This is a genomic window from Pseudomonas sp. MWU15-20650, assembly GCF_023242475.1.
Lineage (GTDB): Bacteria > Pseudomonadota > Gammaproteobacteria > Pseudomonadales > Pseudomonadaceae > Aquipseudomonas.
Map to the genome: position 1 here is coordinate 57,672 of NZ_JALJFG010000003.1, position 56,697 is coordinate 114,368.

Consider the following 56,697-nt stretch of genomic DNA (forward strand, 5'->3'; position numbering starts at 1 on the left):
AAGGGCCTGATATCCGCCACCGAGCGCAGTGACCTGCAGGGTGTATCAGCCAATATTCGCCACCTGGTACTGTTCGACCGCTCCGCCGCTGCCCCCTACAAAGGTGACATCCTGCTACTGGACGCCAATGGCGAGGTGATCGCCGACTCGTCCCTGCTCATACCCAAGAAGGGCAATTTCGCCGACCGCGACTATTTCCAGGTCCACCGCGCTACCCCCGACGTCGGCCTGTACATCAGTCGCCCATTCAGTGCCCGCTGCATCTGCGACGACCAATGGCGCATTGCATTCAGCCGCCGGGTTTCTGCACCGGACGGACGCTTCCAGGGCGTCGCCGTGGCCTCCATGCGCCTGTCGTACTTCCAGCAACTGTTCAGCAACCTGAGTATCGGCAGCAACAGCACCATCAACTTGATCAATCAACAGGGCATCCTGCTGGCACAGCAACCCATGCTGGAGTTGGACATGGTCGACAAGGACCTGAGCCTGCGCCCGAACGTCGCGCGCATGCTCAAGGAGCACAACGGCAGCTTTCGTGGCGTTTCCAGCGTCGACCGCCAGGAGCGGCTCTACAGTTTCTCCAGCGTCGGGAACTTGCCGCTGATCGTGGCGGTGGCCGTGTCTACCGATGAAGTCTTCGCGCAATGGAAGCGCGCGGCGCTGTTGATCAGCCTCGCGACAGGGGTACTGTGCATTGGCCTGCTGTGGTTGAGCTGGATGCTGAGCAAGGAACTGCGCCGTCGCCATCGCGCCGAACAGGTGCTGTCAGAACTGGCAGCCACCGATGCCCTGACCGGGGTGGCCAACCGCCGCACACTGGACGAACGCCTGCATCTGGAATGGGACCGGGCGCAACGCTCCACCGAGCCGCTGACCGTGCTGATGATCGATGTGGACCACTTCAAGGCGTTCAACGACCGCCATGGCCATCAGGGCGGTGATGCGGCATTGCGCACGGTGGCCCAGGTGATCGAAGACAACATCCGCCGCCCGGCCGATCTGGCGGCGCGGTATGGCGGTGAAGAATTCGCCGTGGTGCTGCCCCATACCGACGCCAAGGGCGCCTGGCTGATCGCCGAGCATATCCGCAGCAGCGTCGAGCACTTGCCACGGGTGGCCGGAGACGACCAACCGATCACTGTGAGCATCGGCATGAGCACTTGGCAGAAACACAGCCGTATGTCCCTAGAGGATCTGCTGCTCAAGGCCGACCAGGCGCTGTATGAAGCCAAGCACAGCGGCCGTAACCGGACAATGGATGCCGCAACCCGACCGCTGTAGGAGCGAGCTTGCTCGCGAAGAACCTCAACGATAACGGGGGCATCCTGAATGAACAGGGTGCTCTCGGGTTTTTCGCTCGCGCCTACAGGGGTACGAACGCACCATAAAAAAAAGGCCACCCGAAGGCAGCCTTTCAAAACTAAAGAAAGAGAGTTGTTACTTACACCGCCGCAACGGGACGCATGTAAGAGATCGGTGCGGTGCTGGCATCTTCGAAGGTCACGACTTCCCAAGCGTCTGTCTGCTCAATCAACTTGCGCAGCAGCTGGTTGTTAAGGGCGTGGCCCGACTTGAAGCCTTTGAACTCGCCTATCAGGCTATTGCCCAGCAGGTAGAGGTCACCGATTGCATCGAGGATCTTGTGCTTCACGAATTCGTCTTCATAGCGAAGGCCGTCTTCGTTCAGTACACCATCCGCGTCGACCACAATGGCGTTTTCAACGCTGCCGCCGAGTGCGAGGTTGTGCTTGCGCAGGTACTCGATGTCACTCATGAAACCAAAGGTGCGGGCGCGGCTGACTTCTTTTACGAACGAAGTGCTGGAAAAATCCACGCTTGCACTTTGGGTGCGGTCACGGAATACCGGGTGATCGAAATCGATCTCAAAGCTCACTTTAAAGCCTTCGAACGGGACGAAGGTGGCGCGCTTGTCGCCGTCTTCTACTGTCACTTCCCGCAGAATGCGTATGAACTTCTTGGCTGCGTCCTGTTCTTCCAGGCCGGCAGATTGAATCAAGAATACGAAGGGTCCAGCGCTGCCATCCATGATAGGGACTTCGGACGCGGAGAGCTCGACGTAGGCGTTATCGATGCCCAGGCCAGCCATGGCCGAGAGCAAGTGCTCCACCGTGTCCACTTTGACGTCACCGTTGACCAATGTGGTCGACATAGTGGTTTCGCCAACGTTTTCCGCGCGAGCAGGAATCTGCACCACAGGGTCCAGGTCGGCACGCACAAACACGATGCCGGTGTCGACAGGTGCAGGCTTGAGGGTCAGGTATACCTTCTCCCCGGAGTGCAGACCTACACCTGTGGCACGAATAATATTCTTCAGGGTGCGTTGTTTAATCATGGCTTGGACCGCTTCAGCGCAAATTGCGAACTGGTATCAACAAAGGCTGGCGATAATAGCAGACCAGACCTTTGCTGAACACCAATCACCTTCATAGCCCTGATACATTCCATTAATCGGCCTGACGACGCAAGAATGCCGGGATGTCCAGGTAGTCCAGATCATCTTGCGGATTCAAGCTACGGGACGCCGCAGCACCGGCCTGAGCCTGGTTGCGCATCACGGTCGGACGGTCCAGGTCACGGTAGTTCACCGACGGCAGTTCCTGGCGCGCAGGCGCTGGAGCAGCAGCCGCTTGGCTGGCCTGGCTGTTGTGCAGGGTGTTGTCGATGACCTTCACAGGCTTCTCGATTTTCGCGCCCAGGCCGGTAGCAACCACGGTCACGTGCAGTTCATCGCGCATGTCCGGATCGATAACGGTACCGACTTTGACCATGGCGTGCTCGGAAGCGAAGGCTTCGATGATGCTACCCACGTCGGAGTACTCGCCCAGGGACAGGTCGGGACCGGCGGTGATATTCACCAGGATGCCGCGTGCACCTTGCAGGTTCACGTCTTCCAGCAACGGGTTGCGGATGGCCGCTTCGGTGGCTTCACGTGCACGGTTCGGACCGCTGGCGCAGCCAGTGCCCATCATCGCCATGCCCATTTCGCTCATGACAGTGCGTACGTCGGCAAAGTCGACGTTGATCATGCCTGGGCGCTTGATGATGTCGGAGATACCGCGAACGGCACCGGCCAGTACGTCGTCAGCCTTGGCGAAAGCGGACAGCAGGCTGGCGTCTTTGCCCAGGATGGTCAGCAGCTTCTCGTTGGGAATGGTGATCAACGAGTCGACGCTTTCAGACAGCAGACGGATGCCTTCGTCGGCGATCTGCATACGCTTGCGACCTTCGAACGGGAACGGACGGGTCACGACTGCGACCGTCAGAATACCCATTTCCTTGGCCACTTCGGCAATGATCGGTGCAGCACCGGTACCGGTACCGCCGCCCATGCCAGTGGTGATGAACACCATGTTGGTGCCTTGCAGCACTTCGGCAATACGCTCGCGGTCTTCCAGTGCGGCTTGACGGCCGACTTCCGGATTGGCGCCAGCGCCGAGGCCCTTGGTCACGGCTGTGCCCAATTGCAGGATGGTCCGCGCGCCGATACTTTTCAGCGCCTGGGCATCAGTGTTGGCGCAGATGAACTCAACGCCCTCAATGTTGCTTTTGACCATATGGTTGACAGCGTTGCCGCCGCCACCGCCGACACCGATTACTTTGATAACCGGGCTTGCGGGGATGTTGTCTACGAGCTCGAACATGTTCCCTCTCCTTTCGTTTTCTCTAGTTTTTTCGCCTACTACGCCTACTGCCGTAGGAGTTACAAGTTGCAAGCTATTAGCTGCAAGCTTGAAACGCCCTACTCTTGAAACTTGTAACTCGCCGCTTGAAGCTAACTTCGTCAGAAGTTGCTTTTGATCCACGTTTGCAACCGCTCGAACAACGGCGCTTTCGCGTCGTCGTCACTGCGGTAGCTGTCACGGATGCTCGGCCCCGACAGGGAAATGCCGTCGGTCTGCTTTTGCAGCCCGTACAACAGCAAGCCCACACCGGTGGAGTAAATCGGGTTGCGCACCACGTCGCCCAGGCCCTTGACGCCATGGGGCACGCCCAGGCGCACCGGCATGTGGAAGATCTCTTCGGCCAGTTCGACCGCGCCTTCCATCTTCGAGGTGCCACCGGTCAGCACGATGCCGGCCGGGATCAAATCTTCGTAGCCGCTACGGCGCAGTTCAGCCTGGATCAGGGTGAACAGCTCGTCATAACGCGGCTCGACCACTTCGGCCAGGGCCTGGCGCGACAGTTCGCGCGGTGGACGGTCGCCCACGCTTGGCACCTTGATGGTCTCGCCGGCACCGGCCAGCTTGGCCAGGGCGCAGGCGTAGCGGATCTTGATTTCTTCGGCGTACTGGGTCGGGGTACGCAGCGCCATGGCGATGTCGTTGGTGACCTGGTCGCCGGCAATCGGGATCACGGCGGTGTGACGGATCGCACCCTCGGTGAAGATCGCGATGTCGGTGGTGCCGCCGCCGATGTCCACCAGGCACACGCCCAGCTCTTTTTCGTCGTCGGTGAGTACCGAGTAGGCCGAAGCCAGTTGCTCGAGAATGATGTCGTCGATTTCCAGGCCGCAGCGGCGCACGCATTTTTCAATGTTCTGTGCAGCGTTGACGGCGCAGGTCACCACGTGGACCTTGGCTTCCAGACGTACGCCCGACATGCCCAGGGGCTCACGAACGCCTTCCTGGTTATCGATCACGTAGTCTTGCGGCAGGGTATGCAGTACACGCTGGTCAGCGGGAATCGCCACGGCCTGGGCAGCGTCGAGTACGCGTTCAAGGTCGGCCGAGCTGACTTCACGGTCGCGGATCGCCACGATACCGTGTGAGTTCAGGCTACGGATGTGGTTGCCGGCCACGCCGACGAACGCCGAGTGAATCCGGCAACCGGCCATCAGCTGCGCTTCTTCGATAGCGCGCTGGATCGATTGCACGGTGGACTCAATGTTCACCACCACGCCCTTCTTCAGGCCCCGGGACGGATGCGTGCCAATACCGACGATTTCAATAACGCCGTCTTCCCCAACCTCGCCGACCAGCGCCACCACCTTGGAGGTGCCGATATCGAGACCGACGATCATTTTGCCGCTTTGCACGTTTGCCATGGGTCCTGCCTCTTCTTAATTCTTCGCGACAGCGGGTTTGGCTGTCGTCGGCGCAGCCGGTTCACGCCAGCCGACGGCCAGGCCGTTGGCGTAACGCAGGTCGACGCTCGCAATGTTCGTAATCTGTTCTTTCAAGGTCTTGTCATAGATGGCAATAAAGCGGCGCATCTTTTCCACCAAGCGGTCGCGTCCCAGCAACAACTCGATGCCCGGGCCGGAACTGCCTGCCCCGGTCGTCAGAAACCAGCTTCCCCGCTCACGCAGTTCCAGGCGTGCAATGGAGAAGCCCAGCGGCCTCAGCATCTGGCTCAAAGCCTGATACTGCTGCATCACTTGCTGCTGCGCCCGCTGCGGCCCGAACAACTGCGGCAGGTGCTCGTAATTCGCCACTTCACGCGGCGCAAACGCCTGGCCCTGGTTATTCAACAGCGCACCATCGCCCCAACGGGCCACGGGCAATTGTTCTTCCAGGCGGATCGTCACCTGGTCCGGCCATACACGACGGACTTCGGCATGGGCGATCCATGGCATCTGCTCCAGCTCCGAGCGCATGCCGGCCAGGTCGATGGTAAAGAAGCTCGCCGCCAGGTAAGGGCCGATGCGCTGCTGTACCGCTTGCTGGCTGATGTAGCTCAAGTCGCCCTGCACGCTGACCTTGGTGATCGGCCGGTCGGCATACGGCAACAGGCGCTGGGCGCCTTCGTATGTGCCGAAGCCCAACGCCACCAGCAACACCGGCCAGAAGAGCGCCTTGAGGAAACCAAAGTTGGCTTTCGGCAAGCGCACCGACATCGGCTCTTTAGCCACCATCCGACTGGCACCCCGCGGCACCGGCTTGCGGCCGGGGACTTGTGGGGGCTGATGACGAAGCGATGCGCCGTTCATATGCTTAGCCTCTTGGCTCGATGCTTTCGGCCAGGATCGCCAGCACCAACTGCTGGAAATCCAAACCGGCTGCACGGGCTGCCATAGGTACCAGGCTGTGATCGGTCATACCGGGAGCGGTGTTGACTTCAAGGAACCAGAAATTCCCTTGGTCATCCTGCATCACGTCTGCCCGCGCCCAACCGGCGATACCCAGCGCCTCACAGGCTTTCGCCGTGAGGTCCATCAATTCCTGTTCCTTGGTTGCGTCAAGTCCGCACGGGATCCGGTACTGAGTATCGGAGGCCACGTACTTGGCGTCGTAGTCATAAAAGGTGTGGGGCGTGCCCAATGCGATAGGCGGCAATACCTGGCCACGCAGGGTGGCGATGGTGTACTCGGGACCTTGGATCCACTGTTCCACCAACACTTGCGAATCGTAGGTACTTGCCGCTTTCCATGCGTCGATCAATTCGGCGGCCGAGTTCACTTTGGCCATGCCGATACTGGAGCCTTCATGGGCAGGTTTGACGATCAAAGGCAGGCCCAGTTCCTTGGCTGCTGAAATACAATCGTCTTCGCTGCACAGAACGCTGTGACGCGGGGTTGGAATACCCAGGCTGTGCCACACCTGCTTGGTGCGCAACTTGTCCATGGCCAATGCCGACGCGAGGATGCCGCTGCCGGTGTAAGGAATGCCGGCGCACTCCAGCAAGCCTTGCATGCTGCCATCTTCACCACCACGGCCGTGCAGGATGATGAAGGCACGGTCGATCTTCTCGGCCTGCAGGCGAGCGAAGAAGTCATCGCCCACATCGATACCGAACGCATTCACGCCGGCGCTTTGCAGGGCCTCAAGCACAGCGTTGCCAGACTTGAGCGACACTTCGCGCTCAGCGCTCTTGCCACCAAACAACACGGCCACGCGACCAAAGTCGACAGGCGTGATGGTGGAGAACAGGGAGCCGTAGTCAGTGGTCATTTCGACTTCCCCTGTACGCCTGCAAACAGTGGGCTCGCCAGCAATTTTGGCGCAAGGCCACCGATGTCACCGGCGCCCTGGCACAGCAGGATGTCACCGGCACGCAGCAGTGGCTTGACGATCGGCGCCAGGTCCACACCGCGTTCGATGTAGATCGGGTCCAACTGGCCACGCTGACGGATGCTGTTGCACAGCTTGCGGCTGTCAGCGCCCGGGATCGGTTCTTCACCGGCCGGGTAGACTTCCATCAGCAGCAGCACGTTGGCATCGGCCAATACATTGACGAAATCGTCGTACAGGTCGCGGGTACGGCTGTAGCGGTGCGGCTGGTAGACCATCACCAGGCGACGCTCCGGCCAGCCACCACGCACGGCCTTGATCACCGCAGCCACTTCGGTCGGGTGGTGGCCGTAGTCGTCCACCAGCATCACGTCACCGCCTTCGACCGGCAGTTGACCGTAGACCTGGAAACGGCGCCCTACACCAGCGAAGCGCGACAGGCCCTCGACGATGGCTTCATCACTGACACCCTCGTCGGAGGCAATGCAGATGGTCGCCAGGGAGTTCAACACGTTGTGGTTGCCCGGCATGTTCACCGAAACATCCAGTGGTTCACGGTCAGGGCGCAGCACGGTGAAGAAGGTCTGCATACCTTCCTGGCGCACATTGATCGCGCGCACGTCGGCGTCTTCGCTGAAGCCGTAGGTCACGGTCGGACGCTTGACCAGCGGCAGGATTTCACGCACCACCGGATCATCCAGGCACACCACGGCCAACCCGTAGAACGGCAGGTTGTGCAGGAATTCGACGAAGGTTTTCTTCAACTTGTTGAAGTCTCCGTCGTAGGTGGCCATGTGATCTTCATCGATGTTGGTGACCACTGCGACCAGCGGCTGCAGGTGCAGGAAGCTGGCGTCACTTTCATCGGCTTCGGCGATCAGGTAGCGGCTGGTACCGAGCTGAGCATTGGTGCCGGCTGCATTCAAGCGGCCGCCGATGACAAACGTCGGGTCCAGGCCACCGGCCGCGAACACCGAGGCGATCAGGCTGGTAGTGGTGGTCTTGCCATGGGTACCGGCGACGGCGATGCCGTGGCGATAGCGCATCAGCTCGGCGAGCATTTCGGCACGCGGCACGACCGGGATTCGGCGCTCCAGGGCAGTGGCCACTTCCGGGTTGGAGGTATTGACGGCACTGGACACCACCAGCACGTCGGCCTCGGCAGCGTTCTCGGCACGGTGGCCGATAAAGATTTGCGCACCGAAGGTTTTCAGGCGATCGGTAACCAGCGACTCTTTCAAGTCCGAGCCGGATACCTGATAACCCAGGTTCAGCAGCACTTCGGCAATGCCGCACATGCCCACGCCGCCGATACCGACGAAGTGGATGCGACGGATGCGGCGCATTTCCGGTTGTGGCATGGCTTTCTGATTCTCAACCATGGGCCACCTCCAGGCAGATATCGACCACGGTGCGGGTTGCGTCAGGTTTGGCCAGGCGGCTTGCGGTGCTCGCCATGCTGTTGAGTCGTTCCGGTTGCATCAAAACCTCAGTCAGGCGTGCGGCCAAATCGGCGGCGCCAGTCGTTCTTTGCGGCAGTAGGAAGGCAGCGCCCTCCCCGGCCAAATATTCGGCGTTGCGGGTCTGGTGATCGTCGATCGCGTGGGGCAAAGGCACCAGCAAGGACGGCAGACCGGCGGCGGCCAGTTCACTGACGGTCAACGCACCAGCGCGACAGACCACCAGGTCGGCCCAGCCATAGGCATGGGCCATGTCTTTGATGAAGGGCTGCACATTCGCCTCGACCCCCGCCTCGCGGTAGCGAGTGGCGGTCACTTCATCGTGGTTCTTGCCGGCTTGATGGAAGATCTCCGGGCGCAGCTCCACAGGGAGTTGCGCCACGGCTTCCGGCAGCAGTTTATTCAGCGGCTCGGCACCCAGGCTTCCGCCCAGGATCAACAGGTGTGCCTTGCGCCCCGCCGGTGCCTCACGGGCAATGGCCATGAACAGCTCGGTGCGCACCGGGTTACCGGTGGTACGCAGCTTGCCCGAGCGGGCAAAGGTTTTCGGGAACGCTTCACACACTCGCGAGGCCAATGGCACCAACAGGCGGTTCGCAGTCCCGGCAACAGCGTTCTGTTCATGCACGATGACCGGCACGCCGGCGAGCTTGGCGGCGACACCGCCAGGACCGGTGACATAACCACCAAAACCGAGCACGCACACAGGCTTCAGTTCACGAATGACTTTGCGCGCCTGCCACACCGCCTTGAGCAACACGAACGGTGCCTTGAGCAGGGACAGCTTGCCCTTGCCACGCAGACCGGTGACGTTGATCAAATGCAGCGGCAAGCCGGCATTGGGCACCAGTTCGTTTTCGATACCGCGCGGTGTACCCAGCCAATGCACGGTGTAGCCACGGTTCTGGAATTCACGGGCGCACGCCAGGGCCGGGAACACATGGCCCCCGGTGCCGCCTGCCATGATCAGCACATTAGCGCCCATGGTTCGGCTCCTCGGCGAAGTCGCTTTCGCTGAACTCCATCTCTTCGCTGCCCAGGTGGGTTCGACTCTCCCACTCGATGCGCAGCAGCAACCCGAGACAGGCGCAGCAAATCACCAACGAACTGCCGCCGTAGCTGAGGAACGGCAAGGTCAGGCCCTTGGTCGGCAGCAAGCCGACGTTCACACCAATATTGATCAGGAACTGGCCGATCCACAGGAACGACAAGCCATACGCCACATACGCGGCGAAATATTGTTTGGCCTTCTCGGCCCACAGACCGATGTACATGCCGCGTACGCACACGAACACGAACAATGCGACGGTGCACAGCGAACCCACTACGCCGAGTTCTTCGGCAAGTACCGAGAACACGAAGTCGGTGTGTGCTTCCGGCAGGTAGAACTGCTTCTGCACGCTGTTGCCCAGGCCCACGCCGAGCCACTCGCCGCGACCGAAGGCGATCAGCGCCTGGGTCAACTGGTAGCCGGAACCGAACTGGTCGGACCACGGGTCGGTAAAGGTGATCAGACGCGCCATCCGGTAAGGCTGCGCCTGCACCAGTACGGTCACGGCGGCCACGGCCAGCACCACCATCAAGGTGAAACGGAACAGCCCGACGCCGCCGAGGAACAGCATCGCCGCCGCCGCCCCCATCATTACGACGGTGGCACCGAAGTCGGGCTCCATCAGCAACAGGCCAGCCATGGGCAGCAACACGATGAACGGCTTGAAGAAGCCCATCCAGCTTTCGCGCACTTCTTTCTGGCGACGCACCAGGTAACCGGCGAGGTAGATCACCACGAACACCTTGGCGATTTCCGACGGCTGCACGTTGAACGCACCGAAGCCGATCCAGCGCATCGAACCGTTCACCTCACGGCCGATGCCGGGCAGGATCACCATGATCAACAAGCCAAACGCGCCGATCAGCATCAGCCAGCCCAGGCGCTGCCAGGTGGCAATCGGGATCATCATGGTGACGATGCACGCACCGAGGCCGATCACCAGGTACACCAGGTGACGAATCATCATGTACAGGGTATTGCCCGACTGCACGGCGGCGACTTCGGAGGATGCCGACGTGATCATGACCAGGCCCAGGCCCAGCAGCGCCAGGCAACCGGCGAGCATTGGGAAATCGAGGTCGATACCGCGCCCGGTGATAATCGGCGACGGGTACGGCTTGATGATATTTCTGAAATTCATGCCAAGGCCTCCACGGCACGGGCGAACAGCTGGCCGCGCTCTTCGTAGTTCTTGAACATGTCGAAACTGGCGCACGCCGGCGACAGCAGCACCGCATCACCCGGCTGGGCCAGCGCTTTGCATTGGGTAATAGCATCGTCCAGCGAGGTGGCGCGTACCTGCGGTACAGCGTCGCCCAGCGCGGCGGCGATCAAGTCCGAGTCACGGCCGATCAGCACGACGGCGCGGCAATGTGCAGCCACCGGACCTTTAAGGTCTTTGAAGTCGGCACCCTTGCCGTCGCCACCGGCGATCAGCACGAGCTTGCCGTCGATGTCAGCGCCGAGCCCTTCGATGGCGGCCAGTGCGGCGCCCACGTTGGTGGCCTTGGAGTCGTTGTAGTAGCTCACGCCATTGAGGTCGCGCACCCACTGGCAGCGATGCTCCAGGCCGGCGAAAGTGCGCAGGCTCGACAGCATCGCGTCAAATGGCAAGCCGACGGCGTGACCCAACGCCAAGGCCGCCAGGGCATTGGATTGGTTGTGTGCGCCACGGATTTTCAGCTCACGCACCGGCATCAGGTTCTGGAATTCGAAGGCCAGGTATTTCTCGCCGTTCTCTTCGCGAATACCGAAGGCTTTGAAATCAGGTTTGCTCAGGCCAAAAGTCCAGCAGGGCATGCCTTCGCCCATCAGCGGACGGCTGAGGGCATCCTGACGGTTGACCACAAACTGCTTGGCGCCACGGAAGATCCGGTGCTTGGCCAAGTGGTAGGCCGGCAGGCCGCTGTAGCGGTCCATGTGGTCTTCACTCACGTTCAACACGGTGGCCACTTCAGCCCCCAGGTCGTGGGTGGTTTCGAGCTGGAAGCTCGACAGTTCCATCACGTACAACTCGATGTCATCGCTCAGCAGGTCCAGCGCTGGCGTGCCGAGGTTACCGCCCACGGCCACGCGTTTGCCGGCCGCAGCCGCCATTTCGCCCACCAGGGTGGTCACGGTGCTTTTTGCGTTGGAACCGCTGATGGCCACGATCGGCGCTTTCGCGTTACGCGCGAACAGGTCGATGTCGCCGGACAGCTTCACGCCACGTGCCGCAGCGGCTTGCAGGGCCGGTGTCGCCAAGGCCAGGCCGGGGCTCACGTAGAGCTCATCGGCGCGGCACAGAAACTCGACATCCAGCTCGCCACAACGCACTTCCACGTGCGGGTAGTCACGGCGCAGCGTGACCAGCTCCGGTGGATTTTCCCGCGTGTCAGCCACGGCGAACGACGTGCCCCGGTTCGCCAGGAAGCGAACCAGGGACATGCCGCTCTTGCCGAGGCCGACAACGATGCGGAAGTGGTCTGAAGCGATCAGGGACACTCGTTTCTACCTCAGTTTCAGGGTGGCAAGGCCGACCAGTACCAGAATCACGGTGATGATCCAGAAACGGACAATCACACGTGGCTCGGGCCAGCCCTTGAGTTCAAAGTGGTGGTGAATCGGCGCCATGCGGAACACGCGGCGCCCGGTCAATTTGAAGGAAGCCACCTGGATGACCACCGACAGGGTTTCCATCACGAACACACCGCCCATGATGAACAACACGATTTCCTGGCGAACGATCACCGCGATGGTGCCCAAGGCTGCGCCCAGCGCCAACGCGCCAACGTCGCCCATGAAGACTTGTGCGGGGTAGGTGTTGAACCACAGGAAACCCAGGCCCGCACCAATCAACGCACCACAGAACACGATCAGCTCACCGGCGCCTGGCACGTAAGGGATCAGCAGGTATTCGGCGAATTTCACGTTACCCGACAGGTAGCAGAAGATGCCAAGCGCGCCGCCCACCATCACCGTCGGCATGATCGCCAGACCGTCGAGGCCGTCGGTCAGGTTCACCGCGTTGCTGGAGCCAACGATCACGAAGTAGGTCAACACCACGAAGCCAATGCCCAGTGGAATGCTGGCGTCCTTGAGCATTGGAATGATCAGGGTAGTTTCCACCGCACTTGGCGCCGTGGTGTAAAGGAAGATCGCGGCGGCAAGGCCGAACACCGACTGCCAGAAATACTTCCAGCGGCTTGGCAGCCCCTTGGAGTTCTTCTCGATCACTTTGCGGTAGTCATCGACCCAGCCAATGGCGCCGAACAACAGGGTCACCAACAGCACCACCCACACGTAGCGGTTATGCAGGTCGGCCCACAGCAAGGTACTGACACCGATGGATGACAGAATCAGCGCGCCGCCCATGGTCGGAGTGCCGGACTTGGAGAGGTGCGACTGCGGGCCGTCATTACGAACCGATTGACCAATTTGCAGGTTCTGCAGGGTGCGGATCATCCACGGCCCCAGGAACAGCGACAAAGACAGTGCAGTCAGCACACCCAGAATCCCGCGCAGGGTCAGGTACTGAAAGACCGCGAAGCCTTTGTAGAACTGTTGCAGATACTCAGCCAGCAGCAGCAGCATTAATGTTTCTCCGTACTTGAGCCACACAAGGCCGCGACGACGTTTTCCATCACCGCGCTGCGCGATCCCTTGATCAAAATGGTTGTATGTTTGTCTTGTTCAGCCGCAGACAGCGCCTGGATCAACTCGGCCTGGGTCGCGAAATGCCGTGCGCCAGGACCGAAAGCCTTCACCGCGTGAGCCATGTTCGGGCCGACGGCGTAAAGCGCATCGACGATGCCAGTGGCGTAGGCACCGACTTCACGATGGGACTGTTCGGCCCAATCGCCCAACTCGGCGATGTCACCCAGCACCAGAACCTTGCGACCGCCGAAGCTCTTGAGCAGGTCAATGGCGGCGCAGACCGAAGACTGGTTGGCGTTGTAAGTGTCATCAATCACGCGCATGCCGTTGGTCGCCAATTGCGCCACAGTGCGCCCCTTGACGGGTTGCACCGCGCCCAAACCAGTGGCAATACCGAACAGCGATACGCCCAAGGCGTGAGCGGCGGCGGCGGCGGCCAAGGCGTTGGCCACGTTATGGTTGCCCAGCAGATTCAACTGCACCTGCTCGCTACCTTGCGGGGTATGCAAGGTAAAGGACGGGCAGCCACGGGCATCGACAGTGATGTCGGATGCATGGAAATCGGCCGCGGCATTCAGTACGGCAAACGTCAGGACCTTGCGACCGGCGGCACGGACACGCCAGGTCTGGAAAGCCTTGTCGTCAAGATTCAGGACAGCAGTGCCCGAGGCGTCGAGACCTTCAAGGATTTCGCCCTTGGCTTCGACGATTTTTTCCGGGCCACCGAACTCACCGACGTGGGCAGTACCTGCGTTGTTGATAACCGCGACATGAGGCTTGGTCAACGCCACGGTGTAGGCAATTTCGCCGACGCGTGAAGCCCCCAGCTCGATCACCGCCGCCGTGTGTTCCGGGGCCAGTTCGAGCAGGGTCAGCGGTGCGCCGAAGTCATTATTGAGGTTGCCACGCGTCGCGAGGACCGGCCCGCGCGTGCGCAGTACACCGGCGAGCAGCTCCTTGACCGTGGTCTTGCCGCTGGAGCCGGTGATGGCGGCTACGGGCTTATTAAATGCGGCGCGATTCAATGCGCCCAATTGCCCAAGGGCCAGGCGAGTATCGGCGACCAGCAATTGAGACAAGGTGGAGTCAGCCACTTCACGTTGCACCAAGGCGCCCGCGGCACCTTTGGCGGCGACGTCGTTCAGGTAGTCATGACCATCAAAGCGCGGGCCTGCCAGTGCGACAAACAACTGCCCTGGCTTGATGTTGCGGCTATCGATACTGACGCCGCTGAAGCTGCAATCGCTCGACAATACGCGGGCCGACAGGGCCTGGGTCAGCTCACTGAACTTCATTGCCTTAAGCATGGGCGACCTCCCAGGCGGTCAGGGCATGATCGGCCTCGACCAGATCGGAAAAGGCATGGCGCTCGCCGTTGATTTCCTGGTAATCCTCGTGCCCCTTGCCGGCCAGCACCACCACGTCATCAGCATTCGCGCTGGCGATCAATTGGGCGATAGCGGCACCGCGCCCGGCGACGAAGGTGGCCTTGGACACATCTTTAAAGCCGACACGGATGTCGTCGAAAATCTGGCTTGGATCTTCGCTCCGTGGGTTGTCGTCGGTGACGAGTACGCCATCGGCCAAACGCTCGACAATCTCGGCCATCAACGGACGCTTGCCGCGATCGCGATCGCCGCCGCAACCGAACAAGCAGAGCAATTTGCCCTTGGCATGTGGGCGCAGGGCTACGAGGACTTTTTCCAGCGCATCCGGGGTGTGGGCGTAATCGACCACCACCAGCGGCTGCTTGCCGCCCCCCAGGCGTTGCATACGCCCGGCCGGGCCTTCCAACTTCGGCAGTACGTGCAGGATTTCGTCCAGGGCGTAATCCAGGCCGAGTAGTGCGCCGATGGCGGCGAGGACGTTGCTCAGGTTGAAACGACCGAGCAAGGTGCTGCGCAAGTGATGCTCGCCCTGAGGCGTCACCAACGTGGCGCGCACACCTTCGTCATTAAATTGGGCTTCACGGCAATACAGGTAGGCACTGGCGTCTTCCAGGCTGTAGCTGATCAGACGCGCCTCGCTATCCTCGGCAGCCAACTGGCGGCCGAATGCGTCGTCCAGGTTGATCACCCGGCACTTGAGGTCATTCCAGGCAAACAACTTGGCCTTGGCAGCGGCATACGCTTGCATAGTGCCGTGGTAATCGAGGTGGTCGCGGGACAGGTTGGTCATCACCGCCACGTCAAAGGCCAAGGCAGCTACTCGCCCTTGGTCCAGGCCGTGTGAAGAGACTTCCATGGCAACCGCCTTGGCGCCGGCCTTTTTCAGGTCGGCCAAGGTCGCTTGCACGGCGATCGGGTTCGGCGTGGTGTGCAGGCCGCTTTGCAGCGCGCCATAAAAACCAGTGCCCAGGGTGCCGACAATGCCGCAGTGCTGCCCCAGCAGGTCAAGGGCCTGGGCGACCAATTGGGTCACGCTGGTCTTGCCATTGGTGCCGGTCACGCCCACCAGGTTGAGCTGACGGCTCGGATCGCCATAAAAACGCCCGGCGATATCGGACAACTGCGCCGCCAGCCCCTTGACCGGAATCAACGGCACGTCTGTGATTGGTAGTACGGTAGCGCCTTCCACTTCATAAGCCACCGCCGCCGCACCGCGTTGCAGAGCGTCGGCGATATGCGCACGGCCGTCGAACTTGCCGCCAGGCACTGCCAGGAACAGGTCACCGGCGCGCACATTACGGCTGTCCAGGCTCAGCTCGCGAATCAGCAGATCGCGACCGGCGTGGGCGAAAATCTTGTTCAGGCTAAGAGACATCAACCGCGCCCTCCATTGGCTTTTGCAGCAGCGGCCGGTGGTCCGGCGTTCGCTTGCTGGGTCGGTGGCAGGTTGTCCGGTGTGATGTTCATCAGGCGCAGGGTGCCGGACATCACTTTGCTGAACACCGGCGCCGATACCAGGCCACCGAAGTAACCGGCCTTACTCGGCTCATCAATCACGACGACGATGGCGTAGCGCGGATCACTCATCGGGCCAAAACCGGCGAACAGCGAACGATAGGAGTTTTCGGCGTAACCCTTGGTGCCTACCGATGTCTTACGCGCAGTACCCGACTTGCCAGCCACGTGATACGCCGGCACTTGGGCACGGAAGACACCACGCGGGGCTTCGATCACTTGCTGCAGCATGCCTTGCATGGTCTTGGCGACGTTTTCCGGAATCACCTGGGTGGCTTTCGGCGCTTCGTCGACATGGATCAGGCTCAGTGGAACCATTCGCCCGTTATTGGCCAATACCGAGAATGCGTGGGCCAGCTGGATCGCGGTGACCGACAGGCCGTAGCCGTAGGAAAGCGTCGCGGTCTCGGCTTTTTTCCAGTCGCGGTAGTTCGGCAGGTTACCCACACGCTCACCTGGGAAGTCCAGACCCGTGGGTTGGCCCAGGCCGATCTTTTGCGCCAGGTGGTAGATGGTTTCGCCGCCGATATCGAAGGCGACTTTACTCATGCCCACGTTACTGGAGTTGATCAGGATACCGGTCAGGTCCAGCACCGGGCCTTCGGTACGGGATACGTCACGAATGGTGTATTTGCCCAACTGCAAAGTGCCCGGGTAGACCTCGACCTTGTCACTGGGCTTCCAGCGCCCGGTTTCCAGGGCGGCACTCATAGAGATGGCTTTCATGGTCGAACCGGGCTCGAACACGTCGATCATGGCGCGGTTACGCATCATCGCCGGCTGCAGGTTGCGACGGTTGTTCGGGTTGTAGGTCGGTTGGTTGACCATGGCGAGGATCTCACCGGTCTTCACGTCCATGATCACCAGGCTGCCGGCCTTCGCGCCGTTCTCGATGATCGCGTTTCGCAGTTCGCGGTTGGCCAGGTATTGCAGGCGCAGGTCAATCGACAACGCCAAGGGCTTACCGGCCTTGGCGTTTTTGGTGACCTGGATATCCTTGATCAATCTGCCGCGCCGATCCTTGATGACCTGGCGCTTGCCAGGAACGCCGGCCAGCCATTCGTCGTAGGCCAGCTCAACACCTTCGCGACCATGGTCATCGATGTCGGTAAAGCCAACCATGTGGGCGGTGGTTTCACCGGCCGGGTAGAAACGACGAAACTCCTCGATGCCGTAGACACCGGGGACTTTAAGGTCGAGCACTTGCTGGCCTTGCTCAGGGGTCAGCCCGCGAACCAGGTAGATGAATTCTTTATTGGCCTGGGCATCCAGGCGCTCGGTCAACGCTTTAGGGTCCTGCCCCAGCGCGGCGGCAAGCGCCGGCCAACGATCCTTGGCAACCTGCAATTCCTTGGCGTTGGCCCACAGAGTGGTCACCGGCGTACTGACGGCCAGCGGCTCGCCGTTACGGTCGGTGATCAGGCCACGGTGCGCAGGAATCGGGATATGACGCAGGCTACGGGCGTCGCCCTGGCCGATCAGGAAATCGCGGTCGACGACTTGCAGGTCGATGATCCGCCAGGCAATCGCCCCCACCATCAATGCCAGCAAGCCGAGCATCAGACGGAAGCGCCATGGGTAGAGTGCGCCTTCAAGTTTCATCATGGCGCCACCATGCGGACTTCGGCCGCGCCCGGAATATGCATTTTCAACTGTTCGGTCGCCAGTACTTCGATACGGCTATGGGCGGTCCAGGTGCTTTGCTCCAGGATCAAGCGGCCCCACTCCGCCTGCGCTTTGTCACGCACACTCAATTCCCCGTACAGGGTGTTGAGCAATTGGCGGTTGTAATGGGCGCTGTAGGACACCGCAATCGCGGACACCAACACGCCGATAAACAGCAGCAACATAAAGAAGCTGCCGCCCGGAAGGGGCTTGGCGAAAAGCTTGCTCACCGCAACTTCTCCGCGACACGCATGACGGCGCTACGGGAACGTGGGTTGGCCTTGAGTTCAGCTTCGGAAGCGAACTGCGCTTTGCCATGGATTTTGATTTTCGGCACAAAGGCTTCGAAACGTACCGGCAGATTGCGCGGCAGGTTGTCGGACTCGCCCTTGACCAGGCGACGCATGAACAGCTTGACGATGCGGTCTTCCAGGGAGTGGAAGCTGATCACCACCAGGCGACCGCCCACTTCCAAGGCTTGCAGCGCAGCTTCGAGGCCGGCTTCCAGATCGCCCAGTTCGTTGTTGACGTGAATGCGCAGGCCCTGGAACGCACGGGTGGCTGGGTTCTTGCCTTTTTCCCACGCAGGGTTGGCTACCTTGAGCACTTCAGCCAGGTCGGCAGTACGCTCGAACGGCTGGATTTCGCGACGCTCGACCACGGCACGGGCCATGCGGCCGGCGAAGCGCTCCTCACCGTATTCCTTGAACACGCGAGCGATCTCTTCTACCGGCGCGGTCGCGATGAACTGTGCCGCACTGACGCCACGGGTGGGGTCCATGCGCATGTCGAGGGGGCCGTCGTTCATGAAGCTGAAGCCACGCTCCGGGTCATCGAGCTGTGGCGAGGAGACACCCAGGTCGAGCAAAACCCCGGCCACCTTGCCCGCCATGCCGCGTTCGGCCACTTCGGCACCCAGCTCGGCAAAGCTGCGCTGCACAACGACAAAGCGGCCGTCTTCGGCCGCTAGCGCTTGCCCGGTGGCAATCGCTTGAGGGTCTTTGTCGAACCCGAGGAGTTTACCGTCGGACCCGAGCTGACTGAGTATCAACCGGCTGTGCCCGCCCCTGCCAAAGGTGCCATCCAAATAGCAGCCATCCGCGCGTACGGCGAGAGCCTCAACGGCTTCGTCAAGCAGTACGGTGATGTGGTTAAAGCCGCTATCAATAGTCACAGGATCAAATCACGCAGTTCATCAGGCATAGCGCCCGGTTGTTGAATAGCAGCCAGGTCTGCTGCAGAAACAGCATCCCAGGCATCTTCGTCCCACAATTGGAACTTGTTCAGTTGGCCTACCAGCATTGCGCGCTTGTCGAGCTTGGCGTACTCGCGCAAGCGCGGCGGCACCAGAAAACGACCGCTGCCATCCAGCTCGAGGTCTACGGCATTACCGATCAGCAAGCGCTGCAGGCGGCGGTTCTCTTCACGCAATGAAGGCAAAGCGCGCAACTTGGTTTCAATCAACTCCCACTCATCGAGGGGGTAAACACACAAACAAGGGTCAACGGCGTCAATCGTGATGATTAACTGCCCTGAACTTCGCGAAATGAGCTCGTCACGATACCGGCTCGGCATGGCGAGACGGCCTTTTGCATCGAGACTGATAGCGTTAGCTCCGCGAAACACAGATGCGTTTCTCCAAATTTTAGCGTTTTACGTTCAAAAAACCCACTTTGTGCCACTTTCCGCCACTTGCGCACACTATAGGAATGCGCCCACCACACCGTCAAGGCGCGGATTCAAGGAAAAGCCTTACAGAACGGAGATTTAGGAACGTAAAAGGAAGAGAAACGGCAGTTTGGCGATGTTTTTGACTCAACAACCGCAAATAGCTCATAGAGCTACGGCCTAAAGTTAAAGTAATTTATTAAGAGTAAGATTTTTTTGGTATTACGAAGATGCATCTGCCAATGATTTGGCAGGGAGGGATTCTTGCGTTACTACCGATTTTCTGCCCGAGATTCGAACAGAAGGAAAAAAGGTGGAGAGTCGATCTGTAAGCCGGGTTCTGTCTTGAACAGTCATTCGTCTACGATGGCCATCACTGGACATCTTTAGCAACCTACCCGGTCCCAGCGCGGGCCACGCCTTGGGACCCTATTTGGTCTTGCTCCAAGTGGGGTTTACCTAGCCACGAACTGTTGCCAGTCGTGCGGTGCGCTCTTACCGCACCTTTTCACCCTTACCGGCACCGAAGTGCTTAGGCGGTTATTTTCTGTGGCACTTTCCGTAGGCTCACGCCTCCCAGGCATTACCTGGCACTTCGCCCTATGGAGCCCGGACTTTCCTCCCCCCCCTAATTTTCATAGAGGGCAGCGACTGTCCAATCGACTCTCCGCCGCGCAGGTTAACGGCACGGCAGGCTTAGGACAAGTATTAAAAGTGCAGCATTGCCATCACGTTCAGACGGAATACAGGTTTAACCCCGGAACTATTCGGCTTTTTGCTTATCGAGCGCGACTTGATACAACACATTCTTGCGCACCCCGGTAATTTCGGCCGCCAGCGCTGCGGCACGCTTGAGCGGCATCTCCTTAAGCAACAAATCCAGGATGCGCATGGCCTCGCTGCCAACAGCGTCTTCATTTTCCGGCGCGGTCCAGCCGGCGACCAAGACCACACATTCGCCCCGCTGCTGATTACTGTCGCCCTCGACAAAGGCACGCAACTCTTCCAGCGGCAAGCCCTTCAGGGTCTCGAAGGTCTTGGTCAGCTCGCGGGCAAGCAGCGCCAGGCGCTCGCCGCCGAACACCAGCTCCATATCCTGCAAGCACTCCAGGATTCGGTGCGGGGCTTCGTAGAAGATCAAGGTGCGCGGCTCTTCCTTTAGCGCTTGAAGACGCGCACGCCGCCCAACAGCCTTGGCGGGCAGGAAGCCCTCGAAGATAAAACGGTCCGACGGCAGGCCAGCGGCAGATAATGCGGCAATTAACGCGCACGCCCCTGGAACAGGCACTACATTGATACCAGCGGCGCGCGCCTGGCGGACCAAGTGATAACCCGGATCGGAAATGAGCGGCGTGCCCGCATCGGAGATCAGCGCGACGTCATCACCCGCCAGCAAACGGGTGATAAAACGACTGCCCTCTTCGCGTTCGTTGTGTTCATGGCACGCCGCTAATGGCGTGCTGATTCCAAAATGCTGCATCAACCGCTGGGAGTGCCGCGTGTCTTCCGCTGCGATCAATTTGACGTCGCGCAACACTTTCAGCGCCCGGGCACTGATGTCGTCCAGGTTGCCAATGGGCGTCGCCACGACAAAAAGCGAGCCTGCAGTGGAATTCAAAGGACCTGGAGCAGTCAAAACGCACACCTCGATGGTTGGCAAAAGCCACATTGTAGCGCGTAGAGGCTTTGAAAATATGCCATCACGGTGGATGCCTTTTCAGCCGTCGATCGCCGACAGCAGCTTGATTGCAACATTTACACGACCTAAATCGACGGTTTCACGCCAGTAACATCGCGCCTGGGCCAGTGCTTGGGTACAATTCCACGCTAATTTGATCGGTATCAGGAACACTTACATGATCGCTTGCCTGCGGCTGCTCTCCGCCCTCTGCCTCGCTGCCTTGCTGGCCGCGTGCGCCAGCTCGCCCTCGTCCAGTCTTGGCGACCTTCCCCGGACCCCGGATGCCAGTATCGAGCAACTGCTCGAACAGGCCACCGCCGCCAAAACGCCAGAAAAGGCCGCGTTGCTGCGCCTGAGTGCGGCTGACCTGGCCTTTCACCAGAACAACCCTGGCCGCTCGTCGCAGATTCTTGCGCAAGTGCCCTTGGATGCCCTGAAGCCGGCCGCGCAAGTATTTGCCAGCACCCTGGCCGCCGAACTGGCGATGGCGCGCAATCAGCCCAAGGCTGCCCTGGCCGCCCTGAACCACCCTAGCCTGCAAAGCCTGAAGGACTTGCCGACAGACCAGCAGGTCCGTACCGGCAGCGTGCATGCCCGCGCCTACGAAGCCGACGGCCAGACCCTGGCCGCCGCTCGTGAGCGCGTAGCCATGGCCTCTTTGCTGACCGGCGATGCCGCCAAGAGCAACCATGAAGCCATCTGGGCATTGATTGCCGCGCTGCCGGCCGAACAGCTGCAGGCCTCCGGCAACCCGACCCTGGACGGTTGGATCACCCTGGCCCAAGCGGTCAAGGGCGCCGGTACCCTGGAGCAGCAGCAAGCCGCCATCGATACCTGGCGCGCACAGAACCCGGGCCACCCGGCGGCGGTGCAACTGCCGCTGCCGCTGACCAAGCTCAAGGAACTGGCCAGCCAGCCGCTGAACAAAATCGCCCTGCTGCTACCCCAGGAAGGCCCGCTGGCTTCCGTCGGCAAGGCGCTGCGCGAGGGTTTCATGGCCGCTCACTACCAGGCGGAACAAGCCGGGCAGAAGCCACCAGCCATTGAGTTCTACGACAGCTCGCGCCTGACCTCCATTGACGACTTCTACGCCAAGGCCCAGGCCGCTGGCGTGCAATTGGTGGTCGGCCCGCTGGAAAAACCGCTGGTCAAACAGCTCAGTGCACGCCCGCAATTGCCGATCACGACGCTGGCACTGAACTACAGCGAGACCGATCGAGGCCCGGCACAACTGTTCCAGTTCGGCCTCGCTGCTGAAGACGAAGCGCGCGAAGTGTCCCGCCGCGCCCGGGCCGATGGCCTGCACCGCGCTGCAGCCATGGTGCCTCGTGGCGAATGGGGCGAGCGCGTCTACAAGGCTTTCCGTCAGGATTGGGAAGCCAATGGCGGCACCGTCGTAGGCGTCGAGTATGTCGATCAGCCTGTCGCACTGGCCCAGCAGATCGCTGACCTGTTCCAGCTGCGTAAAAGCGAAGGCCGCGCCAAGAGCCTGCAAAGCACTGTCGGCACCGACGTTGCTGCACAGCCTTCGCGTCGCCAGGATATCGAGTTCATCTTCCTGGCCGTCCCTCCGCAACTGGCCCAGCAGATCAAGCCGACCCTTAACTTCCAGTACGCAGGTGCTGTGCCTGTTTACGCAACGTCGCACGTGTTCAGCGCCAGCGGCGACAAGAACCAGTACCTGGACATGACCAATGTCATGTTCTGCGAAACCCCGTGGCTGCTCAATTCGACCGACCCGCTGCGCAACCAGGTTGCCGCGCAATGGCCGCAAGCCAATGGCAGCCTTGGCCGCCTCTACGCAATGGGCGTCGATGCCTACCGCCTGGCGCCACGCCTGGGCCAGCTCAAGGCATTGCCGGACACTCGCGTTGACGGTCTCTCGGGCAGCCTGGGCATCAGTGCCAACCAGCGCGTTGACCGCCAACTGCCGTGGGCGAAGTTCGTTGGCGGTGACATCCAGCGCCTGCCCGATACCCCACGCTGATGCCCGAGCGGTCCAGCGCACAAAGCGGCAAGGATGCCGAATTTCAAGCCCTCCAGTATTTGCAACAACAGGGTCTGCGCCTTCTGGCGCAGAACTGGTTGTGTAAACGCGGCGAGCTTGATCTGGTCATGCTTGACGGCGATACAGTAGTATTCGTCGAAGTCCGCTACAGAAAACACGCACAATGGGGTGGCGCGCTCGCCAGTATTGACGGGCGCAAGCGTCAGAAACTGATACTCGCAGCGCAGTTTTTCCTGCAAAAGGAGCATCGTTGGGCTGACAGCCCCTGCCGTTTCGATGTGGTTGCCATAGAAAGCACACCGTCGGGTCCTGCTGATCTGAACTGGCTCAAAGATGCCTTCGACAGCTGACTCACCCGGCACCTTCACCACACACTTTTGCTCTTTGCTTTGCGGGCTGCACATTCCTGTGCCAAACAGCCGCGCTACTTAAGGTCACACAGATGGACATGCAATCCCGAATTCGCCAGCTTTTCCAGGCCAGCATCGACACCAAGCAACAGGCGATGGACGTACTTGCACCGCACATCGAGCAAGCCAGTCAGGTCATGGTTAACGCCTTGCTCAACGAAGGCAAAATGCTTTCGTGTGGCAACGGCGGTTCGGCCGGTGATGCCCAGCATTTTTCCTCCGAGCTGCTCAACCGCTTCGAGCGTGAGCGTCCGAGCCTGCCGGCTATCGCCCTGACCACCGACTCGTCGACGATCACCTCGATCGCCAACGACTACAGCTACAACGAAATCTTCTCCAAGCAGATCCGCGCCCTCGGCCAGCCGGGCGATGTGTTGCTGGCGATTTCCACCAGCGGCAACTCGGCAAATATTATTCAAGCGATCCAGGCCGCACATGATCGTGAAATGATTGTCGTAGCATTGACCGGGCGCGATGGCGGCGGCATGGCCTCGCTGCTGCTGCCTGAGGACGTGGAGATTCGCGTCCCGGCCAATGTCACTGCACGCATTCAGGAAGTCCACCTGCTGGCGATCCACTGTCTGTGCGATCTGATCGACAGCCAACTGTTCGGGAGTGAAGAATGACCGTTAAACGCCTCAGCCTATTGGCCCTCACGCTGTGCCTCGGCATCAGCGGTTGCAGCTCGGTAATCGAAGCCAGCCGTGACACGCCTATCCAGGACGATAAAGGCACTCGCACCTTCGGCAGCAAGATCGATGACTCGCTGATCGAAACCAAGGTTTCCGTCAACGTCGCCAAAGCCGCCCAAGACCTGGGCAACGGCGCTTCGCGCATCGTCGTCACCAGCTTCAACGGTGTCGTGCTGCTTGCTGGCCAGACACCCCGTGCCGACCTCAAGGCCCAGGCTGAACAAGCCGCCGCCGCCGTGCAGCGCGTGAAGAAGGTTCATAACGAGTTGCAGGTCATGGACCCCATCACCCTGCTGGCCATCAGCAACGATGCCTTGCTGACCACCAAGATCAAGGCGCAGATGCTGACCGACAGCGCGATCCCAGGCTCGCGCATCAAAGTCGTCACCGATAACGGCATCGTCTACATGATGGGCCTGCTGACTCAAGCAGAAGCCACTCGTGCGGCCAACCTGGTACAGGGTGTGTCGGGCGTGCAGAAGATTGTGAAAGTGTTCGAATACATCGACTGATGTAAACCTACCGCCACTAAAAAGGGCGCCGTGCATTGACTGCACGGCGCCCTTTTTAGTGGCCAGCGTTTACTGGTACTGCTGGTAGGGGTTGCCCTGGAACTGGTTGTTTTGCTGTGGCGCCTGTTGCTGCTGGGCAGGCTGGCCATATTGCTGGCCTGGAATCGGGCCGAGGTTGACCTCTACCCGGCGGTTCTGAGCGCGACCATTGACGTCGGCGTTGCTGGCAATCGGATTATCCGGGCCGGCACCGCGTGCACTCAGGTTGGTCGGGCTGACACCTTGGGAGGTCAGATAGTTGGCGACACTCTGCGCACGGCGCTGGGACAGGTCCATGTTGAGCTGACGGCTGCCGGTGCTGTCGGTATAACCCACGATCTGAATGGTGTTCTGGTTGAACTGCTTGAGGGAGTTGGCCAGGTTATTCAGCGGCGTGTAGAAACTGCCGGCGATATCAGCCGAGTTGGTCGCAAAGGTGATGTTGCCCGGCATGATCAGCTTGATCTGGTCACCCTGGCGCTGCACTTCAACCCCGGTGTTGGCCATGCTGGCGCGCAGTTTCTTTTCCTGCTGGTCGGCGTAGTAGCCATAACCCGCGCCACCCAGGCCCGCGACAGCAGCACCAATCAGCGCACCTTTGCCACGGTTGTTATGGTCGATTGCGGCACCGGCCAGGCCACCAGCCAACGCAGCCAGGCCACCGTATTTGGCCGTATTGCTGATGCCCGATGAGCCGTTTGCCTGTCCTTGGCTGCCATCATATGGGTTAGGAGAAGCGCAACCGGACAACAAGGCAACAGCCGTGGCAACGACAAGCAGACGACGGGATGTGAACATGAAGGAAGCTCCTACTTTTGCATTCTGTGATGCAGAGGACATTAGCAATAGACCTGTGCCGAGCTTGGAACACGACAAACGGCAAAAATTCCATGCCCGGCAGGCGCCCGCTCTACAACTGCTGAGCACACTAAAACCCTAGCAGACCGTTGCTGAACGGGAATTGTCATTTTCACTACACGTGTCGTCGGACAGTTGTCACTTGGTATCTGGAAAACGACCTAGGCCCTGACAAATGGATTTTCGCGCATCTCATCACCCAGGCGCGTATCCGGCCCATGCCCCGTCACCACCGTCGCGCCCTCATCCAAGGTATACAAGCGCTGCTTGATCGAGCGCACAATGGTCGCCTGATCCCCGCCCCACAAGTCCGTACGCCCCACGCCACGGCGGAACAAGGTGTCACCGGCGATCAACAACTTGGCGTCGGCAAACCAGAAACTCATCGAGCCGGGCGTATGCCCCGGCGTGTGCAACGCCACTCCGCAACCGCAGGCCAGTTCTTCATCGTCTTCCAGCCAGCGATCCGGAGGCGGTACCGGGGTATAAGGCACGCGAAACATCTGGCATTGCATTTCCAGGTTATCCCACAGGAATTGATCGTCCTTGTGCAGGTGCAGTGTCGCACCGGTTTTTTCCTTCAACTGGCCGGACGCCAGGAAGTGATCGAGATGCGCATGGGTGTGGATGATGCTCACCACCTTGAGGCCCAACGCATCGAGCCGCGCCAGGATCAACTCGTGATTGCCGCCCGGGTCGACCACGATGGCTTTTTTGGTGATCGGGTCACCGATGATGGTGCAGTTGCACTGCAACGGGCCGACGGGAAAAGTTTCGCGAATCAACGCGTTTTTGTCGATACTCATGGGCGTTCCTGCAAGCTCTATGGCACATTCCACACTCAGTATGGTTGACCTTGCCCCTGCTTCGGAAGAGATCGAGTCTGCCACGCCTCAACTGCTAAGCTAATCGGGCGCCATTGCCCCCCGTAGAAACGTCGAAGACCGCAGCATATCGCGCTTGGAGCAAGAGTTATGGCGAATCAACAGGTCATCTGCGAACACTGCGACTGCGTGTACGAAAAGGTCACGCTCGCCAAGCATCAAAAAGCCCTGTGCGTACGCTGCGCAGGCGTACTTCAGCGCTATAACGGCCTGTCGGTGCAACAGCGGCTCGCCCTGACGGTCACTGCGGCGGTGCTGTGGACCTTTGCCAACTTTTATCCGGTGATGAGCATCAGCCTGCAGGGCTTGAAGAGCAGCGCGACCTTGTGGGATTCGGTGGTCGCATTAAGCCTGGGGCCCATCACGTTTATCGCGTTGGTGGCCGCGATCTCCATCATCATCGCCCCAGTGTTTCAACTGGTGTTGCTGACCTGGGTGTTGAGTTTCGCCCTGACCGGCAGGCGCTCACCGGCGTTCAAGCTGTGCATGCGCTGGCTGGAAGCACTCCGGCCGTGGAGCATGCTGGAAGTCTGCCTGCTGGGCGCCATGGTGGCGGTCTTCAAGCTGGCCGGCATGCTGGAGGTGGTGCCCGGCACCGGCCTGTTTGCCCTGGCCGCGCTCAGCCTGTTGCTGATCCGCATTGCCGGGCGCGATGTGCGCGATTTGTGGGACACCGTATGAATGCACCGCCAACCGCTCGCGAGCTCAACCTGTGCCTGTGCCACACGTGTGGCCAGTCCTGTGACATGCGCACCGAACCCACCCAGTGCGACCGTTGCGGCGCCCCGCTGCACCGGCGCAAGGTTCAATCACTGACCCGAACCTGGGCCTACATGCTTACGGCACTGGCGTTTTATGTACCGGCGAATTTATTGCCGGTGATGAACACCACCCTGCTCGGTTCAGGCGCAGACAGCACGATCATGAGCGGCGTGCTGGAGTTCTGGCAGCACGGCGCCTGGGACATTGCCCTGATCATTTTCATCGCCAGCATTGCAGTGCCGGGCATCAAGTTCGTGTCTTTGATCCTGCTGCTGGTCACCGCGCAACGCAACAGTCTTTGGGCGCGCAAGGAGCGCTCGAAGCTGTTTCGGTTTGTCGAGCTCATCGGCTACTGGTCGATGCTGGATGTGATCGTGGTCGCACTCGTGGCCGCGCTGGTGCAGTTCCAGGCCCTGGGCACTATCGAGCCGCGCCTGGGCATCCTGTTCTTTGGCCTGGTGGTCGTGTTTACGATGTTGGCAGCCATGAGTTTCGATCCACGGCTGATCTGGGAAAACCCACATAACGAGGAGAGCTCGGATGGCGCCACACGAGGTTGATACCCCTGCTGCTTCCCCCATGATCAAGACGCGTCGCTTCAGCGTTTCACTGGTCTGGATCGTGCCGATTGTCGCCGTGCTGGTGGGCATATCGCTGGTGGTCCACAGCGTCCTGCAACAAGGGCCGACCATTGTCCTCAACTTCAAGACCGGCAGCGGGCTCGTCGCCAACAAAACCGAGGTCAAATATCGCAACGTGGTCATCGGCCAGGTATCCGACGTTGCCTTGAGCGATGACCAGAAAAGTGTCAACGCAACCATCAAACTGGCCAAGCAGGCCGAGAGCTTCACCCGCGAAGATTCGAAGTTCTGGGTGGTGCGGCCGCACATCGGGGCCGGCGGTGTATCCGGTATCGAGACCCTGCTGTCCGGCGACTACATCGGTGCCGACATCGGCCTCTCCGAGACACGCGCCAAACAGTTCAAGGGCCTGGAAAACCCGCCACCCATCACCTACGGCGAGCCGGGCAAGCGCTTCACCCTGCACACCCAGGACCTGGGCTCGCTGGATATCGGCTCGCCGGTCTACTACCGGAAAATCCCGGTCGGCCAGGTCGTGTCCTATGAGCTGGACAACGAGGGCAAGGGCGTGAATATCGAGGTTTTCGTGCACGCGCCCAATGATGTGTATGTCACCGAAAACACGCGTTTCTGGAATGCCAGCGGCATTGACCTCAGCGTCGGCGCCAATGGTTTTGCGCTCAAAACCGAATCCATTTCCTCGATACTGGCAGGCGGAATCACTTTCCTGGCACCGCCCTACAACCCCAACGACCAGCCTGCCGGTGAAGATCACATCTATGAACTGTTCGACGATCAGCAAAGCGCCCTCGCCCCACCCAATGGCAAAGGGCAATACATGGCCCTGCGCTTTGATCAGGCACTGCGTGGGCTGAAAGTCGGCGCACCGGTGGAATTCCTCGGCGTCGAATTCGGCAAGGTGGTCTCGATCAACCTGGACTTCGATGCCAAGAAGCAGAGCTTTCCGATCAACGTCGGCATCGTGATCTACCCACAATTGCTCGGGCAGGCACATACCAAGCTGATCAAGGCGATGAACCTTGACCCCAACGATGAAGCGGGTGGCGTCCGCTTGATCGGCACGTTTGTCGAAAACGGCCTGCGCGCCCAGGCCCGCAGTGGCAACCTGCTGACCGGCCAGTTGTACATCGCCCTGGATTTTTTCCCGAAAGCCGCGAAAGTGACGTTCGACCCGAGCCAGCGCCCGATCAACATCCCCACCATCCCCGGTAACCTGGAACAACTGCAGGAAAAACTGGAAGGCATCATCAACAAGATCAACCAACTGCCGGTCGAGCGTATTGCCGGCAATCTCGACGGCAGCTTGGTCGAGCTGCGCAAGGGGCTGGCCCAATTCAACGCCAAAACCCTGCCCGGCGTGCAGAGCACCCTGGCCGACGTGAGCAAGACCTTGCAATCGGCCAATTCAACCCTGGCCGACGACTCGCCGCAACGTGAGCAACTGACCCAGACCCTGGATGAACTGGCACGCATGTCGCGCTCCTTGCGCGAGCTATCGGACTACCTTGGCCGGCATCCGGAATCGCTGATTCGCGGCCGCCCCGATAATGCCGCGCCACTGGACCTGCAAGGGCCGCCACGCAAATGAGCATTGGAGCAGCCATGACGTTTCCATTGAAGATCACCCTGTTCACCGCGCTGGTGTTACTCACAGCCTGTCGCAGTGAACCCATTGTGTTCCACACCTTGACCCCGGCGCACGCCAGCGCCGCGCCTCAAGCGGGTGCCGGCGGCGTGCGCATTGAAAGCATCAGCGTGCCGCCGCAGGTTGACCGGCCGCAGATTGTGATTCGCCAGGGCGACACGGGCGTGGCCATTCTGGAAACCCAGTGGTGGGCTGCCAGCCTGGCCGATGAGTTCAAAAGCGCACTGGTGGATCAGTTGGCCAACACCAGTACCCGGCAAGCCGTGTCCTTGCGCCTCGATGTGCAACGCTTTGACTCGGTGCCCGGGCAATACGCGCTGCTTGACGTGCGCTGGCGCCTGCGGCCGACCAGCGGCGGTGATCGTCCGCCCCTGACCTGCCGTACCCTCTTGCAGTCACCCGCGGGGCCGACCATTGACGATTTGGTGGGGGCGCATCAGAACAACATTCATCGCTTGGCCAAGCTGATCAGCCAAGCGGCTGACACGTCCCTGAAACAGTGCCCGGCCACACCGTGATTCAGGCCAGCAAGCCTATCGACTTGGCCCGCGCCACCGCCTGGGTACGGCGCTCCACGCCCAGCTTGCTGTTGATGTGGCTGGCGTGGGTTTTCACCGTGTGCAGGGAGATAAAGAGCTGGTCGCTGATTTCCTGGTTTGAACAGCCTTGGGCGATCAGTTGCAGGACCGCCAGCTCACGGGTGCTCAGGGTTTCATGGTTCGCCAGCGCCTCGACGAGGCAGACAGGCGGCAGGAGCGCCAGCAACGCCTGATTCACCAGCCCGTGCGCATCCTTGCCGAGCTGCTCGCGCATCCAGTCCGGATACCCCTCCAACAACCGTTGGAACGGTTGCAACGCTCCGCCCGCACCCGCCTCAAGCGCGCGGGCCAATATCGGCCTGGCCTTGGCTTCCTGGCCACACTCGAGCAGTAAATGCACCTGCTGGGTCAGGGCCATCAGCGCAATCATCTGACGCCCGCTGTTGTGTGCCTGTTGTGCCAGGTCTTCGAGCCGTTGCAGCGCGGCGGCGGGTTGATGGCGAGTAGCATCCAGCGCGGCCTGTTGCAGCTCTATATGTTGCGGCAAGTGCGGATGAAACTCCGGCGCTGCCGCTGCGTGCTCGCCGTTGTAGGTCTGCCCCAGGCGGGTGAGCCAGGCGTCGGCCAAGTCGGTACGGCCTTGGGCCAGCCACAGCTCGCATTTGATCAGGGTGATCATCGCCAGGTAGTAGATCGGCGGCACATCCCAGATGTGCATCAAGCGCTCGGCTTCGGCCAGTTCGGCGAACGCCTTGGGAAACTCACCGCGCCGCCCTTCGAAGTTGGCGATCACGCAATGCCCGATCAACACACTGATATCCCGACAGGCACGGGCCTCGCTCAAGCCCGCGCGCAAACGGACAAGACTCTCTTCGGGCTGGCAACGCACCAGCAGCAGGTAGCCTTCATACAGCGCTAAACGCGCGCGCACCGCATACAGCCGCTGGGGCGCCAGGCCGTGCAAGCGTTGCAAGCCCTGGCGCACTTCGTCCAGGGAACGCAGGATCTCGCCCCGTGCCTGCAGCACCCGTGCACGGTCGTAGTGGGCCAAGGCTTCAAACAGCGGGTTGCCGACGCGCTGCGCCAGTTCCAGAGATTCGCGATTCAGGCCACGGGCGCGCCACAAATCCGCATCGACAATCGCCAGGTTGGAAAGGGTCGAGAGGCACATCAGGCGCTGGCCGTAGCGCTTGTGCGGCAGGCTTTCCAATGCCTCGTTGCAATAACGCAGGGTCAACTCGCGATCCCCACGCCCACGCGCAATGATCCCGCTCAGCGCTAGCCATTGGGCCAACATGGACTTTTGCGCGGTGGCCGATGGTGCCGGTAGGAAGCGGCTGAGGTAGCTGGATAACTCTTGGGCCGCGTCCAATTGGCACGCCAACCCCAGCGCCCAGCTGTAGAGCACGATCAACCGCGGCGTGCTGATCAGCAGGCTGTCGGGCAAGTCCATTTTCCAGCGCAGCAACATGCCGACATTCTGCTCAGCCAGCAATTGCTCTTCGGACAGGTTTTGCACCAGGTTCGCGGCGACGTCCAGGTGGCCGGCACGCAACGCCTGCTCCACCGCCTCATCGATCAACCCCTGGGCGTTGAACCAGCGGCATGCGCGCAAATGCAAACTGGCCAGCGGCAGCGTGGCACTCTTCTCGCGCCGGGTACGCAGCAGGTCGGAAAACAAATGATGATAGCGGTACCAGTGACCTTGCTCATCCAACGGCACCAGGAAGACCTGATGGGCCTGCAGGTAGCGCAGGATCTCGGTGCTGTCATGGGCCTCACGCACGGCGTCGCACAACTCGCTGCAAAAACGCTCCTGAGGCGCCGTGTCATACAAGAACGCTTGCACCTCCGCCGGCAGGCAGTCGATGACCTCTTCAAGCAAGTAATCGCGAATCAGCCCTTCGCCGCCGTGCAGGCTTTGTGGCAAGGCGCCGTCACTCCCGGCTTCGGAGGCCGCCAGCAGCCAGAAACGCAGGCCGGCGACCCAGCCCTCACTACGGCGGATGAGATTCTCCAGCGCTTCACCGCGCAATGAACTGCTATGCCGATCCAACACGGCCAACGATTCGTCATGGGTCAGGCGCAAATCGTGCTCATGCAGCTCCAGCAGGTGCCGCGACAGGCGCAAGCGCGCCAGGTGCCAGTCCGGACGCTGCCGGCTGGTAACCAAGACCACCAGGCCATCGGGCAGATGATTCAGAAAGAATTGCAGGCAGCGATCCAACACCGGGCCCTGCGCCAGATGGTAGTCATCCAGCACCAGTAACAAGGGCGACTGTACAGACAAACGCACCGCCAGCTCGTCGAGCAACCCATCCAGCCATTCTTCAAAGGCAAAGGGTTGATGCCGCTGGCGCATTTTCAGCAGGCCAAGGGATTGGGCACCCAGTTGCGGGAAATAGTGCTGCAAGCCATCCAGCAGGCGCTCAAGGAAACGGCCAGGGTCGCTATCGCGTGAGCTCAGGCCCAGCCACAGGCTTTGCCAATGGTCCGGCAGGCCCTGGCAGAACTCTACCGCCAACGAACTCTTGCCGAACCCCGCCGGCGCACTGACCAACAACAGTCGCCCTTCCAGGCCGGCACTCAGGCATTCGCACAGGCGCGGTCGCAGCACATAGCCATCAGGCAGCGGTGGCCTGTAGAAACGAGCTTCCAGGGTCGGAATCACCACACTGGCAGGCGCTTGGGGTCGGGACAGATCAGTCATCGCCGGGCTCTTGTAGAAGGCTGTTGTCGGCATTGCAGATGTCCGCAGACTAGCGGTAAAAGCGGCGGGATTGTAGATCTTTGCAACAATTGGCTGAAAAAGAACTGCGACAAAAAATATCCCTACAGACGCCACAAACAAAACGTGGGAGGGGCGGTGCGCAGCAGCCCCAGTAAAGGCACTGAAATGCTTCCTGAAAGAACTCAGCCCCAAAACGGTCTCTGCGCGGTATCGGGTAGACCGCATTCGTCCTTCTTTGGGGGCGCTACGCGCCCCAACGCGGGACAAGCCCGCTCGCCACCGGTTACCGGTGGCTCGTTCTAGCGTTTAACTGACCGGCATTGGGGCTTGCCCCCTCCCACAGGGGGCACTCGCGCACGTTAGCGAACACCATCCTGACGCAGGGCCGCTGGAGTGAAGTCGCTGGTGGTGGCGGTGAAGCCAAAGTCATACGCCTGTTTCTCTTCGTTCTTCATGCCCAGCGCCAGGTAACGGCCGGACTGCAGGTCATACAGGGTTTCCAGGGCGTACCACGGTACTTGCTTGTCGTAGTAGTTCTCGGCATGGGCTTCGGCGACGCGCCACAGTTGGCCGCGGCCGTCGTAGTGGTCGATCACCGCCGCTTGCCAGGTGTCTTCGTCGATGAAGAAGTCACGCTTGGCATAGATGTGCCGCTGGCCTTCCTTCAAGGTCGCGACCACGTGCCAGACACGGCGCAGCTCATAGCGGGCAAGGTCCTGATTGATGTGGCCGGCCTTGATGATGTCGACGTACTTGAGCTTCGGATCGTCGATCTTGTAGCTGTTGGAGGCGATGTAAATTTCTTTCTTGCCTTCCAGCTTCCAGTCGTAGCGGTCTGGCGCACCGTTGTACATGTCGAGGTTGTCGGAAGTGCGCAAGCCATCGGCAGCCGTACCCGGCCCGTCATAGGACACTTGCGGCGCCCGGCGCACACGGCGCTGGCCGGCGTTGTAGACCCACGCCGAACGTGGCTCCTTCACCTGGTCCAGGGTTTCGTGCACCAACAGCACGCCACCGGCCAGACGTGCCGGCGCGGTGACTTGCTGCTTGAAGTAGAACAGTACGTTACCCGGGTTTTTCGGGTCGTAGTCCTTCATCTTGTCGCGGAACACGAACTGATCACGGAAGTACACCAGGCTGAACGAGCCGTTGGTTTGCGGCGTGGCCTGGGTCACCAGGCGGGTCACGCTGCCGCCGCGATAACGGGTGATGTGGTTCCAGATGACTTCCACGCCGCTTTTCGGGATCGGAAATGGAATCGCGGTTTCGAAGTTTTCCAGGCCATTGCCGCCGGACACCAGGTTGGTGTGCGTGGCGTTCTTCTTGATGGCGGCGAACACCTCGGCCGGCACCGTGGCGCCGCGATGGGTCGGGTAGACCGGCATCTTGAAGGTGTCCGGGTAACGCTTGAACATCGCGTATTGCCCCGGTGCCAGCTTGTCTTTGTACTGCTCGACGTTCTGCGCGGTAATGGTGAACTGCGGTTGCTCACTGGCATACGGGTTGGCCAGGAAACCACGGGCGTCCACCGCCCCGGCATTGGTTGGCAATGGCGACCATTTAGGGATGGTGCCTGCCGCATTACCGGCCATCTCGGCGCCCATCGGGGTCAGGGTCGTACCCAGCTTGGCGGCTTCATCCGCCGACACCGCCGCCATGACGTTACTCGCCAGGATCGACAGCCCAAGCACACCCACGTGCAACAGACTCTTTGTTATTTTCATATTCTGGTCTTCCTGAAATACAGTCGCTTAGAAGTTGGCGCCGACGCTGAGTGCGATGAAATCGCGGTCATCCACGGTGGAGTACTTGCCGCCGAAGAAGTTGGTGTATGCCAGGCTCGCCGTATAGGTGTTCTGGTACTCGGCATCCAGGCCGAGACTGACGGCCTTGCGCCCTTCTTCGAAGTTGCCGCCCGGGCCTGGCGAGTAGCCGCTGACGTCGTGGGACCACGCCACGTTAGGCTTGAGGTTCACACCGGCAAACACATCCGGGTATTCCCAGATGGCCCGGGTGCGATAACCCCAGGAGTTGGCAGTGGTGAAGCCGTCGTTGTTGCAGTTAGCCGTCACGTTGCTGCGGTCTGCGCCAGGCCCGGCGCCCTGAATCGTGCCGGCGTTAAGCGCCGCACACAGCGGGCCCGCGCCGGGACCGAATACCGGGTCACGTCCGTAACGGGCTTTGGAACTGCTTTCCAGGCCACCGACGTGAGTCAACCCCACTTCACCGACCAACGTGAGGCGGCTGGCGCCCATGACCTGATCGAAGAAGTGCGTAAAGGTAGTCTGGATCTGGGTAATTTCCTTACGCCGATAGCCATTCAAGTCCTGGCCTGGCACCCCCTTGAGCGGCGACGCGCCACCCAGGCCGATCAGCGGCGTCACGCCCGCGTACAGGATGTCGGTGGTGTTGAGCTGTACCGGTGCATTCGGACGGTAGCTGAGCTCCCCGCTCCACGCGGTACCGGTAGGCAAGGTGGTGGAGAAACTCAAACCGTACAGCCGGATGTCTTCGGGATATTCCACAAAATAGCTGGAGTTACCGGCAACGATCAGCGGCCGCAAGGATTGCGCCGGTGTGGGCGTCAGGGCGTTGGCGGCGGCATAGGTGGCCGCCGAGGCGCCTTTGGCGCTGAAGATCGGCGCACGGCTGTGGTAGTTCATGAAGTACGCACCGAACTCCGTGTCCAGCGGTTCGAAGTTGTAGTGCATGGCCAGGCCGAACTGGCCGCCATCACGGGCGTCACGATCCGGGCCGCGCTTAACCAGCACGCCTTCTTCGTTGATATTGACGCCGAACTGATTCATCAGCGGCAAACCACCCCCGGCCGCGATCACCGAACGCTTGCTGAGCAGCCGCAGGTTGTCGTTGCAACCGCCGGTAATCACGTCGGCCTGGGAGAAGAACGTCCCGCAGTTATCCGTAACGGTCTTTTCCCAATCGAGCTGGTAGAAGCCCTCGGCCGACAAGTTATCGGTCAAGGTCTGCGACACGTAGAACATGTTGACCGGAATCAGGCCCTCTTTGATTTCGGCACCCGGACGGCGGAACGCAGCCACGTCAATCGGGTTGATTGCATTGATGCCGCCACCAATGAACGTGCTTTCGCCCCAACTCACCACCTGCTTGCCGAAACGCACGGAGCCCGGCTCATCGGCAATCGAGTAGTTGTGATAGATGAACGCGTCAAGAATTTGCCCACCGGAAGAGCGAGCCCCCATTGGACGGCCTTTATCGCTGATGTCCTTGAACTCACGACTTTCGTCCTTGAGCTCAAAGTCGTACCAATACTTGCCACGCACAAACACACCGGTATCGCCGTACTTCAGTTCCAGGTCATGAATGCCCTTGAAGATCTTCGAGAATGTCTCGCCACGCTTGAAGTTCAAGTGACCATCGTCCGACGTCTGTGACAAGCCTTTGCCACCGTTGTTGACACCGATCAGGTCTCGATTGGCCTTGGACGTACTCCAACTGGCGCCCACCGACAGGGACGAGTCAAAGCTCCCTTCGATTTCACCCACGTTGAAACTGACGCCGAATGCGGGCCCGGCGAGCGTAGAAGCGAGACTGACGGCCAGCGGCAGTCTTGCCCGGCGCCAGAACTGGTTTACTGAGGTCATCGACGCTACTCCATGTGCATTATTGTTATGGCAGTGAGTTCTTTCTTCAGATGCATGTATCAGCCGCAATACAACGATTCCAATGCCGAACGGCAACCCAGCCACTCTGGCTCGAAGCGCAACATCCGCGAAAACTCTGAGAGGGACTATAGCCAGCAGGGGGTAGTGCTTGATCCCTCTAAAGTGTGATTTGCATCACCGACCCGTCTGCCACAACCCTTTCGCCACACCGACGAAGATCGGCGCGGCAAGGATGGCTGAAAATCGGTAAATCACAAGTGAAGGCTTGAGATAGAGCATTGCCGCGCTGTTGCAGCGCGGCAAATCAGCTCAGAGGGTGGACAGGAACGTACTGTTGTTGGCCTGCCATTCGAGGATGTCGATTCGGATACGTTTTTTGTCGAGCTTTCCTACACTGGTCTTGGGAATTTCAGTAACAACGGCGATCTGGCTTGGAATCGCCCACTTGCTCAAATGGCCCAGCTCGACGAAAGGCTTGAGATGCTCCTTGAGCTCCCGCGCGCCGATAACATGGCCGTCACGCACCACCAGCAACGCAAATGGGCGCTCGCCCCATTGCGGGTCGGCAATGCCCACCACCGCGACTTCGCGTACAGCCGGGTGACGACTGACCAAGTCTTCAAGGGCCAGGGACGAGATCCACTCGCCGCCCGTCTTGATCACATCCTTGATGCGGTCACGGATATCGATCACGCCAAAGGCATCGAGGGTGGCCACGTCACCGGTGTGCATCCAGCCACCTTTCCACAGCTCGGCGCCCTTCTGCGGTTCGTTGTAATAGCCCTCGCTCAGCCACGGCGCACGCAGCACCAGTTCACCCTGGGACTCGCCATCGGCAGGCAGGAAGCGACCGTCGCCGTCGACAATCGCAGCCTCCACCAACGGCCCGGGCACGCCGGCCTTGATACGGTAGGTGGTGCGCTCATCTTCGCTACCCGCCATCAGCTCGGCATTGAGGTGGGCGCAGGACACCAACGGCCCCGTTTCGGACATGCCGTATGCGGCGGTCAATTGAATGCCGCGGGCCTTGGACGTTTCATACAACGTGCGGTTAAGTGCACTGCCGCCGATGACGATTTTCCAACCGCCAAAATCCACACCCTGGGCGGCCTTGGCGTTGAGCACCATTTGCAGGATGGTCGGCACGCAGTGAGAGAACGTGACCTTTTCCTTGCGCCACAGCTCCACCAGGTACTCGGGGTCATAGCGGCCGGGGTAGACCTGTTTCAAACCGAGCATGGTCGCTACATACGGCAGCCCCCAGGCATGTACGTGGAACATAGGTGTGATCGGCATGTACACATCGTTGGTGCCCAACAGGCGCACGCTGTCGACACTGCCCATGATCGTCGCCACACCCATGGTGTGCAGTACCAGTTGGCGATGGCTGAAGTACACGCCCTTGGGGTTGCCGGTGGTACCGGTGGTGTAGAAGGTAGTGGCCACCGAGTGTTCGTCGAAGTCCTGGAAGTCGTACGTCGGGCTGGCGGCGGCCAGCAGGGTTTCGTACTCACCGACGAGATCAGGCAGCTCGGCGGTCTTGGGTTCGGCGTCAGTGAGCAACAGGGTCTTTTCGACCGTGGTCAGTTGCCCGGCGATCGCCTGGTAAAGCCCCACGAACTCACTGTTGACCAGCACAAAGCGGTCCTCGGCGTGGTTCATGGTGTAGAGAATCTGTTCCGGTGACAGGCGCACGTTGATCGTGTGGATCACCGCCCCGATCATCGGGATGGCGAACATGCACTCCAGGTAGCGGTGGCTGTCCCAGTCCATCACGGCCACGGTGTCACCGGCCTTGACCCCGGCCTCGGTCAGCACGTTGGCCAAGCGGGCGACGCGCTCGATCAGGGTCGGGTAGGTGTAGCGCAGCTTGTCACGGTAGATGATTTCCCGGGTTTTCTCGTAGCGAGTACCGGACATCAACAGACGTTTGATCAACAACGGGTACTGGTAAGCGCCTTCGGCGGGCGGGATAACACGGGTCTGCAACATACGAATCCCTTATCTGACTGCACGGTCTTGGCTTGAAGACCTGCACTTTAGAGCGCTTATGCCTCAGCCAAATCAGCCAAAGGAATGATTTGCAGCCCCCGACGAGTGCTAGCTTTGCGCCACTACCCGGATCAATTCGCGCGGGTAAACGCCAGCTTCACACCAATGGCAATCAACACGACGCCCATGGTGCGGTCGAACCAGTGGCCCATGCGCGCAAACCCGGCGCGTACGCGCTGCTGGCTGAACAGCATCGCCACCAGGCAAAACCACAACGCGGTGGCCACCGCCAAGTACACACCGTAACCGGCCTGGATTGCCAGCGGCGTGTGCGGGTTGATCACCACGGTAAACAGCGACAGGAAGAACAGCGTGGCCTTGGGGTTCAGGCCATTGGTCACGAAACCGGCGGTGAACGCGCCGCGTGGGGTGCGCTCACCGGCTTCGCGGTGCAACTCGCCTTCGGTGGCAGGTTTGGCCGGCTGTGCACGCAGTGCCTTGAAACCGATATACAGCAGGTACGCCGCTGCCGCCCATTTCAACGCGTTGAACAGCACGATGGACTGGGACACGATCAAGCCGATGCCCAGCAGCGAGTAACCCACGTGCAGGAAAATCGCCGAACCGACGCCCAGCGCTGTCCAGGTTCCGGCGCGCCGGCCATGGGTCACACTCTCACGCACCACCACAGCGAAATCCGGGCCCGGGCTGGCCACGGCCAATAAGTGAATCAAGGCTACGGTCAAGAACTCGGCGACGTACATACGCACTCCATTAAGTAACTGATAATTTCATCTGATAGGCTCCGGAGATTACGCCTTCGAACCCTGTCGCAAAAGGTACAGTTGATGACGAACAATCGCCGCGCCGTCTTCCTTGACTACCCGTCCCTGGACCTCGGAGACCTGGACTTCAGCGAGTTGCGCAACAGCTTCAGTGAACTGCAGTTGCTGGCCGACACCACGCCGCAAAATGTGGTTGAACGCCTGCATGGCGCCCAAGTAGCAATCAGCAACAAGATCGTGCTCAACGCCGAAACCTTGGCCGCCAGCCCCGAGCTCAAGCTGATCCTGGTGTCGGCCACCGGCACCAACAACGTTGACCTCGCCGCCGCCCGCGCCCATGGCATCACCGTGAGCAACTGCCAGGGCTATGGCACGCCGTCGGTGGCACAACACACCATCATGTTGCTGCTCAACCTGGCGACACGCCTGCAGGACTATCAACGGGATGTGGCCGCCGGCAAATGGCAACACGCCAAGCAGTTCTGCCTGCTGGATCACCCGATTGTCGAGCTGGAAGGTAAAACCCTCGGCCTGCTCGGCCACGGTGAGCTGGGCGGTGCCGTAGCGCGCCTGGCCGATGCCTTTGGCATGCGCGTGCTGCTGGGCGCGATTCCCGGGCGCCCTGCCCGTGCCGACCGCGTACCACTGGATGAGTTACTCGCCCAGGTCGACGCCCTGACCTTGCATTGCCCGCTCAATGAACACACGCGCAACTTGATCGGTGCCCGCGAGCTGGCGCTGCTCAAGCCCGGCGCGTTTATCGTCAATACCGCACGCGGTGGCCTGATCAACGAACAGGCCCTGGCCGACGCGTTGCGCGGCGGTCACCTGGGCGGTGCGGCGACCGATGTGCTCAGCGTAGAACCCCCGGTCAATGGCAACCCCTTGCTGGCCGATGACATTCCTCGGTTGATCGTCACGCCTCACAACGCCTGGGGCAGTCGTGAAGCGCGGCAACGGATCGTCGGTCAATTGACGGAAAACGCCCGGGGCTTTTTCAACGGCACCCCGCTGCGCGTCGTCAGTTGATAAACTGCGCCCCTTTTCAAGGAGCAGACCATGGATCCGCGCAGTGAAGTACTGCTTCGCCAGGCCGAACTTTTTCAAGGCAATCTGCTGCTCGTCGGCTTGCCTGCCGACGACTTGCTGGGGCGCCTGCCCAATGCCCACGGCTGGAGCTGGCATGCCGGCGACCAGGCAGCGCTCGACGCGCGTTTCCCTGAGCGCTGCCAGTTTGGCGTGAACGTGCCCGAGCGCTCGTTTGATACCGCCGTGATTTTCCTGCCCAAGTCCAAGGACCTCACCGATTACCTGCTCAACGCCGTGGCGGCGCGCCTGCCCGGTGCGGAACTGTTTCTGGTCGGCGAGAAAAAGGGCGGGATCGAAAGCGCTGCCAAACAGATGATCCCTTTCGGCAAACCGCGCAAGCTGGATAACGCACGGCATTGCCAGCTGTGGCAAGTCACTGTCGCCGACGCCCCGCCAGCGGTCGAGCTGGAAAGCCTGGCGCAGGTCTTCGAAGTACCGCTGGCCGACGGGCCGCTCAAGGTGGTGAGCCTGCCGGGCGTGTTCAGTCACGGTCGCCTGGATCGCGGCACCGAGTTGTTGCTGGAGCATTTGGACAAACTGCCCAGCGGTCACTTGCTGGACTTCGGTTGCGGCGCCGGCGTGCTGGGCGCTGCGGTCAAACGTCGCTACCCGCATAACAGCGTCACGCTACTGGACGTGGACGCTTTCGCTGCCGCCAGCAGTCGCCTGACCCTGGCAGCCAACGGCCTGGAAGCCGAGGTGCTGACCGGAGATGGCATCGACGCCGCACCGATGGGTTTGAACGCGATTCTGAGCAACCCACCGTTTCATGTCGGGGTGCACACCGATTATTTCGCCACCGAGAACTTGCTGCGAAAAGCCGGCAAACATCTGGCAAAAGGCGGCGAACTTCGCTTGGTGGCCAACAGCTTCCTGAAGTATCAACCGCTGATCGAAGAGCATTTGGGCGTGTGCGCGGTCAAGGCCGAAGGCAATGGATTTCGCATTTACCGTGCCAAGCGTGGCTAACGGACGTTTGAAAAAGAAGGCTTGCCGAATGGGTTTTGCCTAGGCAGAATCCGCTCCGTCCTAGGGGAGTAGTCTCCCACGAGCCCCACGCTCGTCCGGCATACGTCAACATACTTGGTCAGCAGACCATGGCGTATGCGACCCAGGAGTCCGCACAGACGGACCGGGGTTTGACAAGACCTATGACACGCACACCTTACCCGGGGCGGGAAGGCTGTACGTGTCATAGCCGTGTCGACCCGCCCCTGGAAGCCTACCTGATGCTGGATTCATTACTCGTTCCTACCGCAATCGTTGCCTTGGCCGAAATCGGCGACAAGACGCAACTGCTCGCACTCATCCTGGCCGCACGCTTTCGCAAACCCTGGCCCATCATCGCCGGCATCGTCGCCGCGACCCTGGCCAACCATGCGGCGGCCGGCGCCGTAGGGGCCTGGTTCGGCAGCTTCTTCTCGGATGCGGTGTTGCACTGGATCCTCGCGGCGAGCTTCTGCGCCACGGCGCTGTGGACCCTGGTGCCGGACAAACTCGACGATGACGAAGCCAGCACCACACGCAAATTCGGGCCGTTCCTGACCACGCTGATTGCCTTCTTCCTCGCGGAAATCGGTGACAAGACGCAGATCGCCACGGTGATGCTGGCGGCACAATACCCGGAGTTGTGGCTGGTGATTATCGGCACCACCCTAGGCATGCTGATTGCCAACGTACCGGTGGTTCTGGCGGGGAATTTTGCCGCGGAAAAACTGCCGTTGACCTTGATTCGCCGATTGGCGGCGACGGCGTTTTTCATCCTGGCGATCGTGGCGGTCTACAAGGCCATGCAGAGCAGTGGCTGGATCTAAGGATCCAAGCCTGCAAAGCCAATCCAACGTGGGAGGGACTTACCCCCTCCCACATCTGGATCGTCACAAGGTCAGGACTTCCTGGACTGCTGATACAACGGCATCACCTTCGGGATCGCCGCCTGCAAGGAGGCGATTCGGCTATCGGAAGCCGGGTGGGTGCTCATGAATTCCGGCGGTGCGCCTTCCGAAGCCTTGGCCATCTTGTTCCACAGGGTAATCGCCGCATTCGGGTTGTAGCCGGCGCGAGCAGAGAGCTCCAGGCCAATCAAGTCCGCTTCGTTCTCATTGGCGCGGCTGTTTGGCAACGTCATGCCGTAGTTGGCGACCGTATCGGCCAGCGCCAGGCTGTCCTGGGTCAGGCCGAGCAACGCACCGGCCCCCTGCTTGGCCATCTCGATGCCATAGGCTTTGGACATGGCCTCACGGCCGTGCTCGCGAAGGGCGTGGGCAATTTCATGCCCCATGACTGCAGCCAATTCGTCATCGGTCAGCTTGAGGTTGTCGATCAATGCGCTGTACACAAAGATCTTGCCGCCCGGCCCGCAGTTGGCGTTCATCTCATCGCTCTTGATCAGGTTCACTTCCCACGTCCATTGCGCCGCATCCGGACGGAAGGTCGGCGCCTGGGCGATCAGGCGATTGGCGATGGCTTGCACACGCTTAGCGTTGGCGCTGGTTTTGTCCACCAGCCCCTTGCTGCTGGCTTCACCCAGGGTCTGCTGGTAGGACTGGGCGTACATCTGGTCGACCTGCTGACTCGAGAGCATGCTGAACATGTATTGCTTACGCTCTACCCCGACGGCGCCACCGCTGGTGGTATTGACCGACTGGCAACCGGCCAGCAGCATCGCTGCAACACATCCACTTACCACCAATGATTTCTTCATCAACCCGCTCCTTGAAAACATGGCGCGTATCCTAGGCGGTCATTTGTATCGACGCTAGATACACCAGACGTGTAACCGCTGAATTTCGGATACCTCCCACACACCCACACCGGCAGCGAACAGCCTGTTTACGACACCGCGCGCTATTTTGCCGGCCAAGCCTTCAGCCTCCCGAGCCCACGGCCGATACAAAAAGGCAGCCAATCTCCCCAGCGCTCGGAGCCCCCCATGAAATTCAGGTCTATTCAGTTTTCTGTCGCGGCACTGACCGGGGCCATTGTGCTGAGTGTGGTCGTGGTATTGGTGGTCTACGCCTTGTTTGCAGGCGCGCGCACCCAGCAGATGGTGCAAGAGCGCACCCAGGCGCAGTTCGAACAGATCATCAAGGAGCGCCTCACGACGCTCGCGCAAACCCAGGCCACGCTGATCCAGCGGGAACTGGAAGCCCCACTGGTGACCGCCAAAGGCTTGGCCACCGCCAACGCGCTGCTGGGCATGAAAGACGCCAAGGGCGAACCGGCACTGCAGGTCGGCCGCGAGCAACTGATCAACCTGCTGCATGAAACCGTGGTGCGTAACCCGAAGATCCTTGGCGCCTACATCGGCTGGGAACCCAATGCGATTGATCACAACGACGCTCAATACGTGAACAGCCCCATCGTCGGCATGGGCACAGACGGCCGTTTCCTGCCGTGGTGGTACCGCAACGCCGATGGCAGCCTGGGCCTGGACAAGCTCGCCGACGTCAACGACCAGAACATTCTCGCCACTGGCGTACGCGCCAGTGAGTACTACCTGTGCTCCAAGGAAAGCAGCAAGCCCTGCGCCATCGACCCGGCCCCTTACAAAGTGGGCAACGCCATGGTGATGCTCGCCTCGTTTATCGAACCGATCATGATCGATGGGAAGTTCCAGGGCATTGTTGGCGCCGACCTGTCGGTGAACTTCATTCAGGACATGCTGACCCGTGCCGACCAGAGCCTTTACAACGGCGCCGGTGAGCTGGCGCTGATCTCCAGTAACGGTCGCCTGGTGGCCTACACCAAGGACGCCGGCAAGCTCGGCGAAAAAGCCACCGACCTGCTCGACAGCCGTGCGTTGACCAACCTCGGCCAGTTGAAAGCCGGTGAGGTTCGTTACGACATCGACCAGGCACATGGGCAGATCGAATTGCTCCTGCCCTTCAACATCGGCCAGGCCGAAGCGCGCTGGACCCTGATGCTGCAACTCCCGTTGAGCGCGGTAATGGCTGACTCGCAAAAGCTGCAAAGTGACCTGCAAGCCCAGCGCAAGACCGACACGTTCGGCATGGCCATGGTGGGTTTATTGATCGCCGGCATCGGCCTGCTGGTGATCTGGCTGGTGGGCCATGGCATCGCCCGCCCGCTCAAGCAAATGGTCGCGATGCTTAACGATATCGCCCAAGGCGAAGGCGACCTGACCCGACGCCTGAGCAGTGATCGCGCCGACGAACTGGGTGCCATCGCCAGCGGCTTCAACACCTTCCTGATCAAGCTGCAAGGCATGATTACCCAGGTGGTGAGCTCGGTGCAGAAGGTCAGCGACTCGTCGGAGCACACCGCCGACATCGCGATTCGTACCAACCAGGGCGTGCATAAGCAGATGGTGGAGATCGACCAAGTGGCCACCGCCGTGCATGAGATGACGGCCACCGCGCAAGATGTGGCGCGCAATGCCACCCAGGCGGCGCAAGCGGCCAGCCATGCCGACCAGGCAGCCAGCCAGGGCATGCGCATCGTGCGCGACACCTCTACGTCCATCGGCGCGCTGGCCGAAGAAATCGGCAAGGCGGTCAGCGTGGTACAGACGCTGGCCAAAGACAGCGAGAACATCAACGCCATCCTCACCGCCATTCGCGGGATTGCCGAACAGACCAACCTGCTGGCACTCAACGCGGCAATCGAGGCGGCGCGGGCCGGCGAGCAAGGCCGCGGTTTTGCCGTGGTGGCCGATGAGGTGCGCAACCTGGCGCAGAAAACCCAGAAGGCCACCGAGGAAATCCAGACCATGATCCAGCAACTGCAACAAGGCACACGGGACGTGGTACGGGTGATGGAAGACAGCCAGACCCGCACCGATGAAAGCGTGCAACACGCAGCCAAGGCCGCCGAGGCGCTGGAAACCATCACTCAAGCGGTGTCAGTGATTAACGACATGAACACCCAGATCGCCAGCGCTGCCGAGGAACAGAGCGCAGTGGCCGAGGACATCAACCGCAATGTGATCAATATCGGCCAGGTGGCCAACGAGGTGGCGGGCGGCGCGGATGAGTCGAGCGCGGCCAGCGCGGATCTGACCAAGCTGGCCGAGCAGCAGCGGCGCTTGATCAATCAGTTCAAGGTTTAAGCCGGGGTCAGACACTCCGGCCCATTGAGCTTGGGATCGTTGACCATATTGGCCAGGACCCGCTCGCGCAACGCGGCGGGTTCACTGGCCAGTAGCCCCTGCAACACATGCAAGGGTGTCTCCGGGTCCAGCCAGGCCGCCTGCCCCGCCGCATCCAGAATCAACGGCCGACGCTGACTTTGCGCAGCCTGGGTGACCACTGCCGCGCTCAACCACACTTGCTCCTGCACTGGGTACGCTTCCCAGATCGCGGCAAAAAACAATGTGGAGCCCTCGCCCGGTGTCAACCAGTATGGGCGTTTGCGCTGGGTGCCGCGCCATTCGTAGAAGCCGTTGGCTGGCAGCAGGCAGCGGCGTTGGCGAAAGGCTTCGCGGAACATCGGTTGCTCGGCCAGGGTTTCGGCACGGGCATGGGCCGGGGTGCGGGAAAGGTCCGTCAGCCAAGGCGGAGTCAGGCCCCAGCGCGCGCGGGCCAGGGTGCGCTGGCCGTCGCTCAGGCGCTGGATCAGCACCGTGTCATTCGGGGAGATGTTCCACTGGGCCTGCTGGTCAGCCGGGAAGCCCGGCAAGGCAGCAAAGGCAGGGTTCCAGCGAAACAGGGCATAACGTCCACACATGGGGCAACACGACTCTTGGGGGTAAACCGACCGACAGCCTAACAGACCAACACGTCGGGGAAGCTGTCGGGTTCATCGCCGGGCAGCGGTTGCGCGCCAATATAGGCAGTAATCAGCTCGCGGGCGTAGGCGGCCTGATCGTTGTCCACGTCCAACCCCAGCAAGCCGAATATCGGCAGCTCACCGGTGCCGCCGAGCAAATGACGCCCCACCAGGTGCGCCTCAATGCCTTCGCTGGCGAGCATCTGTTGCAGCAGCTCGCCTTCCATCAGGTTTTCCGGTTCGTAGATTCGCTGCATGGGCGTACCTGTTATTCGTTTTCACTGCGCACGTCCAGCATCCATTCATGTCCGTGCACCTGTAACTCAAAAATGATCGGCCGGCAGCAGACCGGGCAATCTTCTATATATTCCTGATCGCCCCCGGACAGGTCCAGCAACGCCGTGACCACCTCGCCACAATAAGGACATTCGTACGACTCTTCTTCCATCGCGGTCTCCCAAGTGACTTGTGCGTATAATCGCCGGTCTATTTACAGGGCCATTCCCGGTAGAGCCAATATGGCGACCTCACCCTGATATTTCCTTTACTTACCCTAGCCGTTTCTAACAAGAGAGCATGATGGGCGAATTCGATACCATCCGACCTTACAACGACAGCGAAGTCCCGGCAGTGCTGGCACGTCTGTTCAGTGACAAGGCCTTTCTGGACATCCTGACCCACTTCCGCTTCCCGCGCCTTGCCGGCGCCCTGGGCTGGCTGCTCAAGCCGATGATCGCGCGCAAATTGCGCCGCGAGTTCGCCAGCGTCACTACCGTGGCGACGCTGCAGGACAAAGTCGAGTATTACGTCGACCACACCATTGATCGGGCGACCGACGGCGTGACCTATACCGGCGTCGAGCAATTGAAATCCGGCACGGCCTATCTGTTTCTGGCCAACCATCGCGACATCGTGATGGACCCGGCCTTCGTCAACTACGCCGTCTACCATGCCGGCCTGCCGACGCCGCGTATCGCCATCGGCGACAATCTGCTGCAAAAGCCGTTTGTCAGCGACCTGATGCGCCTGAACAAGAGCTTTATCGTGCACCGCTCGATCACCGGGCGAAAAGAGAAAATGGCGGCGTACCAGTTGCTGTCGGCCTACATCAACCATTCGATCCGCAACGACGGCCAGTCGATCTGGATCGCCCAGGCCGAAGGCCGGGCCAAGGATGGGGATGATCGTACCGAATCGGCGATCCTCAAGATGTTCCACGTCAGCCGCAAGGACGAGCCGTTTGCCGAGGTCATCCAGTCGTTGAACCTGACGCCGGTGTCCATCAGCTACGAGTACGACCCCTGCGACGCCGCCAAGGCCCGTGAGCTGTACATTCGCGCCACCACTGGCACCTACAGCAAGGCGCCGGGTGAAGATGATGTGAGCATTGCCCTGGGTATCACCGGCTACAAGGGCCGAGTGCATGTGAACTTTGCGCCGCCGATCACCGAACGTTTCGAAGATACCAAGCTGCTGGCAGTGGAAATGGATCGGCAAATTCTGGGTGGCTACCGGTTGTTCCCGGTGCATTACCTGGCGTACGCACAGTGGAAGGATGCCGACCCGCAACTGCAAGTGCCCAAGGCCGCCGATATATTCCCGGCCGACGAGTTGGCCAAGGCCAAAGCGGAATGGGAGCGGCGCTTGAACGAATGCCCGGCTGAACACCGGCCGTTCCTGGTGGTGCAATATGCAACACCGGTACGCAATCAGTATCGTGTTAAAGCAGGCATGGCCCTGTAGAACGCTTTACAGGTGGGTGCTGAGCCAGGAAGTGGCCAGCGCCAACCCAAGGCAGGCGAACCCAATGCGGTAAGCCAGGCGATACGCCCGCTCGGTGCGTATATCCAGAAATAGCATCGGTTGGTCAATGGCGCGCTCTTCACTTCGCGCGGCGAGGTCGGCCATTGCACGTTGCGCACGCAGGCGGGTGATAAACAGCAACACGGCGCCCGGGCAGGCAACCACTAGAGCAATAGCATTGATGAGCAGTGCGGGCAGCGCCATCGCAAACCTCGATGTATCAGTAGCCTGGTACCGATCAGATACAAACCTGAACGATAGTCGCCTCCTGCGCCTTCCTGCTCCCTCCTCCATGTCGGCTAATGTATCCAGTAATATTCAGCGTCACCTGAACGTCACCTTAACAAGTCACTCTGTTGCCCTTCGACGCTTGAGGAGCTTGTCATGCTGCATGCACAAAACCAGGATCGGCTGTATCTGATTGCCCAGACCGATGAGCAAGAGGCACTGATCGGCAGCCTGGCGTTTAATGTCCAGGACCGCCACTGGCTGGTGTATTGCGCCCTCGGCGGGCACCAGCATGCCGACCTGCCGGAGCTGGACTTGCTCACCGGCGTGAGTGTGCTGGACTTTTATGTCGATACGGCTGCATGAAGGTGGCAGGCACAAAAAACCGGGCTCAGTGATGAGCCCGGTTTTTTTTGAACCGCTTACTGGCGCTTATTGCGAACTGAGCAACTGGCCGATGCTTGGGTCCTTGAACAGACGGGTCAACGCGTCACTGAGCACGTCACTGACCAGCTTGGTGTTGGTTTCCTGATTGGGCGACATCCCGAAGCGCTGGTTGAGCGATGCGCCGTAGCGACCGCTGTAACGACGGGTACCGGCGCTGACATCGGACTTGAACGTTGCGCCGATCGAGGCTTCAGTCACATACAGGCCCTCTTTGGGCGACTGGTACTTCAATTCGGCCAGCGTAATGGTCAATTGAGGAGCACCTGGCGAATTGGCCGGCGTGAAGCCCAGCAGACGCACAGCGGCTTCAGCCTGAGCTTGCAGCTTGGGCAGTACGTCCTGGCCAGTCACCGAAATAAGCGCAGTTTCCGGATACAAACCGCCGCGTGAGCCCAGCGTAGGTGACGGACGACCATCCACCACGCGTACCGACACCGGCTGGCCGTGGCCTACAGGCGCCAACTGTGTGGTGATTTTAGGTTGCGGACTGAGCTGTTGCGGGCTGTTGGCGCAGCCAACCAGGGTCAAACTGGTCACAGTGATCAAACCGAACAACAGGCGTTGCAACATACTCATTTCTCCAGGACTAGGTGCAAACAGGTCGCCAGTATAACGGTGCACGTACGCCCCTCACCAGCAATCCTGAACGGCAGCTGAAGCTGCATGAAAATTACAATTTCGCATAAATTCGTCACTCCAGTGTCATGGCACACTGGCAACCTTCGAGCATGTAACGTAACAGGTACAAAGCCATGCGCCGTCTCAAATCACTGTTCATGCCACACGCCCACCATCGCCACTTTGCCCTGCTGGATGCCCACGGCCATTGCGTGGCATTCAAAGAGTGCAGCCTGCCGCCGGTCGGTGAGGGTTGGGTAGAGGTTGCCGAAACACACTTAGGCTGGATGCACCGCCCGCTACCGGCCAGTGCCCGGGTCAGCCCACAGATCGTGCGCGCACAACCCCAACAAGCGCTGGCCTCCTGACTGGAGCACTAATAAAAGTCATAAAACACACCCATTTCCTTGGCGTTCTTCGCTACAATCTCCCCCCGATTATAAGGACGTCTCCTGATCGGGCCTCGCAACATCGTTAATGCCTCGGCATTAGCCCCCAAATCGCCCACAGAGAGCCGCCCACACAGATCGAGTGAAGCCGGCGCGCTTGCTGTTTTCTTTGCAAATCACCCGCCTTTACCGAATCTGCCAGAGCTGCCATTGCGCTCGGCCACTTGAGTTGTTTGCCCGTTGTGCCGCGTGTCGGCAGAGGTTTACGGGCCAGGTGCCAGACGGGGGCAGCCCTTTTTTGAGGTTCACGTCTTCAAAAGAGCGTGAAAAAACGGGTTTTCACAACTTCACAAGAGTGTGGCGAGCAAATGAATAGTTTGGCGTTTGTACAAGCACCATCAGCGTCTGGAACAGCCCAACACAGGACCGAGTACTCCCCGAATACTGGAGCTTGAAACCTGTCCGCTACGGATTTGGTTGCACGAAACGCACGCTTTGACCATAAGTCGAATTGCCACAGGCGCCCATGAATGCGTTCATAGGCAGATTAGCCCGGCAGGAAGCGTGCGCTGAAGTTGCAAAAAAATTGCGAAGAATCGGACATGGCGATCCTGGCCATGGGTAATCTGGGGCAACACGTGAACCGCCCCGTCACTCCTGGCAGCCATGCCGTCAATTTGGTGCTGCAGATTTTGGAGACGCGTTAAATGGCGCATAACGAAGCAGTCGACGTAGTTCTGGTAGGGGCCGGCATCATGAGTGCCACCCTGGCCGTGCTGCTCAAAGAGCTCGACCCCGGCCTCAAGCTGGAAGTCGTTGAGCTGATGGATTCGGGTGCCGCGGAGAGTTCCAACCCGTGGAACAACGCCGGTACCGGCCACGCAGGGCTGTGTGAGCTGAACTACACGCCGCAGGCCGCCGATGGTTCCATCGACATCAAGAAAGCCGTGCACATCAATACCCAGTTCGAGGTATCGAAGCAGTTCTGGGCTTACCTGACCCAAAAGGGCACCTTTGGCTCGGCCAAGTCCTTCATCAGCCCGGTCCCGCACCTGAGCTTCGTGCAGGGCGACAACGGTGTGGCGTTCCTCAAGAAGCGTTTTGAAACCCTTAGCCAACATCACGCGTTTTCGGACATGCACTACACCGAAGACCGCAGCGAAATGGCCGAGTGGATGCCGCTGATGATGCCGGGCCGCCCGCTCGACGAAAAAATCGCCGCCACCCGCGTCATGAATGGCACCGACGTCAACTTTGGCGCCCTGACCAACCAGTTGCTCAGCCACCTGAGCAGCGCGGCCGACGCCCAGGTCAAGTACAGCAAGCGCGTGACCGGCCTCAAGCGGAACGGTGCCGGCTGGACCGTGAGCATCAAGGATGTCAACAGCGGTAATAGCCGTGAAGTGGACGCCAAGTTCGTATTCCTGGGTGCCGGTGGTGCGGCCCTGCCTCTGCTGCAAGCCTCCGGCATCGAAGAAAGCAAAGGCTTCGGCGGTTTCCCGGTGAGTGGCCAGTGGCTGCGTTGCGATAACCCCGAGGTGGTCAAGCACCACCAGGCCAAGGTCTACAGCCAAGCCGCCGTGGGCTCGCCACCGATGTCCGTACCACACCTGGACACCCGCGTGGTGGAAGGCAAGAAGTCCCTGCTGTTCGGGCCCTATGCCGGCTTCACCACCAAGTTCCTCAAGCATGGCTCGTTCCTTGACCTGCCGCTGTCGGTTCGCGCCGGTAACATCGGCCCAATGTTGGCCGTGGCCCGGGACAACATGGACCTGACCAAGTACCTGGTCAGCGAAGTGATGCAGTCCATGGAGCAGCGCCTGGAATCCCTGCGTCGTTTCTACCCGGAAGCGAAAGCCGAAGACTGGCGCCTGGAAGTAGCCGGCCAGCGCGTGCAGATCATCAAAAAGGACCCGAAGAAAGGCGGCGTACTGCAATTTGGCACCGAACTGGTCGCAGCCAAGGACGGTTCGCTTGCGGCGCTGCTGGGTGCCTCACCGGGCGCCTCGGTAACCGTATCGATCATGCTGGAGTTGATTGAGCGTTGCTTCCCGCAGAAAGCGTCCGGTGAATGGGCGACCAAGCTGCACGAGATCTTCCCGGCGCGCGAAAAAGTCCTGGAGACCGACGCCGAGCTGTATCGCAAGATCAACACGCAGAACAACATCAGCCTGGAGCTGGTGGCTCCTGTAGGAGCGAGCTCGCTCGCGAAAAACGTCAACGATAACGCAGCGCAAGTGGATTAACGCAGCGTTCTCAGGTTCTTCGCGAGCAAGCTCGCTTCTACCGTTAAAAGCGAAACGCCCCGGGCTCTTATGAGGCCGGGGCGTTTTTTTTGTGGCTCGGTTAATCAGCCGCGGGCGCTGTCGATCAGCTCAATGTAGTCGGCGGCGTTGCGCTGGTCCTTGATCAGGTCAACGAAGGTCTGGCCATGCTCGTCCTTGCCATCCAGGTCCAGACCTGCTGCCTTGAAGAACCCCAGGAACCGCTCGAAGTCGTCGATACGCAGGCCACGGTAAGCCTTGATCAGTTTATGCAGGGACGGCGACGTCGCATCAACCGGCTCGAAGTCCAGGAACAACTTGATCTGGTCGTCACCGATTTCGTCGCCAATCACCTGTTTCTTATCTTTACGCATTACCGACTCCAGCCTGCAGACATTTACACGGGGCTTGAAGTCTACCTGCGCGACGCCGGCTTCGAAAGCGGTGAGAAAGCAGCCCCTCCCACATTTGGATTTGAGTCTGCTCAGTCGAACTGGGCAAGCATCCAGCGATGATACTCAGCCATACCTGCCTCGCCTTCGCGGGGTGCCCAGTCGGCCAACTCCCCCTCACCCACAGCGCGGTAAGGGCCAGCCTTGCACTCAAACATCACGCTGTCCGGTTCAAGCACTACCAGACCATGGAACACGCCGGGCGAAAGGTCGACACCCTGGCATTGTCCGCCCGCTTCCAAAACACGTTTGCTCAACACCTCGCCCGTCTCACTGAAAATCAAGATACCCAGGCGCCCTTTGAGCACCAGCAAGGTTTCGGCTTTATCGGCGCTCAGGTGACGGTGAGGCTGCACATAGGTGCTGGGCTGCAAACCGACCGCCATGCGATGACAAGATTCTTGCATCTCATGGAAGTTAATGTTTTGACGGCCACGAGGATTGGCGGCCGCTTTCTCGGCCAACTCGGCAAACAGCGTCTGATCAAGAAAGCGAGCCATCGATTACATTCCTTTAACGGCGTAGATGCCATTGGCGTTACGCCAGTAGCCCTTGTAGTCCATGCCATACCCAAAGATATAACGGTCAACGCACGGCAGCCCGACAAAATCGGCTTTCAGTTCAGGGCGGGCTTTGCGGTCGTGGTCTTTATCGATCAACACAGCGGTGTGCACTTTACGCGCGCCGGCATGTTTGCAGAAATCGATGATCGCGCCCAGGGTGTGACCTTCATCGAGGATGTCGTCGATGATCAGCACGTCGCGGTCGATGAACGAGACTTCCGGCTTGGCTTTCCAGAACAGGTCGCCGCCGCTGGTTTCGTTGCGATAACGGGTGGCGTGCAGGTAAGAAGCTTCCAGCGGGAATTGCAGGTGGGTGAGCAATTTACCGGCGAAGATCAGGCCACCGTTCATCACACAAAAGACCACCGGGTTGGTGTCGGCCATTTCGCGGGTGATGTGCTCGCCGACCTTGGCGATTGCTGCTTCGACCTGCGCTTCGGTGTACAGGCAGTCAGCCTCGTGCATGATTTGACGGATATGCTCGAGATCAGCAGACATGGCGCTCTCCAAGGGGGTGCTGTGGCAAGAAAAGCGGGCGAAGGTACGCTTCTCGTGCGCTCCAATCAAGCCTTTATGGACTAACGTACTTGATGTCTATAGGACAACACCCTCGGATAGATTAATCTAGGCCGGTTTTTTTGCCCGCCGCCGGAGCCTTTCCCATGCCCACTCGCGAGATCCGCCACCCGCTGATCCGACACAAGCTCGGCCTCATGCGCCGCGCCGACATTAGCACGAAGAACTTCCGTGAGCTTGCTCAGGAAGTCGGAGCGTTGCTCACATACGAAGCCACTAAAGATCTGCCCCTGGAAACCTACGAGATTCCTGGTTGGGCCGGTCCCGTCCAGGTCGAGAAGATCGCCGGTAAGAAAATCACCGTAGTGCCGATTCTGCGCGCCGGTATTGGCATGCTCGAAGGCGTGCTCAGCCTGATCCCGGGTGCCAAGGTCAGCGCCGTCGGCGTTGCCCGCAATGAAGAGACGTTGCAGGCCCATACCTACCTGGAAAAACTCGTACCGGAAATCAACGAACGCCTGGCCATGATCATCGACCCGATGCTCGCCACCGGCAGTTCCATGGTCGCCACCATCGACCTGCTGAAAAAGGCCGGCTGCAAGGACATCCGCGCCATGGTCCTGGTCGCGGCACCCGAAGGCATTGCCGCCGTCGAAAAGGCCCACCCGGACGTGCAGATCTACACTGCGTCCATCGATGAGCGCCTGAATGAGCACGGCTACATCATCCCAGGCCTGGGCGATGCCGGTGACAAGATCTTCGGTACCAAGCAGAAGGACGCGTGAGCATGCAGGATGAATTCAACGACCCGCTTTGGCGCCAGATCCTGTCTGGCGCACAAATGCTCTTCGTGGCATTTGGCGCGCTGGTGTTGATGCCGCTGATCACAGGTCTTGATCCAAACGTCGCGCTGTTTACCGCAGGTCTTGGCACGCTGCTGTTCCAGGTGGTAACAGGGCGGCAGGTGCCGGTATTCCTGGCGTCGAGCTTTGCATTTATCACCCCGATCATTCTCGCCAAAGGCCAGTTCGGCCTCGCGGCGACCATGGGCGGTGTGATGGCAGCCGGTTTCGTTTATACGTTCCTGGGCCTGGCAGTAAAGATCAAGGGCACCGGTTTCATCGACAAACTGCTGCCGCCGGTGGTCATCGGCCCGGTGATCATCTCCATCGGCCTGGCCATGGCACCGATTGCCGCCAATATGGCGATGGGTAAGGCGGGTGATGGCAGTGAACTGATCCATTACCAGACCGCCATGCTCATCTCGATGCCGGCGCTGCTGACCACCCTGATCGTGGCGGTGTTCGGCACAGGCATTTTCCGCCTGGTGCCGATCATCTCCGGCGTGCTGGTGGGCTTTGCGATGTCGTTCTACTTTGGCGTGGTCGACACGGCGAAAATCGCCGCTGCACCGTGGTTCGCCCTCCCCCACTTCACCGCGCCGGAGTTCAACTGGCAGGCGATTCTGTTTATCGTCCCGGTCGCCTTGGCGCCGGCGATCGAGCATATCGGTGGTGTGATTGCCGTGGGCAGCGTGACCGGTCGCGACTACCTGAAGAAACCGGGCCTGCACCGCACGCTGCTGGGTGATGGCATTGCCACCACAGCTGCCGGCCTGTTTGGCGGCCCGCCCAACACCACCTACGCCGAAGTGACGGGCGCGGTGATGCTGACCAAGAACTACAACCCGAAAATCATGACCTGGGCGGCCGTATTTGCCATCAGCCTGGCGTTTATCGGCAAGTTCGGTGCATTACTGCAAAGCATCCCGGTTCCGGTAATGGGCGGGATTCTGTGCCTGCTGTTCGGCTCGATTGCCGCTGTGGGGATGAACACACTGATTCGCCACAAGATCGACCTGGGTGAAGCGCGCAACCTGGTGATTGTGTCGGTGACCCTGGTATTCGGGATTGGCGGTGTGCTGGTCGGCACCGGTACTGGCCCGGATGATTTCGGCCTCAAGGGCATCGCCCTGTGTGCCGTGGTAGCGATTGGTTTGAACCTGCTGCTGCCGGGTAATGATGGCTGGAAGAACAAGAAGCCAGACGAGCCACTGCTCTAAGTCACGTCGCAAACTAAATGTGGGAGGGGGCTTGCCCCCTCCCACATTTGATTTCAGCGCCTGTTAAAGCTCGCCCAAGCCATCAATCAGCGCCTGGTTCTGCTCCGGCGTGCCGATACTGACCCGCAGGAACTGGGCAATACGCTCTTGCTTGAAGTGGCGAACAATCACCCCTTGCTCACGCAGCTTGGCCGCCAGGCCGGCCGCGTCGTGCCGTGGGTGGCGCGCAAAGATGAAGTTGGCCGCTGAAGGCAACACTTCAAAGCCTTTACCTTCCAGTTGCGCGACCACCTGGTTGCGGCTGTCGATCACCTGCCGGCAGGTCTTCTCGAAGTATTCACGGTCCTCGAACGCCGCTGCCGCCCCCACAATCGCCAGACGGTCCAACGGATAGGAGTTGAAGCTGTTCTTGACCCGCTCCAGCGCCTCGATCAGGTCGGGGTGCCCCACGGCCAGGCCCACACGCAAGCCAGCCAGTGAACGCGACTTGGACAGGGTCTGGGTCACCAGCAGGTTCGGATAACGGTCCACCAGACTGATGGCGGTTTCGCCGCCAAAGTCGATATAGGCTTCATCGACCACCACCACCGATTCCGGGCTGGCCTTGAGGATCTGCTCCACCGCTTCCAACGCCAGCACACAACCGGTCGGCGCGTTCGGGTTAGGGAAGATAATCCCGCCGTTGGGCTTGGCGTAGTCGGCCACGCGGATCTGGAATTGCTCGTCCAGCGGCACGGCGTCGAATTTGATGCCGTAGAGGCCGCAATACACTGGATAGAAGCTGTAGCTGATGTCCGGAAACAGCAGCGGCAGGTCGTGTTGGAACAAGCCGTGGAAGATGTGCGCCAACACTTCGTCGGAACCGTTGCCGAGGAATACCTTGCCGGCGTCGATGCCGTAGTACCTCGCCACAGCCTGCTTGAGCAGGTCGCTGTTGGGGTCCGGGTACAGGCGCAAGTTGTCGTTCAACTCAGCCTGCATCGCCGCGAGCGCCTTGGGCGAAGGGCCGTAGGGGTTCTCGTTGGTGTTGAGCTTGACCAGTTTGGTCAGCTTCGGTTGCTCGCCAGGCACGTAAGGCACGAGGCTCTTGACGAAGGGGCTCCAGAATTTGCTCATGCCTTACTCTCCCTTAACGATGCGATATTCGGCGCTACGCGCGTGGGCGCTCAGCGATTCACCACGGGCCAGCACCGAGGCCGTCTTGCCCAGTTCGGAGGCACCTTGAGGCGAGCAGAAGATAATCGACGAACGCTTCTGGAAGTCATACACCCCCAGCGGCGACGAAAACCGCGCGGTGCCGGAGGTCGGCAACACGTGGTTGGGGCCGGCGCAGTAGTCGCCCAGGGCTTCGCTGGTGTGGCGACCCATGAAGATCGCACCGGCGTGACGGATCGATGG

54 protein-coding genes, 1 other RNA gene and 1 riboswitch (2 of these 56 running past the window's edge) are annotated in these 56,697 nt (G+C 60.4%); of the genes, 19 read left to right on the forward strand and 36 right to left on the reverse strand.

Translation table 11 applies throughout. From position 1 onward, the window contains the following. Positions 1-1,281, forward strand: the 3' portion of a protein-coding gene (locus M5B43_RS03685; RefSeq protein ID WP_248748836.1) for a sensor domain-containing diguanylate cyclase. The gene continues 216 nt to the left of window position 1, outside the view; only the last 1,281 of its 1,497 coding nucleotides appear in the window; its start codon lies beyond the left edge, outside the window; its stop codon occupies positions 1,279-1,281. Between the two features lie 160 nt (positions 1,282-1,441). Here the strand turns inward: M5B43_RS03685 and lpxC are convergent, their stop codons facing one another. From lpxC to rsmI, 18 genes are all read right to left on the reverse strand, one after another. After that, positions 1,442-2,353 carry a UDP-3-O-acyl-N-acetylglucosamine deacetylase gene (gene lpxC / locus M5B43_RS03690; protein WP_003171886.1) on the reverse strand — a complete coding sequence of 304 codons (912 nt, stop codon included), beginning with the start codon at positions 2,351-2,353 and terminating at the stop codon, positions 1,442-1,444. 112 nt (positions 2,354-2,465) lie between these two features. Further along, positions 2,466-3,662: a cell division protein FtsZ gene (gene ftsZ, locus M5B43_RS03695; RefSeq protein WP_248748837.1), complete on the reverse strand. Its 1,197-nt coding sequence runs from the start codon at positions 3,660-3,662 to the stop codon at positions 2,466-2,468. Positions 3,663-3,802: 140 nt separating this feature from the next. After that, positions 3,803-5,065, reverse strand: coding sequence for a cell division protein FtsA (gene ftsA, locus M5B43_RS03700; RefSeq protein WP_248748838.1), 1,263 nt, complete (start codon positions 5,063-5,065; stop codon positions 3,803-3,805). A gap of 15 nt (positions 5,066-5,080) precedes the next feature. Next, positions 5,081-5,950, reverse strand: coding sequence for a cell division protein FtsQ/DivIB (locus M5B43_RS03705; RefSeq protein WP_248748839.1), 870 nt, complete (start codon positions 5,948-5,950; stop codon positions 5,081-5,083). 4 nt (positions 5,951-5,954) lie between these two features. Next, the gene (locus M5B43_RS03710) at positions 5,955-6,911 is read right to left on the reverse strand and encodes a D-alanine--D-alanine ligase (RefSeq protein ID WP_248748840.1); all 957 of its coding nucleotides are present in this window, start codon (positions 6,909-6,911) and stop codon (positions 5,955-5,957) included. After that, positions 6,908-8,353, reverse strand: coding sequence for a UDP-N-acetylmuramate--L-alanine ligase (murC, locus tag M5B43_RS03715; RefSeq protein ID WP_248748841.1), 1,446 nt, complete (start codon positions 8,351-8,353; stop codon positions 6,908-6,910). Before murC ends, M5B43_RS03710 begins: the two co-directional genes overlap by 4 nt. Next, positions 8,346-9,416 carry an undecaprenyldiphospho-muramoylpentapeptide beta-N-acetylglucosaminyltransferase gene (gene murG / locus M5B43_RS03720; protein WP_248748842.1) on the reverse strand — a complete coding sequence of 357 codons (1,071 nt, stop codon included), beginning with the start codon at positions 9,414-9,416 and terminating at the stop codon, positions 8,346-8,348. The genes murC and murG overlap by 8 nt, the downstream gene beginning before the upstream one ends. Beyond that, positions 9,406-10,623, reverse strand: a complete 1,218-nt coding sequence (gene ftsW / locus M5B43_RS03725; protein ID WP_058414267.1) for a putative lipid II flippase FtsW — start codon at positions 10,621-10,623, stop codon at positions 9,406-9,408. The genes murG and ftsW overlap by 11 nt, the downstream gene beginning before the upstream one ends. After that, positions 10,620-11,966, reverse strand: a complete 1,347-nt coding sequence (gene murD / locus M5B43_RS03730; RefSeq protein ID WP_248748843.1) for a UDP-N-acetylmuramoyl-L-alanine--D-glutamate ligase — start codon at positions 11,964-11,966, stop codon at positions 10,620-10,622. The genes ftsW and murD overlap by 4 nt, the downstream gene beginning before the upstream one ends. Before the next feature lie 6 nt (positions 11,967-11,972). Further along, complete coding sequence (gene mraY / locus M5B43_RS03735; protein ID WP_248748844.1) at positions 11,973-13,055, reverse strand: phospho-N-acetylmuramoyl-pentapeptide-transferase; 1,083 nt, start codon at positions 13,053-13,055, stop codon at positions 11,973-11,975. Beyond that, positions 13,055-14,425 carry a UDP-N-acetylmuramoyl-tripeptide--D-alanyl-D-alanine ligase gene (gene murF / locus M5B43_RS03740; protein WP_248748845.1) on the reverse strand — a complete coding sequence of 457 codons (1,371 nt, stop codon included), beginning with the start codon at positions 14,423-14,425 and terminating at the stop codon, positions 13,055-13,057. Before murF ends, mraY begins: the two co-directional genes overlap by 1 nt. Continuing rightward, positions 14,418-15,881, reverse strand: a complete 1,464-nt coding sequence (locus tag M5B43_RS03745) for a UDP-N-acetylmuramoyl-L-alanyl-D-glutamate--2,6-diaminopimelate ligase (RefSeq protein ID WP_248748846.1) — start codon at positions 15,879-15,881, stop codon at positions 14,418-14,420. Before M5B43_RS03745 ends, murF begins: the two co-directional genes overlap by 8 nt. Beyond that, positions 15,881-17,623, reverse strand: a complete 1,743-nt coding sequence (locus M5B43_RS03750; RefSeq protein ID WP_248749072.1) for a penicillin-binding protein 2 — start codon at positions 17,621-17,623, stop codon at positions 15,881-15,883. The genes M5B43_RS03745 and M5B43_RS03750 overlap by 1 nt, the downstream gene beginning before the upstream one ends. Continuing rightward, positions 17,623-17,916, reverse strand: coding sequence for a cell division protein FtsL (ftsL, locus tag M5B43_RS03755; protein WP_016974244.1), 294 nt, complete (start codon positions 17,914-17,916; stop codon positions 17,623-17,625). The genes M5B43_RS03750 and ftsL overlap by 1 nt, the downstream gene beginning before the upstream one ends. Continuing rightward, positions 17,913-18,854, reverse strand: coding sequence for a 16S rRNA (cytosine(1402)-N(4))-methyltransferase RsmH (gene rsmH, locus M5B43_RS03760; RefSeq protein ID WP_248749073.1), 942 nt, complete (start codon positions 18,852-18,854; stop codon positions 17,913-17,915). Before rsmH ends, ftsL begins: the two co-directional genes overlap by 4 nt. A gap of 2 nt (positions 18,855-18,856) precedes the next feature. Next, positions 18,857-19,312: a division/cell wall cluster transcriptional repressor MraZ gene (gene mraZ / locus M5B43_RS03765; RefSeq protein ID WP_003171868.1), complete on the reverse strand. Its 456-nt coding sequence runs from the start codon at positions 19,310-19,312 to the stop codon at positions 18,857-18,859. 355 nt (positions 19,313-19,667) lie between these two features. Next, positions 19,668-20,021: RNase P RNA component class A (rnpB, locus tag M5B43_RS03770), an RNA gene on the reverse strand. A gap of 96 nt (positions 20,022-20,117) precedes the next feature. After that, positions 20,118-21,023 (reverse strand): 16S rRNA (cytidine(1402)-2'-O)-methyltransferase, encoded by a 906-nt coding sequence (rsmI, locus tag M5B43_RS03775; protein WP_248748847.1) that lies wholly within the window; start codon positions 21,021-21,023, stop codon positions 20,118-20,120. A 187-nt stretch (positions 21,024-21,210) separates the two neighbouring features. Between rsmI and M5B43_RS03780 the strand changes: the two genes are divergently transcribed. The 4 genes from M5B43_RS03780 to M5B43_RS03795 all read left to right on the forward strand — a co-directional run bounded on the left by M5B43_RS03780 (position 21,211) and on the right by M5B43_RS03795 (position 24,657). Then, positions 21,211-23,022, forward strand: a complete 1,812-nt coding sequence (locus M5B43_RS03780) for a penicillin-binding protein activator (protein ID WP_248748848.1) — start codon at positions 21,211-21,213, stop codon at positions 23,020-23,022. Beyond that, positions 23,022-23,393, forward strand: a complete 372-nt coding sequence (locus tag M5B43_RS03785) for a YraN family protein (protein ID WP_248748849.1) — start codon at positions 23,022-23,024, stop codon at positions 23,391-23,393. Before M5B43_RS03780 ends, M5B43_RS03785 begins: the two co-directional genes overlap by 1 nt. A gap of 92 nt (positions 23,394-23,485) precedes the next feature. After that, positions 23,486-24,079 (forward strand): phosphoheptose isomerase, encoded by a 594-nt coding sequence (locus M5B43_RS03790; protein WP_007904374.1) that lies wholly within the window; start codon positions 23,486-23,488, stop codon positions 24,077-24,079. Beyond that, a complete protein-coding gene (locus tag M5B43_RS03795; protein WP_248748850.1) occupies positions 24,076-24,657 on the forward strand; it encodes a BON domain-containing protein in 582 nt (193 codons plus the stop codon). Before M5B43_RS03790 ends, M5B43_RS03795 begins: the two co-directional genes overlap by 4 nt. Before the next feature lie 69 nt (positions 24,658-24,726). Here the strand turns inward: M5B43_RS03795 and M5B43_RS03800 are convergent, their stop codons facing one another. Further along, the gene (locus M5B43_RS03800) at positions 24,727-25,494 is read right to left on the reverse strand and encodes an OmpA family protein (protein ID WP_248748851.1); all 768 of its coding nucleotides are present in this window, start codon (positions 25,492-25,494) and stop codon (positions 24,727-24,729) included. A gap of 221 nt (positions 25,495-25,715) precedes the next feature. Further along, positions 25,716-26,360 carry an MBL fold metallo-hydrolase gene (locus M5B43_RS03805; protein WP_248748852.1) on the reverse strand — a complete coding sequence of 215 codons (645 nt, stop codon included), beginning with the start codon at positions 26,358-26,360 and terminating at the stop codon, positions 25,716-25,718. Between the two features lie 168 nt (positions 26,361-26,528). Between M5B43_RS03805 and M5B43_RS03810 the strand changes: the two genes are divergently transcribed. From M5B43_RS03810 to M5B43_RS03825, 4 genes are read left to right on the forward strand one after another with little or no spacing between them, the layout of a single operon-like run. Then, positions 26,529-27,119 carry a paraquat-inducible protein A gene (locus tag M5B43_RS03810; RefSeq protein WP_248748853.1) on the forward strand — a complete coding sequence of 197 codons (591 nt, stop codon included), beginning with the start codon at positions 26,529-26,531 and terminating at the stop codon, positions 27,117-27,119. Next, positions 27,116-27,760: a paraquat-inducible protein A gene (locus M5B43_RS03815; RefSeq protein ID WP_248748854.1), complete on the forward strand. Its 645-nt coding sequence runs from the start codon at positions 27,116-27,118 to the stop codon at positions 27,758-27,760. Before M5B43_RS03810 ends, M5B43_RS03815 begins: the two co-directional genes overlap by 4 nt. Further along, on the forward strand, positions 27,741-29,390 hold the full coding sequence (locus M5B43_RS03820) for an MlaD family protein (protein WP_248748855.1): 1,650 nt from the start codon (positions 27,741-27,743) through the stop codon (positions 29,388-29,390). The genes M5B43_RS03815 and M5B43_RS03820 overlap by 20 nt, the downstream gene beginning before the upstream one ends. Positions 29,391-29,404: 14 nt before the next feature. Continuing rightward, positions 29,405-29,965, forward strand: coding sequence for a PqiC family protein (locus M5B43_RS03825; RefSeq protein ID WP_248748856.1), 561 nt, complete (start codon positions 29,405-29,407; stop codon positions 29,963-29,965). 1 nt (position 29,966) lies between these two features. On the opposite strand, the gene M5B43_RS03830 is transcribed toward M5B43_RS03825, so the two are convergent. The 5 genes from M5B43_RS03830 to M5B43_RS03850 all read right to left on the reverse strand — a co-directional run bounded on the left by M5B43_RS03830 (position 29,967) and on the right by M5B43_RS03850 (position 39,117). Beyond that, entirely contained in the window at positions 29,967-32,696 is a 2,730-nt protein-coding gene (locus M5B43_RS03830; protein ID WP_248748857.1) for a LuxR C-terminal-related transcriptional regulator, read from the reverse strand. 380 nt (positions 32,697-33,076) lie between these two features. After that, positions 33,077-34,441: a DUF1329 domain-containing protein gene (locus M5B43_RS03835; protein ID WP_248748858.1), complete on the reverse strand. Its 1,365-nt coding sequence runs from the start codon at positions 34,439-34,441 to the stop codon at positions 33,077-33,079. Between the two features lie 27 nt (positions 34,442-34,468). Continuing rightward, a complete protein-coding gene (locus tag M5B43_RS03840) occupies positions 34,469-36,340 on the reverse strand; it encodes a DUF1302 domain-containing protein (protein WP_248748859.1) in 1,872 nt (623 codons plus the stop codon). Positions 36,341-36,670: 330 nt separating this feature from the next. After that, complete coding sequence (locus tag M5B43_RS03845; RefSeq protein ID WP_248748860.1) at positions 36,671-38,353, reverse strand: fatty acid--CoA ligase; 1,683 nt, start codon at positions 38,351-38,353, stop codon at positions 36,671-36,673. 131 nt (positions 38,354-38,484) lie between these two features. Further along, the gene (locus M5B43_RS03850; RefSeq protein WP_248748861.1) at positions 38,485-39,117 is read right to left on the reverse strand and encodes a LysE family transporter; all 633 of its coding nucleotides are present in this window, start codon (positions 39,115-39,117) and stop codon (positions 38,485-38,487) included. A gap of 84 nt (positions 39,118-39,201) precedes the next feature. Between M5B43_RS03850 and M5B43_RS03855 the strand changes: the two genes are divergently transcribed. The 3 genes from M5B43_RS03855 to M5B43_RS03865 all read left to right on the forward strand — a co-directional run bounded on the left by M5B43_RS03855 (position 39,202) and on the right by M5B43_RS03865 (position 42,041). Beyond that, the gene (locus M5B43_RS03855; RefSeq protein ID WP_248748862.1) at positions 39,202-40,167 is read left to right on the forward strand and encodes a 2-hydroxyacid dehydrogenase; all 966 of its coding nucleotides are present in this window, start codon (positions 39,202-39,204) and stop codon (positions 40,165-40,167) included. 30 nt (positions 40,168-40,197) lie between these two features. Then, on the forward strand, positions 40,198-41,196 hold the full coding sequence (locus M5B43_RS03860; protein ID WP_248748863.1) for a class I SAM-dependent methyltransferase: 999 nt from the start codon (positions 40,198-40,200) through the stop codon (positions 41,194-41,196). A gap of 51 nt (positions 41,197-41,247) precedes the next feature. Then, a riboswitch (yybP-ykoY riboswitch) is annotated at positions 41,248-41,367 on the forward strand. An 89-nt stretch (positions 41,368-41,456) separates the two neighbouring features. Next, on the forward strand, positions 41,457-42,041 hold the full coding sequence (locus M5B43_RS03865) for a TMEM165/GDT1 family protein (protein WP_004372026.1): 585 nt from the start codon (positions 41,457-41,459) through the stop codon (positions 42,039-42,041). 71 nt (positions 42,042-42,112) lie between these two features. Here M5B43_RS03865 and M5B43_RS03870 read toward each other — a convergent pair whose 3' ends face one another. Further along, complete coding sequence (locus M5B43_RS03870; RefSeq protein ID WP_248748864.1) at positions 42,113-42,931, reverse strand: M48 family metallopeptidase; 819 nt, start codon at positions 42,929-42,931, stop codon at positions 42,113-42,115. A gap of 228 nt (positions 42,932-43,159) precedes the next feature. On the opposite strand from M5B43_RS03870, the gene M5B43_RS03875 reads away from it, so the two are divergent. Beyond that, complete coding sequence (locus M5B43_RS03875) at positions 43,160-45,298, forward strand: methyl-accepting chemotaxis protein (protein ID WP_248748865.1); 2,139 nt, start codon at positions 43,160-43,162, stop codon at positions 45,296-45,298. Here the strand turns inward: M5B43_RS03875 and M5B43_RS03880 are convergent. The 3 genes from M5B43_RS03880 to M5B43_RS03890 are packed head-to-tail and all read right to left on the reverse strand — an operon-like array spanning position 45,295 to position 46,405. After that, positions 45,295-45,915 carry an SOS response-associated peptidase gene (locus tag M5B43_RS03880; protein ID WP_248748866.1) on the reverse strand — a complete coding sequence of 207 codons (621 nt, stop codon included), beginning with the start codon at positions 45,913-45,915 and terminating at the stop codon, positions 45,295-45,297. The two genes, M5B43_RS03875 and M5B43_RS03880, sit on opposite strands and share 4 nt — an antisense overlap. A gap of 38 nt (positions 45,916-45,953) precedes the next feature. After that, the gene (locus tag M5B43_RS03885; RefSeq protein ID WP_123714616.1) at positions 45,954-46,214 is read right to left on the reverse strand and encodes a DUF2007 domain-containing protein; all 261 of its coding nucleotides are present in this window, start codon (positions 46,212-46,214) and stop codon (positions 45,954-45,956) included. An 11-nt stretch (positions 46,215-46,225) separates the two neighbouring features. After that, the gene (locus M5B43_RS03890; protein ID WP_248748867.1) at positions 46,226-46,405 is read right to left on the reverse strand and encodes a CPXCG motif-containing cysteine-rich protein; all 180 of its coding nucleotides are present in this window, start codon (positions 46,403-46,405) and stop codon (positions 46,226-46,228) included. Positions 46,406-46,536: 131 nt separating this feature from the next. Between M5B43_RS03890 and M5B43_RS03895 the strand changes: the two genes are divergently transcribed. Next, complete coding sequence (locus tag M5B43_RS03895; RefSeq protein ID WP_248748868.1) at positions 46,537-47,700, forward strand: 1-acyl-sn-glycerol-3-phosphate acyltransferase; 1,164 nt, start codon at positions 46,537-46,539, stop codon at positions 47,698-47,700. A gap of 6 nt (positions 47,701-47,706) precedes the next feature. On the opposite strand, the gene M5B43_RS03900 is transcribed toward M5B43_RS03895, so the two are convergent. After that, complete coding sequence (locus M5B43_RS03900) at positions 47,707-47,964, reverse strand: hypothetical protein (protein WP_248748869.1); 258 nt, start codon at positions 47,962-47,964, stop codon at positions 47,707-47,709. Positions 47,965-48,144: 180 nt separating this feature from the next. On the opposite strand from M5B43_RS03900, the gene M5B43_RS03905 reads away from it, so the two are divergent. Continuing rightward, positions 48,145-48,354: a hypothetical protein gene (locus M5B43_RS03905; RefSeq protein WP_248748870.1), complete on the forward strand. Its 210-nt coding sequence runs from the start codon at positions 48,145-48,147 to the stop codon at positions 48,352-48,354. 66 nt (positions 48,355-48,420) lie between these two features. On the opposite strand, the gene M5B43_RS03910 is transcribed toward M5B43_RS03905, so the two are convergent. Continuing rightward, complete coding sequence (locus M5B43_RS03910) at positions 48,421-49,005, reverse strand: YajG family lipoprotein (RefSeq protein WP_248748871.1); 585 nt, start codon at positions 49,003-49,005, stop codon at positions 48,421-48,423. Positions 49,006-49,187: 182 nt separating this feature from the next. Here M5B43_RS03910 and M5B43_RS03915 point away from each other — a divergent pair, with 182 nt between their 5' ends. Next, positions 49,188-49,421, forward strand: a complete 234-nt coding sequence (locus M5B43_RS03915; protein WP_248748872.1) for a hypothetical protein — start codon at positions 49,188-49,190, stop codon at positions 49,419-49,421. Between the two features lie 728 nt (positions 49,422-50,149). After that, the gene (gene mqo, locus M5B43_RS03920) at positions 50,150-51,688 is read left to right on the forward strand and encodes a malate dehydrogenase (quinone) (RefSeq protein ID WP_248748873.1); all 1,539 of its coding nucleotides are present in this window, start codon (positions 50,150-50,152) and stop codon (positions 51,686-51,688) included. A 104-nt stretch (positions 51,689-51,792) separates the two neighbouring features. Here the strand turns inward: mqo and M5B43_RS03925 are convergent, their stop codons facing one another. The 3 genes from M5B43_RS03925 to M5B43_RS03935 form a co-directional block, all read right to left on the reverse strand. Continuing rightward, positions 51,793-52,080, reverse strand: coding sequence for a PA4642 family protein (locus M5B43_RS03925; protein WP_248748874.1), 288 nt, complete (start codon positions 52,078-52,080; stop codon positions 51,793-51,795). A gap of 110 nt (positions 52,081-52,190) precedes the next feature. Next, positions 52,191-52,658: a WbuC family cupin fold metalloprotein gene (locus tag M5B43_RS03930; protein WP_248748875.1), complete on the reverse strand. Its 468-nt coding sequence runs from the start codon at positions 52,656-52,658 to the stop codon at positions 52,191-52,193. Positions 52,659-52,661: 3 nt separating this feature from the next. Then, positions 52,662-53,219, reverse strand: a complete 558-nt coding sequence (locus M5B43_RS03935) for a hypoxanthine-guanine phosphoribosyltransferase (RefSeq protein WP_153838886.1) — start codon at positions 53,217-53,219, stop codon at positions 52,662-52,664. A 164-nt stretch (positions 53,220-53,383) separates the two neighbouring features. Here M5B43_RS03935 and upp point away from each other — a divergent pair, with 164 nt between their 5' ends. Both upp and M5B43_RS03945 read left to right on the forward strand, forming a co-directional pair. Further along, positions 53,384-54,022: a uracil phosphoribosyltransferase gene (upp, locus tag M5B43_RS03940; RefSeq protein WP_017138223.1), complete on the forward strand. Its 639-nt coding sequence runs from the start codon at positions 53,384-53,386 to the stop codon at positions 54,020-54,022. 2 nt (positions 54,023-54,024) lie between these two features. Beyond that, complete coding sequence (locus M5B43_RS03945; RefSeq protein WP_248748876.1) at positions 54,025-55,299, forward strand: uracil-xanthine permease family protein; 1,275 nt, start codon at positions 54,025-54,027, stop codon at positions 55,297-55,299. 63 nt (positions 55,300-55,362) lie between these two features. On the opposite strand, the gene hisC is transcribed toward M5B43_RS03945, so the two are convergent. Together hisC and hisD are read right to left on the reverse strand one after the other, a co-directional pair. Then, positions 55,363-56,415 (reverse strand): histidinol-phosphate transaminase, encoded by a 1,053-nt coding sequence (gene hisC, locus M5B43_RS03950; RefSeq protein ID WP_248748877.1) that lies wholly within the window; start codon positions 56,413-56,415, stop codon positions 55,363-55,365. A 3-nt stretch (positions 56,416-56,418) separates the two neighbouring features. Continuing rightward, positions 56,419-56,697: the final stretch of a histidinol dehydrogenase gene (gene hisD / locus M5B43_RS03955; RefSeq protein WP_248748878.1), read on the reverse strand. The gene runs 1,038 nt beyond the window's last position; only the last 279 of its 1,317 coding nucleotides appear in the window; its start codon lies beyond the right edge, outside the window — the gene reads right to left on this strand; the stop codon is at positions 56,419-56,421.

Coding starts and splice junctions, on each gene's coding strand:
- murF (WP_248748845.1), bottom strand. CDS start 14,425: ATGCTTAAGGCAATGAAGTTCAGTGAGCTGACCCAGGCCCTGTCGGCC.
- M5B43_RS03750 (WP_248749072.1), bottom strand. CDS start 17,623: ATGAAACTTGAAGGCGCACTCTACCCATGGCGCTTCCGTCTGATGCTC.
- M5B43_RS03890 (WP_248748867.1), bottom strand. CDS start 46,405: ATGGAAGAAGAGTCGTACGAATGTCCTTATTGTGGCGAGGTGGTCACG.
- M5B43_RS03925 (WP_248748874.1), bottom strand. CDS start 52,080: ATGCGTAAAGATAAGAAACAGGTGATTGGCGACGAAATCGGTGACGAC.
- mraY (WP_248748844.1), bottom strand. CDS start 13,055: ATGCTGCTGCTGCTGGCTGAGTATCTGCAACAGTTCTACAAAGGCTTC.
- ftsA (WP_248748838.1), bottom strand. CDS start 5,065: ATGGCAAACGTGCAAAGCGGCAAAATGATCGTCGGTCTCGATATCGGC.
- M5B43_RS03710 (WP_248748840.1), bottom strand. CDS start 6,911: ATGACCACTGACTACGGCTCCCTGTTCTCCACCATCACGCCTGTCGAC.
- M5B43_RS03785 (WP_248748849.1), top strand. CDS start 23,022: ATGCCCGAGCGGTCCAGCGCACAAAGCGGCAAGGATGCCGAATTTCAA.
- M5B43_RS03795 (WP_248748850.1), top strand. CDS start 24,076: ATGACCGTTAAACGCCTCAGCCTATTGGCCCTCACGCTGTGCCTCGGC.
- murC (WP_248748841.1), bottom strand. CDS start 8,353: ATGGTTGAGAATCAGAAAGCCATGCCACAACCGGAAATGCGCCGCATC.
- M5B43_RS03875 (WP_248748865.1), top strand. CDS start 43,160: ATGAAATTCAGGTCTATTCAGTTTTCTGTCGCGGCACTGACCGGGGCC.
- M5B43_RS03790 (WP_007904374.1), top strand. CDS start 23,486: ATGGACATGCAATCCCGAATTCGCCAGCTTTTCCAGGCCAGCATCGAC.
- M5B43_RS03885 (WP_123714616.1), bottom strand. CDS start 46,214: ATGCAGCGAATCTACGAACCGGAAAACCTGATGGAAGGCGAGCTGCTG.
- hisC (WP_248748877.1), bottom strand. CDS start 56,415: ATGAGCAAATTCTGGAGCCCCTTCGTCAAGAGCCTCGTGCCTTACGTG.
- M5B43_RS03865 (WP_004372026.1), top strand. CDS start 41,457: ATGCTGGATTCATTACTCGTTCCTACCGCAATCGTTGCCTTGGCCGAA.
- ftsW (WP_058414267.1), bottom strand. CDS start 10,623: ATGAATTTCAGAAATATCATCAAGCCGTACCCGTCGCCGATTATCACC.
- M5B43_RS03830 (WP_248748857.1), bottom strand. CDS start 32,696: ATGACTGATCTGTCCCGACCCCAAGCGCCTGCCAGTGTGGTGATTCCG.
- ftsZ (WP_248748837.1), bottom strand. CDS start 3,662: ATGTTCGAGCTCGTAGACAACATCCCCGCAAGCCCGGTTATCAAAGTA.
- M5B43_RS03860 (WP_248748863.1), top strand. CDS start 40,198: ATGGATCCGCGCAGTGAAGTACTGCTTCGCCAGGCCGAACTTTTTCAA.
- M5B43_RS03910 (WP_248748871.1), bottom strand. CDS start 49,005: ATGTTGCAACGCCTGTTGTTCGGTTTGATCACTGTGACCAGTTTGACC.
- M5B43_RS03835 (WP_248748858.1), bottom strand. CDS start 34,441: ATGAAAATAACAAAGAGTCTGTTGCACGTGGGTGTGCTTGGGCTGTCG.
- M5B43_RS03780 (WP_248748848.1), top strand. CDS start 21,211: ATGATCGCTTGCCTGCGGCTGCTCTCCGCCCTCTGCCTCGCTGCCTTG.
- M5B43_RS03805 (WP_248748852.1), bottom strand. CDS start 26,360: ATGAGTATCGACAAAAACGCGTTGATTCGCGAAACTTTTCCCGTCGGC.
- M5B43_RS03825 (WP_248748856.1), top strand. CDS start 29,405: ATGACGTTTCCATTGAAGATCACCCTGTTCACCGCGCTGGTGTTACTC.
- mqo (WP_248748873.1), top strand. CDS start 50,150: ATGGCGCATAACGAAGCAGTCGACGTAGTTCTGGTAGGGGCCGGCATC.
- M5B43_RS03895 (WP_248748868.1), top strand. CDS start 46,537: ATGGGCGAATTCGATACCATCCGACCTTACAACGACAGCGAAGTCCCG.
- M5B43_RS03850 (WP_248748861.1), bottom strand. CDS start 39,117: ATGTACGTCGCCGAGTTCTTGACCGTAGCCTTGATTCACTTATTGGCC.
- M5B43_RS03800 (WP_248748851.1), bottom strand. CDS start 25,494: ATGTTCACATCCCGTCGTCTGCTTGTCGTTGCCACGGCTGTTGCCTTG.
- lpxC (WP_003171886.1), bottom strand. CDS start 2,353: ATGATTAAACAACGCACCCTGAAGAATATTATTCGTGCCACAGGTGTA.
- M5B43_RS03745 (WP_248748846.1), bottom strand. CDS start 15,881: ATGTCTCTTAGCCTGAACAAGATTTTCGCCCACGCCGGTCGCGATCTG.
- M5B43_RS03915 (WP_248748872.1), top strand. CDS start 49,188: ATGCGCCGTCTCAAATCACTGTTCATGCCACACGCCCACCATCGCCAC.
- M5B43_RS03900 (WP_248748869.1), bottom strand. CDS start 47,964: ATGGCGCTGCCCGCACTGCTCATCAATGCTATTGCTCTAGTGGTTGCC.
- M5B43_RS03705 (WP_248748839.1), bottom strand. CDS start 5,950: ATGAACGGCGCATCGCTTCGTCATCAGCCCCCACAAGTCCCCGGCCGC.
- M5B43_RS03820 (WP_248748855.1), top strand. CDS start 27,741: ATGGCGCCACACGAGGTTGATACCCCTGCTGCTTCCCCCATGATCAAG.
- M5B43_RS03845 (WP_248748860.1), bottom strand. CDS start 38,353: ATGTTGCAGACCCGTGTTATCCCGCCCGCCGAAGGCGCTTACCAGTAC.
- rsmI (WP_248748847.1), bottom strand. CDS start 21,023: ATGTGGCTTTTGCCAACCATCGAGGTGTGCGTTTTGACTGCTCCAGGT.
- M5B43_RS03930 (WP_248748875.1), bottom strand. CDS start 52,658: ATGGCTCGCTTTCTTGATCAGACGCTGTTTGCCGAGTTGGCCGAGAAA.
- M5B43_RS03870 (WP_248748864.1), bottom strand. CDS start 42,931: ATGAAGAAATCATTGGTGGTAAGTGGATGTGTTGCAGCGATGCTGCTG.
- M5B43_RS03945 (WP_248748876.1), top strand. CDS start 54,025: ATGCAGGATGAATTCAACGACCCGCTTTGGCGCCAGATCCTGTCTGGC.
- M5B43_RS03810 (WP_248748853.1), top strand. CDS start 26,529: ATGGCGAATCAACAGGTCATCTGCGAACACTGCGACTGCGTGTACGAA.
- M5B43_RS03855 (WP_248748862.1), top strand. CDS start 39,202: ATGACGAACAATCGCCGCGCCGTCTTCCTTGACTACCCGTCCCTGGAC.
- M5B43_RS03935 (WP_153838886.1), bottom strand. CDS start 53,219: ATGTCTGCTGATCTCGAGCATATCCGTCAAATCATGCACGAGGCTGAC.
- M5B43_RS03880 (WP_248748866.1), bottom strand. CDS start 45,915: ATGTGTGGACGTTATGCCCTGTTTCGCTGGAACCCTGCCTTTGCTGCC.
- upp (WP_017138223.1), top strand. CDS start 53,384: ATGCCCACTCGCGAGATCCGCCACCCGCTGATCCGACACAAGCTCGGC.
- murG (WP_248748842.1), bottom strand. CDS start 9,416: ATGGGCGCTAATGTGCTGATCATGGCAGGCGGCACCGGGGGCCATGTG.
- M5B43_RS03840 (WP_248748859.1), bottom strand. CDS start 36,340: ATGACCTCAGTAAACCAGTTCTGGCGCCGGGCAAGACTGCCGCTGGCC.
- M5B43_RS03815 (WP_248748854.1), top strand. CDS start 27,116: ATGAATGCACCGCCAACCGCTCGCGAGCTCAACCTGTGCCTGTGCCAC.
- M5B43_RS03905 (WP_248748870.1), top strand. CDS start 48,145: ATGCTGCATGCACAAAACCAGGATCGGCTGTATCTGATTGCCCAGACC.